The organism is Neptunomonas qingdaonensis, from assembly GCF_900113275.1.
GTDB classification, from domain to species: domain Bacteria; phylum Pseudomonadota; class Gammaproteobacteria; order Pseudomonadales; family Balneatricaceae; genus Neptunomonas; species Neptunomonas qingdaonensis.
Genome location: NZ_FOOU01000012.1, coordinates 57,672 through 115,342, shown reverse-complemented (window position 1 = coordinate 115,342; position 57,671 = coordinate 57,672). Strand labels below are relative to the sequence as shown.

The following is a 57,671-nucleotide window of genomic DNA, read 5'->3' as shown; positions in this document are numbered from 1 at the left end:
CAGAGTGCTAATGCTATTTTCCACAATAGTGGATCTGCAGCATTAAACATGGCCTATACCGCTGCAGGACGCCTTGACGGGTTCATACAGATCAAGATTGACCCGCAAATACTCAACGCCGGCGCTCTAATCATTCAAGAAGCAGGCGGATTACTCGGCGATTTCAAAGGAAGTAACGATTTCCGTAAAAACGGCAACACCGTCGCCGCCAACCCTAAACTCTTCAAAGCCTTACTAAAAGCTATCCGTCAAAGCAGCGAAGACTAATCATAATTTGTTTATAAAAAAACCGGCATTAGCCGGTTTTTTTTTGCTTGAGGACCTATTAAACAGTAAACGGATCCCGCAACACAATCGTTTCAATACGATCCGGGCCTGTAGAGATAATATCAACAGGCGTTTCGAGCAACTCCTCCAGACGCGTAATGTAGTTTCGAGCCGCCACTGGTAAATCAGCCAATGATTGCGCACCTACTGTTGAATCACTCCAGCCTGGCAGTTCTTCGTAAATAGGTTCTACCGCTTCATAATCTTCACTACCGGTCAGCGTTTCAACACGATTGCCGTCAGCATCACGATAACCGATACAAACGTTGATGACTTCAAGCCCATCCAGTACGTCCAATTTAGTAAGACAGATACCGGAAACAGAGTTAACCTGAATCGCATGCTTAAGCGCCACCGCATCAAACCAACCGCAACGACGCGAACGACCTGTAGTAGCACCGAATTCATGACCGCGCTCACCCAGATGCTGACCAACTTTACATCCAAGCTCAGTCGGGAACGGACCACTACCCACTCTTGTTGTATAAGCTTTAGTGATACCCAGAATATAATCTAAATACAGCGGCCCGAAACCAGAACCTGTTGATGCGCCGCCCGCCGTCGTATTAGAGGAGGTAACATATGGGTAAGTACCATGATCAATATCTAACAAAGAGCCCTGGGCCCCTTCAAACATGATGTTTTCACCATTTTTACGCATCTTATGAAGGATAGCGGTAACATCGGCAACTAATGGACGCAACTGCTCCGCCATCTCAAGCGCTTCAGCCAGCATGCTATCAACATCAACTTCTTCTGCCTGATAGTAGTTTTTCAGGACAAAGTTATGATATTTCATCACTTCACGAAGCTTAGTCTCGAAGCGCTCAGCATCCATTAGATCAGATAGACGCAAGCCTCGACGCGCCACCTTATCTTCATAAGCAGGCCCGATACCACGACCAGTAGTACCAATTTTGGCTTCGCCTCGTGCTGCTTCACGCGCCTGATCTAACGCCACATGATATGGCAAAATCAGCGGACAAGCAGGACTCAGCTTTAAACGCTCACGCACAGGCACGCCAGCCGCTTCAAGACCGCGCATCTCTTTCAATAAAGCCTCAGGTGACAGCACTACACCGTTACCAATCAGACACAAAACCTTATCACGCAAAATACCTGAGGGTATCAAATGCAAAACGGTTTTCTTTCCGTCGATAACCAATGTATGCCCAGCATTATGCCCGCCTTGAAAACGAACGACTGCTGATACTTGCTCAGTTAGCAAATCGACAATTTTACCCTTGCCTTCATCGCCCCACTGAGTGCCTAAAACAACTACGTTATTGCCCATTGTTGTCTCTAGTTTATTAACGTTAATCGTATGTGATTACAGAGCCGCAAAGACCCACTCGTCACCCTGCTTAACCAGTTTTCGGCTAAAGTTCGACGCATCAGTCACCGTATCACCAGGCAACTGCTGCATAACCCTCATTCCCTGAGAACGTAAATCGGCAATTTTCTGCATCAGAGCAGCATCACTACCCTCTGGTGCCAAAATACCTTTTGCTATATCCCCATTCTGACCGACAGACAGATCTGCTAATGTTTTCAAATCTGCACTAAATCCCGTTGCCGGGCGTGCACGACCAAAATCTTTACCAATCGCATCATAACGACCACCTTTAGCGATCGCCTGACCGAACACAGGGGTTAGCGCTGAAAAAACAACCCCCGTATGGTAGTTATAACCACGCAACTCACCCAAGTCAAAGTACAAATCTACTGCTGGATACCGCTGTTGGATCATCGTAGCCAATTGCTCCAGATAGGCAACAGCCTCCAGTATCGATACATGCGCGTCCGCAAACACCGCACGCGCCTCAGCCAATACTTCCAAGCCTCCATTCAGCGTTGGAAGCACCGCCAGCAGACTGCGCAATTGCGCATCTACCTCTAATGCATCCAGAAACTCGGCTAATTCAGGCATCGCTTTTCGCTGTAACAGCTCCATATATTGAGCGACCACTGATGCGTCCAGCCCCGCCTCAAGCACAAGCCCCTGAAAGATACCCACATGCCCGAGATCCAAACTTAATTCGTCTTGCAAACCTGATGCATAAAGAGTCTCCAGCATCAGAGAAATAATTTCGATATCACTCTCAATTCCCGCATGCCCATATAACTCAGCACCAACCTGCAACGGGTTACGCGATGCCAGCATATTCGCCGAATGCGTATGTAAAACCGACCCGCAATAACAAAGTCTGTTAGCGCCTTTAACGTGCATGCGATGCGCATCAATTCTGGCAACCTGCGGTGTAATATCCGCCCGAATACCCAAGGTATGACCGGTTAACTGATCAACCAGTTTAAAGGTATTTAGCTCCAGATCCTTACCCACCCCCGTCAGAAGCGATTCGAAATGCTCCATCAATGGCGGCATTACCAGGTCATAACCCCAGCTATCATAGAGATCCAGTAACTTACGGCGCAATGCCTCAACCTGACGCGCACCAGATGGCAACATCTCTTTAACACCGTCAGGAAGCAGCCAACGATCAGCCAATGCCATGTATAACTCCAGTAGCTATTTTTAGTGAATCAAATAGAGGCCCAGCACACCCGCAAGCATGCTCAGCAAACCGATAATTCGTAATGTGCGATCATTAATATTGGAAAGCTGCTCAACCATTTCTCTCCAACGACCGGGGTACAGGAAGGGTAACACTCCCTCTAAAATCATCACCAGACAGAAAGCTATTGCTATTTCATACCAGAATTCTGATGACATCTACCACCAACCACACTTAACATAAAAAAACCGGGACTAAGCCCGGTTTTATGAATTTTAACATGGAATCACATACAAAGTGCAGTGGATTCCTGCCTAATCCTGCAACTTTATACTATTGCTTAGTACCTACAGAACTTCTCAAGTACTTGAAGAACTCACTATCAGGCTTCAGCATCATAATATCGCCATTACCAGAAAAGGCTTCATCATACGCTTTCAGACTACGCGTAAAGGAATAAAACTCAGAGTCCTTAGTATACGCATCGGCATAGATTGAAGCTGCTTTCGCATCCCCCTCACCGCGCAAGCCCTCAGATTCACGATAGGCTTCAGCAACCAATACCGTTTTCTGACGATCAGCGTCGGCACGGATACCCTCAGCCAACTCAAAACCACGCGAACGTAATTCACGAGCTTCACGCTCACGCTCAGTCCGCATCCTTTCATATACTGAGTTAGATACTTCAGGTGGTAGCTCTACTCGTTTAACCCGCACATCAATGATACTGATACCCAGTTCTTTTGAAGCCACTTCGTTCAGACGTCGGATAACTTCCGTCATCACGTCATCGCGCTCACCGGAAACAACCTCATTCAAGGTGCGCGCACCGAACTGATTACGCAGTTCGTTTTCAACACGAGCAGAAAGCAGATCTGCAGCCCGGAACTCATCACCCGAGGTTGCCGTATAATAAGTTTCTACGCTGTTAATTTTCCATTTCAAAAAGGCATCAACGATCAAACGCTTTTTCTCAATAGTCAAAAACGCCTGAGGACGGCTATCCAGCGTCAGAACACGTCCATCAAACTTACGGATGGTATTCACAAACGGGATTTTAAAGCTTAAACCTGGTTTAATATCCGGCTCAACAATTTCACCAAACTGCAATTTTACTGCACGCTCTGTTTCTTTGACGATATAAACAGATTTGGATGCAATGAGTATAACTACACCCGCCAGGATGACTGAAACTAGCGATTTACTGCTCATTGTCTACCCTCCCTACGGGTTGTTGTCTGATTCTGCCTGATCTGATCGACCACTTGATTAGTCACATTTCTTAATGACTGATCATCTAAGCGAAGATTGCCGGAGGCAGCGGATGACTGACGTTTACCACTATTCTCGATTAACTTATCCACTGGCAAATACATCATATTATTGCCACCTTCAACATCAATCAGCACTTTCGGATTACTCGCCAATACCTGCTGCATCGTATCAAGATAAAGACGCTCGCGCGTTACATCAGGGGCTTTTTGATATTCTGTTAACAGTGCAATGAAACGTTTTGATTCACCTTCTGCCTTGGAGACAACCTGCTCTCTATAGGCACTGGCTTCTTCGAGCATACGCTGTGCAGTACCACGCGCTTCGGGAACAACACCGTTAGCATAACTCTGAGCCTGGTTCTTAACACGCTGCTCATCTTCACGCGCTTTGATTACATCATCAAACGCATCCTGCACCTGACTAGGCGCCTGAGCATTTTTGATATTGACCTGGGTGATAGAAATTCCGGTATTATAATCCGTCATATACCTCTGCAGACGCTCTTTCACGTCAATAGCTAAAATTTCACGACCTTCAGTAAGAATCGAGTGCATTTCTGATGAGCCGACTACGTGGCGCAGAGCAGACTCTGACGCATTCGCAAGACTCCCGTCAGGATCACGCACGCTCAATACATATCCCTTTGGATTTGCAACTACATATTGAGCAGTCACGGAAACATCGACGATATTTTCATCTTCTGTCAGCATCAACGCTTGATGCTCATGACTACGTACACGAGTCGTATTAACGATCGTCACATCATCGATCAAAGGCGGGTTCCACTGAAGACCAGGATTAACGGTCTCACTAAACTTACCCAAGCGAAGCACCACGCCACGCTCCTGCTGATCGACGGTATAGAAGCCCATACCACCCCAAGCAAGAATCGCTACTGCAAGCACTACCAAAATAAAAGCGCCACTGCTACCGGCAGAAGAACCGCCACCGCCACCGCCACTCTTTTTACCTGAACCACCGAACAGATCGTTCAAACGATCCTGCAATTTGCGAAGTGCTTCATCCAGATCTGGAGGCCCCTGATCTTTGCCACGATTACCTTTATTGTTGCGATCTTCACCGCCACCCCAAGGATCCTGACCATTTCCATTGCCGCCAGGCTCGTTCCAAGCCATATAGTTCTCCGTTAGATACCTAAAATTTATTGGATTCAATGTAAAAGCTGCTTAATAGACCTCTTCTACACGGTATTGTTCAGTCGGCATACCCAAACGACTTAAAATCTGCAGTAAGTCTTTCCGCTGCATACGAACCTCAAGATGCATGTCGCCATGCTCATCGATTTGCTCACCTAACACCGCATTCTGAGCATACAGATGAGCGCGCAACTGTCCATCTTTCGGCTTCAGACTGATTGTATCGTGAAACACATCATCCGACAGCCGTTCATTTACAGCATTCAACAACAGATCGACACCTTCACCAGACACGGCTGATAACCACACCCGGACAGGCTCGCCGGCACTATTTCGATCGATACGTGCTTTTTGTCCGGGCATCAGATCAATTTTGTTGTAAACCTGAAGTACTGGAACCTGATCCGCACCTATCTCCTTCAATACACGCTCAACTTCATCGATATGCCCCTGACGATCATCATCACATGAATCAATTACATGTAACAACAGCGTTGCGTCAGTGGTTTCCTGCAATGTGGCACGAAAAGATTCGACCAACTTATGCGGCAAGTGACGAATAAAGCCCACCGTGTCCGCAAGAATGGCCGGACCCGCATCTTCCAGCTCAATTTTCCGCAGAGTGGGATCAAGCGTGGCAAATAGTTGATTGGCCACATACACATCAGAATTAGTCATCTTATTGAACAATGACGATTTGCCCGCGTTAGTATAACCCACCAGAGAGATAGTAGGCACAGCAGCCCGCTGCCGGGATCGACGCCCCTGCTCACGCTGTGACTGCACTTTCTCCAGGCGAGCCAGAATGGTTTTAACGCGCGCCCTGAGCAGACGCCGGTCAGTTTCAAGCTGACTCTCACCCGGACCACGCAAACCAATCCCACCTTTTTGGCGCTCAAGGTGAGTCCAGCCTCTTATCAAGCGTGTCGACGAGTGCTCAAGCTGAGCAAGCTCAACCTGCAACTTACCTTCATGAGTTCGCGCGCGCTGTGCGAATATATCCAATATCAAACCTGTACGATCCAGCACCCGACATTGAATGACACGCTCGATATTTCTTTCTTGGGCTGGTGTCAAAGAATGGTTAAAAATAACCAACTCAGCCTCATGGAGCTGCGTGAGTTGCCTCAACTCTTCCAGCTTGCCCGTACCAATAAAAAATTTTGCCGTAGGCTTATGACGACTTCCTGTTAATATCTCAACAGGATCAGCTCCAGCAGACAAAGCGAGCTCTTCGAGCTCGCGCGGAGATTCTTGAATAGCCTTGGCAGACATATCCATGTGAACAAGAATGGCTTTTTCACCCGATTCAGGACGCTCAAAAAACAATCAGTTTATACCTCAGTCAGGCTGTGTTTCATCAGGCGGCGGTAGTTTCACCGGGCGAGATGGAACAACCGTAGAAATAGCGTGTTTGTATACCATCTGGCTTACAGTATTTTTCAGCAAAATCACGAACTGATCAAAAGATTCGATCTGCCCCTGAAGCTTAATACCATTTACCAAGAAAATTGACACGGGAACACGTTCTTTGCGCAGAACGTTCAGATAAGGGTCTTGTAAAGACTGCCCTTTTGACATTGGAAACTCCTTCCAGATGAATACTTCATTATGATGTTAGGTCATTAATACCAGACTGGATCTTAAATACCTATTTTGTGCACAGCACCAAAATCGTACAACTACAGCATTATATAATGGCTGCGTCGAACAATTTCAAGCTGTGTTTAAGAATATCTTTATCTTCAGTCATCAACCAGTGCAAGTTTTCCCAACTTCGCAGCCAGGTAATTTGTCTTTTTGCTAATTGGCGTGTTGCCACAATACCCTTATCCCGCATCGTCGGATAGTCCCACTCACCCTCCAGATAAGACCACACCTGACGGTAACCGACACAGCGTACGGATGGCATTTGTGGATTCAGGTCGCCTCTTTCATACAAGGTACGCACTTCATCGACAAACCCCTCTTCCAGCATTAACTGAAAACGCAGCGCTATACGCTCATGCAACGTTTTACGTTCTTCAGGCATAATCGCCAGGTTAACGACGTTATACGCCAGTTTTTGCTGCTGCTGTTCTGCCCATAACTCGGTCAGCGTCCGGCCAGTGAGTTGATATACCTCTAATGCCCGTTGCAAGCGCTGCGAGTCGTTAGGCGCCAATCGCTTTGCCGAATCGGGATCAACTTTTGCCAAAAGGGCATGTAATGCAGGCCAACCTTCGCGTTCACCTTTTTCTAATAGCCGCTGCCTTACTTCCTGATTAGCTTCAGGCAAGGATGCCAACCCCTTCAGCAAGGCGTTGTAATACATCATGGTGCCGCCGACTAACAAGGGAATACGGCCTTTTGCCGTGATTTCCGCCATTTCACGCAATGCATCCTCTCTGAATTCAGCGACTGAATAGCTCTGGGATGGATCGCGTATATCGATTAAGCGGTGAGGATAATTTTTTAGGGTTTGCGCATCGGGCTTCGCCGTACCAATATCCATCCCTTTATAGATCAGGGCTGAATCCACACTGATAATATCGCAGGGCAACGCTTCGGTCAGACGCATCGCCAGATCAGTTTTCCCTGCAGCGGTGGGCCCCATTAGAAAAATAGCCGGCGGCAGATGTTTATCTGTCATCAACTACTGCCCCCTCATGAACAGCTTGTCTAACTCAGTCAGACTCAACTGCGTCCAGGTAGGGCGGCCATGATTACACTGACCACTGCGCTCCGTCGCCTCCATATCACGTAACAAGCCATTCATTTCAGGAATTGTCAGCTGACGATTGGCTCTAACCGCGCCATGACAGGCCATCGTTGCCAGCAACTCATTCATATGCTCTTCCAGGCGACGACTGCTGCCGAACATCAACATGTCCGACAGCACATCACGCAATAACTGCTCGACATTAGCTTTCGCCAGCGTCACGGGAATCTGACGAATAACAACCGTTTCCTCCCCCATACGCGCCAACTCAAAGCCGAGCTTTTTAAACATGCCATCGAACTCTTCAGCCGCGTCAGCCTCTCTGACACTCAACGCTACGCTCACTGGCACTAATAGGGGCTGACTGCGCACACCTTCAGTTTCGCACGCCTGCTTAAGCCGCTCGTAAACAATCCGTTCATGCGCAGCATGCATATCCACCAGCACCATCCCTTCCCGATTTTGTGCCACGATGTAAATGCCATGCAACTGCGCCGTCGCATAACCCAACGGCGGAATCTCTGAAGCATCCACAGCAGGCGCTTGAGACAGGCTATCCCGCCCCGGATAGCCATCAGGAGAGGAAGAGGGAGATGAAAACGATCGGTTCTGATGCAACTGTCCATAAGAGGCAAGCTGCTCATTGACACCCGTCACCTCACGCGCCTGATGCAATGGCATGTACTGCTGGTTGAATTGCTGTTCGACAGGTGCCGCTGTAGAACCTAATTCTTGCAGCGCCGGCACACTAGCAGCGTCCGGACGCACATCACCGATTACCCGATGTATTGAGCGAAATATAAAATCATGTACCAAACGGCCTTCCCGAAAGCGCACCTCATGTTTAGTCGGATGCACATTCACATCGACTAACGAAGGATCTAATTCAAGATACAGCACATAGGCAGGATGCCGGCCGTGAAAAAGCACATCCGCGTACGCCTGACGTACCGCATGCGTCACCAGCTTGTCACGAATCATGCGCCCATTCACAAAGAAATATTGCAAATCCGCCTGACTTCGGGAGAAAGTCGGCAAACCAATCCATCCCTTCAGGCTTAAACCGGAGGCTTCCGCATTCATATCAACATGTAACGATTGTTCAACAAACGCGGGACCACAAACGGCAGCAACGCGTCGTTCTTGTTCGGCTTTTTGTAGAGCGGGTTTTAATTGATGAATGATGCGACCATTATTTTTTAATTGAAAAGCCACATCAAAACGGCTCAACGCCAGCCGCTTCACAATCTCTTCGAGGTGCTTAAATTCAGTATTTTCGGTTTTTAGAAATTTACGTCTGGCAGGCGTATTAAAAAAAAGATCCCGCATCTCAACCGTTGTGCCCTGAGGGTGCGCCGCCGGCGATAATTGCGCCGACATGTCCCGGCCTTCTGTTTGCACTTGCCAGGCATGTTCACTGGCAACCCGCCTTGATGTCAGCGTCAAACGCGATACTGAGCTGATACTTGCCAATGCTTCACCCCGAAAGCCGAGGCTGGCTACCGCTTCCAGGTCTTCAAGCTCATGAATTTTCGACGTTGCATGGCGGCTCAGCGCAAGAGGCAGATCATCCTTTTCGATGCCGTCTCCATCGTCCCGAATGCGAATCAATTTTATGCCCGCCTGCTCGACGTCTATTTCAAGACGGGTAGCGCCCGCATCCAAACTATTTTCAAGCAGTTCTTTAACAACAGAGGCAGGACGTTCAACCACCTCTCCGGCTGCAATCTGGTTAGCCAATCGAGGAGATAACAGATGAATTTGTGACATGAAAACTCTATAAAGCCATATAAAAACAGGAAAATATTAACTGGTAGGGATACGTAAAACCTGGCCAATACGGATTTTATCGCCCTTTAGATCATTGGTTTTTCGCAATACGTTCAATGCAATCCCATGACGTGAAGCAATAACCGAGAGTGTATCACCACTGACGACCTGATAGTGACGTTGAACTGATTGTTTGTCGCCACCATTTTTTTCATAAGCGACATATGTATAGGCCGGAGGCTTATTCCAAAAATGTGATTTAATACCCTCATAAATAGCCTTAGCCATCTTTTGCTGATAAGCCTTGGTTTTCAGCAATCTTGCTTCTTCAGGATTAGAGATAAAGCCCGTCTCTACTAATATGGAGGGAATATCGGGTGATTTCAACACCATAAAGCCTGCACTTTCGACGCGCGACTTATGCATTTTAGCGAATTTATTAACATTACCATGAATTTTACTGGCTATTTGCAAGCTATCCGAGCGACTGGCTGTCATAGACATATCCAACAACACGCCCGCCAACACATCGTCCTTATCTTCCAGGCTAACGCTTCCCACACCGCCGATCAAATCAGCACTGTTTTCTTTTTGTGCCAGCCAACGACCCACCTCACTGGTGGCCCCCCTATTAGACAGCACCCAAACGGACGCACCCCGCGCTCTGGAATCTTTAAACGCATCGGCATGAATAGAAACAAATAGATCGGCATTTTTCTTACGGGCCTCTTTCGTTCTGCCACGCAGACTGATGTAATAATCACCCTCACGAACCAACTCCGCTTTAAAGCCCTTTTCATTATCTATTAACCGGCCCACTTCTTTAGCAATACCTAAAACGACATCTTTTTCTCGTACTCGCCCGGCGCCAATGGCACCCGGGTCCTCACCACCATGCCCGGCATCAATGGCAATGATGATATCCCGTAACTGTGCGCCTTTACGTTCAGGTGTGGCGGTTTTAACGACGGTTTCTTTTTCAAGATTAAACAGATCAAGCACCAGTCGGTGCCCATATTGGTCATTAGGTTTAAGATCAAAACTTCTTGGCCGGATCATTTGATTCAAATCCAGCACGATGCGCAGATTATTACCATTCATACTGCTACGTACCTGTTTGATCGGGCTTCCTTTGAGATCCAGCTTTGATAGCCGCGTTTTGATAGCCGCACCGTTGATATCCAGTACCAGACGGTCAGGATTATTCAGTGAAAATATTTTATGCGTTACCGGGCCATTCAAATCAAATACAAGACGCGTATTATCCGGAGCAAGCCACATACGCACATTTTTAATATCAGCCGCTGACACGTGACCAGCAACCAACAAACAAGCGATGGTCAAAAAACACCCTGTGAACTTTCTCAGATTCTTCATCATGTTAAGTTTGTCGTATAATCTCTTTATTCGGTTATTGTAACAAAAGCTGCTTGTTGAGGTTATCGGCAGCAACACGTCCTTTTTGAGTATGAGCTTCCCAGATAATAACCCGCCCCTGCGCCTGCACTTCCAACGTCACCAGCAAATCCGCTTCAGGCAACAGGCCTTCCCCTTTATCCGGCCACTCAACCAGACACAAGCTGGTATCACTAAAGTAGTCCCGAATTCCCATATACTCCAGTTCTTCAGGATCCATCAATCGATACAGATCAAAATGATAGATGGTGCCACCTTCCTGCTCATAAGGCTCTACCAGGGTATACGTCGGGCTTTTCACATTCCCCTGATGTCCGGCCGCACGGATAACACCGCGACTCAGGGTTGTTTTACCCATACCCAGATCACCAGCAAGGTAAACCACGCCCTGATGCTGCATGGCTAGCAGCAACTGCGCACCGAAGTATTCCATCGCCGCTTCATCTTTAGCAAAGTAGCGTTGTTGCATTTTCGTCAACTGCTGCATTGTAGTTATATTTTTCCGTTTAGAATCAATCTAACATAAGGTATAAGCTCTGTCGCTTTCAAGCCCCGCTCCCCGTTTTGGGCTGCACAAAGATCCGCAGCGGCAGAATGAGCATAGACACCCACGCGCGCTGCATCAACCGGACTCAGTTTTTGCGCCAACAAAGCGCCTATAATACCGGATAATACATCTCCCATCCCTCCCGATGCCATACCAGGATTACCCGCATTGCATAAATGCATCACATCACCGTCGGTAATCAATGTACCTGCGCCCTTCAATACCACTGTGCCTCCGGTGGCTGTCTGTAGCTCAGTGGCACTCATAATTCGATTTCTTTGTAATAACGGCACCTCGGTTTTTAATAAGCGCGCCGCTTCACCCGGGTGAGGTGTTAATATCCAGTTTTTTCGGGATAGCTGCTGAAACTTCTCTTTTTTCCCTAACATATTGAGCCCATCGGCATCGACAACGACTGGCAGACGGGTCTCCCAGACAGCCTGCAGCATCTGTTCTGCCCATGCTTTTTTTCCCAATCCGGGTCCAAAAACAATAACATCGGCTTGTTCGATCAAGGCAAGTAACTCATGACCTGATTCGACACCCTGCACCATCACTTCAGGACAACGCATTAATGCGGCGCTAATGTGCTCCGTACGGGTAGCCAGCGTCACTTTTCCTGCACCTGAGGACAAAGCGGCTTCTGCCGCCATAATCGCAGCGCCTCCCATACCATGATCGCCACCTATCACTAACAGATGACCAAAGCTTCCTTTATGCGAGGCACGGGAACGTTTCGGCAGGCATTCGGCGACATCGTCTGCTCCCAGACGAAAGGCACTCACCGAAACCTGCTCATAGACTGACTCAGGAACGTGCAAACTATCGAAGATTAACTCACCGACATTTTCCACAGCCTGATGCATAAACAGTCCCTGTTTCAGGCCGATGAAGGTAACCGTTACATCGGCTTTAACCGCACACCCCAATACCCGCCCCGTGTCCGCACACAAGCCAGAGGGAATATCTACTGAGATGACTGGGCGGGTACGCTGATTTATCATTTTAACAGCCTGCTGAAAGCCACCGCGCACATCACCGGTTAACCCCGTCCCCAGCAAAGCATCGACAATAACGTCACCTGTTATAGCCTCATCCAGCTGAAACGGCTGAAACCGGACGCCTTCGCCACTGGCCCATAACCATGCCTCCCGGGCTTCACCACGCAAGCGCCCGGCAAACTCGTCATCCCCGACATAACGCGCTTGTACTTCATAGCCTTTCTGGCGCGCCAACGCAGCGACAATAAAACCATCGCCGCCGTTATTACCCCCACCACAGAGCACACTCAGGGTTTTCATCTGCGGCCAACGCTTTTGAATTTCAGCAAAAACGGCGCGCCCTGCACGCTTCATTAAGGTAAAGCCTGGAATACCGGCTTCTTCAATCGCCGTTTTATCCAGTAAACGAGTTTGCTCAGCTGTGTATAATGTACCGGGTAGCTCTTTCATAACCTTACGCTTCCAAACACTTGGTGACTCTTTTCATTATAGTTGAAGCAATAGCTTAACAGGCAAGTATTGATCGTGACTGATTCTGTTTTATCCACATCGGCTCAACTAACCAAGCCAGCTCGCCAGGAATTGTCTTCTGGCCAAGAGCTGTCTGCTGAACAGGCATTCTCTTCTGAAAAACTGGCTGCATTAGCCAAACAAGTCCATCTTTGGGCAGCCGAGGCGGGATTCCAGGAATGCGGCATTGTTAATCCCGACCTTGAAGAGGACACTGAACGTTTACAGGCCTGGCTGGACAAACAACATCACGGAGAGATGAGCTACCTGGCCGCTAATGCCGATAAACGCCGCGATCCCTACTTATTAGTCCCCGGAAGCTGCCGTATCATCAGTGTCCGCATGGACTATACACCACCGGCATTTTCTGCTCTAAAAGTGCTTAACTCTCCGGAAAAAGCATATATTGCACGCTATACGCTGGGCCGGGACTATCACAAAATGATGCGTAAACGCCTCACACAGTTAGGCAAGCGCATCGCAGAAGCCGCAGGCACAATGGGCTACCGGGCCTTTGTCGACAGCGCCCCTGTAATGGAACGCCCTATTGCACAACAAGCGGGCATTGGCTGGACGGGAAAACATACCCTCATTCTGAACCGGCATGCAGGCTCATGGTTTTTTCTCGGTGAGCTGCTCATCGATCTACCACTGCCCACAGACCCTCCTATTGAGAAACAACATTGTGGTTCCTGTACGGCCTGCCTTGATATCTGCCCCACTAAGGCTTTTAGCGGCCCTTATGAGTTAAATGCCACACGTTGTATATCTTATTTAACGATCGAGAAAAAAGGCGCCATTCCGGAAGAGCTGCGCCCCTTGATGGGAAATCGAATTTTCGGCTGCGATGATTGCCAGCTAGTATGTCCGTGGAATCGCTTTGCTAAACACACCGCAGAAGCAGACTTTCATCCACGCCACCAGTTGGATGATGTCTCTTTAATTGATCTGTTTAATTGGGATGAAACCACATTTTTGAAACGTACCGAAGGCTCTGCGATACGCCGTACCGGCTACCAAGGGTGGTTGCGTAATATAGCAGTAGCGCTAGGCAACAGCGGCGGCGGAAATGAGATTATTGCGGCCTTAGAAGCCAAGCGCCCACACTGCTCAGAAATGGTCATTGAGCACATTGATTGGGCGATCAACAGACTAACAAAGGGGACAACGCTGCTCTCGCCGATTCAGCTCAAATAACGTTATTATTTTTCTTTTTCAAGAGGTTAAACGTGCATATAACTGCGGCAATTTAGCCGGCAGTTCAGCCGCCCGTCGAATCAGGGTGTAATGTCCCCGACCAAATAAGTAAGGCAGATAGTCTTCAGCTTCTTCATCGATAGTAATGCAGAAAGGGATTAAGCCGGCTTTACGCGCTTCAATAATGGCCATGCGAGTATCTTCAATACCGTAGCGTCCTTCGTAATAATCCAGATCATTCGGCTTACCATCGGTCAGAATCAACAACAATTTCTGCTTTTGCGGCTGCAGATTAAGCAGCTCCGTAGAGCGCCGGATCGCTGCACCCATGCGTGTGTAATAACCCGGTTTTATCGCTTCAATCTGCTGCCTGACCTGGCGACTGTAAGGTTGATTAAAACTTTTCAGAAGATGAAAACGTACGTGATTACGGTAACGCGAGGAGAAACCACAAATAGAGAACTGGTCACCGGTTTGCTGTAACGCTTCACTAAACAGGTACAAGCTATCGCGGATAATATCAATCACCCGCGCCTGATCACCCACCCAGGCATCGGTAGATAAGGACAGATCAGCCAATAGCAAACACGCCAGATCCCGCTCTTTTTTCTCTAAAGCAGAATACAAACGCGGCTCTTCCACTTGCTGGCCTGCTGCGCGCTGTCCACGAAACTGAAGATAAGCCTCAAGATCCAGTTCACTGCCCTCTTCCTGATGTTTAACCCAGGTAGATTGAGGCCTTAATGCTAAAAACTGGCGGCGCAACCGCCGCGCTGCGGGTTTAAGTCTGTCGGGCAGTTCGCCGGAATCAGTGACCGCGGCTTTAATCGTCAGCAGGCTACAATGGTCTTTTACTAACACCTGATTTCTGAAATCCCACTCAGGTAGCAAGTGCCCCGTTGCCAGGATCACTTCCTCCTCTTGGGCAGAGGGCAAATCCAGATCAAACCTGACACGTTTAGCCGTGGTATTGTTATCCCGCGTAATGGTGAGTTCATCCATCTCATTGGCATTATTCTCGGCGTCCTGCAGATCATCATCCTCATCTTCAGCACGATCAAGATTGGCCATCTCCGCCACACTGAACAGGCTGGTTTCGTGACGTAAGGTTAACAAGCCGCCTTGGTTACTCTCCGCCTTCTTACGTTTTGCTTTACGCTTTTTCTGTTGCTCTGACTGCTTAGTTTCACCCTGAGACGAGGGTTCTTGCTGGCTGGCAGACTGGCACACTTCATTGGCAACAGCGCTTTGAGGGGGGGTCGGGTGTAGCCACAACAGCACCGGCAACGGATCACGCTGACACTCACTGAGCTGCCCGATAGATCCCGGCGAATATAGTGCCTGCTGAATATCACACTCCTGAGCAGCTTCCTGTGAATTCAGCCGCTTCGGATCAGGGCGAAAGCCAATCGCAGCCGTCACCAAACGGTGATAACGATCTACCAGTCCAGGATAACGCTGTAAAATAAAAAGCACTTGCTGCTGACTACGCTCAATCCAGCTCAGCTCATCGAAAGCAGGCGCTGTCGCCATCGCGGCCAACCAGTAGTACAGCTCACGATTAAGCTCCGCATCGGGAAAAAGATTAATACGATCAGGCAGGTGCAACGTCTCGGCACTTCGCCACGCTAACGAAATACGCTTACCGCTGCCCGCCATGCGCTGCAGCCAGTTACGTCGCAACGAAGACTCAGTCTGAATGGAAGCACGGATACTTAAGCCACCGTCACCACCCAGGGTACGGAAAAATACAGACAGGGGCTTACGCACGCTTTCCAGCGTAACGGCTTCATGCTCCCAGGCAGGATCAGCCATGCGGCTAATCAACCGATCCCAATATTTACCTACCTGCTCTTCCATCGGGCGACCTCAAATAGCAATTTAAAAGTTAGCTTTGACGACTTCCATCAACGCCGAAATGGTATCTTCATCATCGGTCAACGACTCCACCAAGCCTGCCCGACAGGCTTCAACAGGATCAAATCCAGCTTTCATTAAGGTCGCTGTATAGACCAGCAAACGCGTGCTTGCACCCTCCTCCAGATCCATGTCTTTTAAGCCGCGCAAACCAATCGCTAAATGGATAAGTCGTTGTGCATTAGCAGAATCCAGCCCCGTTTCCGTTTCTATCACGCGCTTCTCTTCTTCGGGCTTCAAATAAGTGAAGCTCATTGAAATAAAACGCTGGCGGGTACTGGGCTTAAGCCCTTTCATTAAATTCTGATAGCCAGGGTTATAAGAAACCACCAACATGAAATTCTTCGGTGCATGCAGCAATTCATTGGTTCGGTCTATCGGCAAAATACGACGATCATCGGTCAAAGGATGGATGACTACCGTAGTATCTTTACGTGCTTCGACTACTTCATCCAGATAACAGATTCCGCCTTCACGAACAGCCCGGGTTAATGGGCCATCATGCCATTGAGTCATCCCATCACCGATCAGGTAACGGCCTACCAAATCAGAAGCGGTCAGGTCGTCATGACAAGAAACCGTGTGCAATGGCAGCCCTAAACGTTGAGCCATATGACTGATGAAGCGGGTTTTACCACAGCCTGTCGGCCCTTTAATCAATACCGGTAACTGGTTCTCATAGGCATGTGTAAACAGCTCTACTTCGTTGTGTTGAGGCAGATAAAAAGGCACGGCTTCATTGCCGACAGCAAGATTCAACTCAACTGTGTTAGCAGTAGACATAAGCAGCTCCGTAAGTGTTAAGAAAAGAGAAGCGCTTTGGCTTTACAAACCAAAGCGCCAGATGAGCTTTACGCCCGAGCGGTTTCCTGAGTACTTTCTTCACGCACTTTTGTGCTTACTTTAGCCAATACTTTTGCATTATCACGTGCGGCGTCTGCATCGGTTCCGATGAAGAAGCTCCATAGATAGACACCTAAACCACCGAGGAAGAATACCCCGGCGACCTCACGCATCCAGAAGAAAATTGCCATTTTATCCTGAACAAGCATAAAGGGCATCGGAGTATCGGTATAGCGTTGCAGCCAAACCTGAACAACACCGGCAGCCGTCAGGAACAAGGTGATGAACACCATAGACACGGTCATCAACCAAAAGCCCCACATCTCAGCGACCTGAGCCTTATTGCTGTTTGCAATACGACCACGCATCAGCGGCATTGCATAAGAAATAATGCACATGACAACCATCGCATAAGCGCCATAGAAAGCCATGTGACCATGAGCAGCTGTCAACTGGGTACCGTGTGTATAGTAGTTAATCGGTGCCAGTGTATGCAGGAAGCCCCACACGCCTGCGCCCAGGAACGCCATCACACCGGTACCCATCGCCCAAAGAATTGCAGCTTTGTTAGGATGCTCGCGACGACGCTTATTCACCATGTTGAAAGCAAACAGTGTCATCATAAAGAATGGAATCGGTTCCATCGCAGAGAATACAGAACCCAACCACTGCCAGTATTCAGGCGCACCAATCCAGAAGTAATGGTGTCCTGTACCGAGAATACCGGTAATCAGTGCCATCGCGACGATCATGTACAACCATTTTTCGATCACTTCACGGTCAACACCGGTCACTTTAATCAAGACGAAAGCTAACAGCGAACCGAGAATCAATTCCCAAACACCTTCTACCCATAGATGCACAACCCACCACCAGTAGAACTTGTCACGTACCAAATTTTCCGGATTGTAGAAAGAGAACAGAAACATCACTGCCAGGCCAATTAAGCCGATCATCAGGATAGTACTGATAACCGTTTTACGTCCTCGCAGTACCGTCATGCCTACGTTGAATACAAAACCCAGCGCCACGATCACGATGCCGATTTTAGTTAATAAGGGTTGCTCAAGAAACTCTCGTCCCATCGTGGGCAAAATATCATTCCCGGTCATCTCAGCCAGGCGTGCATAAGGCACCAGCAGATAGCCAAGAATAGTTAATACGCCTGCCACCAAAAAGACCCAGAAGAGCACGATGGCCAGTTTAGGACTCCACAGCTCGGTTTCTGATTCTTCAGGAATCAGGAAGTACGCCGCTCCCATAAATCCAAACAACAACCAAACAATCAGCAAGTTGGTATGTACCATACGTGCAACGTTAAACGGGATCGCTGGAAACAGGAAATCTCCGACGACATACTGTAAACCCATAATCAGACCGAATAGGATCTGACCGACAAAGAGCCCCAGCGCAGCGATAAAATATAATCGTGCGACCTTTTGAGATTCATACTTCATATTGATGCTCCTTTGCCTCAACCCTGAATATTAGGTGGCCAGTTACTGGTGTTAATCTCTGAAGTCCATTTGAGGAATTCAGCCACCGCTTCCAGCTCTTCATCAGATAGATTGAACTGCGGCATACTGCGACGTCCTTCAATACCATCCACAGGACGGTATTTGATGAAAGCCATAATCGCTTCTTTACTACCACCAAAGCGCGTATAAACATTGCCCAGCTCCGGCGCGAAATAAGCGCCTTCACCCAGCAAAGAGTGACAACCGACACAGTTATTTTCTTCCCAGACTTTTTTGCCCAGAACGACCTGTTCTGTAATGTTTTCACGATGATCCCGTTCGGGAAGCACCTTTTCGGTATGATAAGTCAAGCCAAGAAACACCAATATGAAGAACAAACTTCCTCCATAGAAAATATTTCTCGCCATAGCTTTGGTGAACGTTTCATTCATAAAAAGCTCCGTAACCCAACCAAGGGCCAGATTGCACAATTAAAATTAAGGTGCGGCTATTATGAAAAGTTGTGGGCAGGAAACAATTGACCAATATCAAGTAAAACTAAAAAATATATTAAAAATACATTTTATTAATTAAGACACTGCATATTCTTCTATTTGCCGTTTATCCTAAAAGGAGTTATCACTGCGGGTAGTTAGATGCGATAGAAGCCTGCGCGGATGGACTTCGATCAACTCTCTTGGATATCTATCGGATCTGATGTTTATCCGGGAGCAACTGGAAGCGTCATCGGCTTTGTCTGGTGTTACCCGAGCGATAAAGCAACCGGACCTTCAGGACGGCAATCGTTAACAATGCAGTGCCTGTTTCAGGTGCTTTACCGGCTATCTTGTTATAACAACAAAAGCGCTATTAAAAGGACCAGCACGGGTGAATAAAGCATCAAGCCACGTTGAATCAGGTGTTTCACACCGGCTAATTCCATGAATCCAGCGACGATCAACAAACCCTTTAACGCGGATATCGACAGCACTAAGATGACAATATCAGAACCAGGCCGCTCCTCGCCCAACATAAACATGGTTAAGGTCAGGATAATTAATACAAACCAAATCGTAACAGGATGTTTCATCAATGAATCACATAAATAAGCGGAAAAAGAATAACCCAGACAAGATCAACCATATGCCAGTAGCAGGCCCCACTTTCCAAACCGCTGATCTGCGAGGGAAGATAACAACCACGCCATAATCTGACTGACATAAACCCTAAAATCACTATCCCTAAAACAACATGAAGTAAGTGAAATCCGGTTAACAGAAAGTAGCCTGTATAAAAGTGATTAGTATCAAGATCAAAACCCTGGCGTACTAATTGTTGGTATTCCCATAGTTTTACGACGATATAAATACAGCCCACAGGAATACTCAGCAGCAACCAGCCGAATGCAGCAGATTTGTTCTGGCGCACCGCATTGACCGCCTGCGCCACACATGCACTTGAGGTGAGCAGCGCGACCGTATTTATCAAACCCGCCTGCGGGTGCAATGTTTGCTGGCCGGCGAGAAAAGTCACGGAGTCGCTGCTACGTAAATAACTGAATAACAAAAACAACAAAGCGAACACCGACAGTTCGGCAATAATGAAAATCCACATTGCCAGGTCACCTGGTAATTTGCGGGTGGGATAGGTAGCAGAAGAGGTATTACATGTATCCATAATTAAACAAGAAAAAGCACAGCTACCTGTCGGTACTGCTCCCTCTCAACTCTCGCGAGCCAATCTCTGGCTAATTAATAATGAAAAGGTTTATTGCTGGGTAGCAGTAAACGCTGCTGCTGTATTGCCAAATGCGTAGTTTATACCCAAGTGATACATGATGAAACGAGCATTTGAGTGATCCGATTATTCTTTAAAAAAGGTAGCGCGATAGTGCTGCAACTCCGCAATGGAATCGCGGATATCATCCATGGCCAGATGTGAACCTTTCTTCGTGAAGTTGTTTAATAGCTCCGGCTTCCAGCGTCTTGCCAACTCTTTTATCGTACTGACATCCAGATTGCGATAATGAAAGTAGCTTTCCAGTTCAGTCATATAGCGGTTCAGAAAGCGCCGATCCTGACCAATACTGTTACCACATATTGGCGAAGCACCTTTATCAACATACTCAGCCAGGAACTCAATCGTCTGCTGCTCAGCTTCGCGTTCAGTCACCGTACTTTCGCGTACCCGCTGTGTCAGACCCGACTGCCCATGCTGGCGGACACACCATTCATTCATATTATTCATCACTGCATCCGGTTGATGAATAACCAGTGAAGGACCTTCCGCCAAAATGTTCAGGTTAGCATCCGTCACGATCGTTGCTATCTCGATAATATAATCATTATCAGGATCAAGACCGGTCATTTCCAGATCGATCCAGATGAGATTATCTTTACGCGACATATATATTCCTCTTAATTAAATAGATAGCACTCTATAATGTTTCACAATTCAGAATACCTTACCACGAAGCACGACTCGTCGGTGAGATGACCAGGTAGTTATTTTTAATGTCAAAACGTAAAGTTAATCGCCGTCAGGCATGGCGCATAGAAAAAGTACAACAAGAGCGTGCAGACCGTGCAGCACGCAAAGACAACAAGGTAGAACAACAGTTAGAAGGTGGCGATCTGGGTCCGGAAGAAGAAGGGCTTATCATCTCCCACTTTGGCAAGCAGGTTGACGTTGAAGCGCTGGATGGCGAGAAAGCCGGCCAGATATTTCGCTGCCACCTACGCACTCATTTAGGCCAACTGGTTACCGGCGACCGGGTTGTCTGGCGGGCAGGGTTAGAGCACGGTGTTGTTGTCGCCGCCCTCCCCCGTAGCAGCGAATTGATTCGCCCGACTAATCAGGGCGAACTCAAACCCGTGGCGGCCAATATTGATCGCCTGATCATCACTTTTGCCGTTGAGCCAACTCCCTTCGCCAATTTGATTGACCGCTATCTGGTCGCCGCGGAACTGAGCGGTATAGAACCCGTGCTGTTGTTAAACAAATCTGATTTGATCACCGCTGATAACCAACAAGAAATTGAAGACCTGCTAGAGCGATACCGCAAAATTGGCTATCGGGTCCTGATGGCTTCCACGACTCTTGAAGAGGGGTTAAACCCACTCTTGGAAGAGTTAAACGGAAAAATCAGTGTATTTGTGGGTCAATCCGGGGTCGGCAAGTCATCTTTAATTAATGTATTGCTGCCGGGTGTCGACATAAAGGTAGGAGAGCTTTCTGAGCAATCACGTAAGGGAAAACATACCACGACAACGGCACGTTTATTCCATTTCCCGAAAGGCGGAGACTTGATCGACTCACCGGGCATCCGCGAATTTGCGCTATGGCACATTAAACCCGAAAAACTCCTGGATGGATTTGTCGAGTTCCGCCCTTTTATTGGCCATTGCAAATTCAGGGACTGCAAACATGACCAGGAGCCTGGATGCGCTATACTGGGTGCTATCGAGAACGGCAATGTCAGCGCAAGCCGAATGGAAAGCTACCAACGTATTTTAAACTCTCTGCTTGAGCAGGGTTAAGCGATAGTGACTATAGTAGTTGCGTAGCGGCCATTACATAACGACAGTTACAACAGCGTATTATTTAAGAGAGTATTAATGGACGAGCAGGCACACATTCAGGAAACCGAAGAAGAAAAGATTCTATATGGCGCAGAGGCCTGGATCGACTTTTTAAAGGACAAACCCTTCCCTGTGCGTACCAGCAGCCTTAAACGCCTGAAAATACTGCTGAGTAAAGATTCTACAATGATCAGCCATCTGACAGCGCTGGTTCGCACTGATCCGGTTCTATGTCTGCATGTTGTCAGAGCCGCCGAGAACAAACTTGCACAAAAAGGCTCTCACGTTAGCAGTATTGAGCATGCCGTTTCATCATTAGGTATCGACCCTCTGATACAGCTCTGTAAAACATTACAGCCCATCAAGCTTAACCCCTCCAGCGTGCAACAAAAGCAATATCTTCGCATGGTAGCGAACAGCCATCACGCCGCTGTTCAGGCTCGTACCTGGCAACAGATGAAACGCCTGCCCTTTAGCGAAGAGGTTTACCTCGCGTCTCTCTTTTATAGCATCGGTTTATGGGCATTATGGCTGAATGCTCCGTTACATATGCATCAGGTTCGCATAAAAATATGGGAAGAAGATATTGATCCGACGCTTGCCGAGCATGATGTGCTGGGGTGCACCATGCAGCAAATCTCCATGGGGCTTTCTGAAGCATGGGGCTTTTCTGAACTTACTATCCAAGCTCAGGATCCCGATACATCCCCGTCAAAAGGACTGCTCGCTAAGCTGCATCAGCGAGCATTAAGCGATCCACGTTTAAGCGAAGAAGAACTGCGCGACCTTAATCACCTGACACAAGAGCGCCACTTTCCTATCAAGCTTGCAAACTGGTTATCGCTGATCGTCAGTCGTGGCTGGCGCACATCGCGCAACATCAAAACAACCGACATCATCAGTGACTATTTGGGACTGGATACCAATCAAACATTGGCGCTATTACATAAGCTATGCGCAGATTCATCCAGAGAATATCATGCTCCCGGCACACTGGCGCCCGCGGCTGAAATGCTGCTGATCCCATCGTCATATCCCAACAATTATAAACTCGGCAACCGCGAGCTGGAGTTACTTAGCACTAAATACCCCTTACCTGAAAAACCCAAGCCTAAAAAACCTGCACTTAAAACTCAGCCCCAAAAAGCAGCAACTCAAGCTGAAACACTGGTTCACACAGCTGAAACCTTATTAGATGAAGCCATCTATAAGCAGATTGTTGAACGCTTTCTTAAAGGCTATCACCTCTATACAAAACCAGCTCACATTCTGCAGGGGTTGATGCAAGGGCTTAGCAAAGGCATAGGTTTGCAGCGAATTACCCTTAATCTTGTGAATACAAAAAGCCATAAAATGAAAACCGCACAGGTCGTTGGTATTGAAAAAGAGCACCCTTTTGCCAGTTACGAAATAGATTTACAGATTCCGAGCCTTTTTAAAAAGCTCTGTGATAAACCCGCATGCATCTGGATCACAGCTGAAAACAGAAAAAAATATAGCAAACTCATACCCGACGCTTATAGTGATTTACTGCCAGAGAATGACTCGCTGCTGATGTCGATTTTCCGTGATCACGGAGCTGTTGCCATCATCTATGCCGATGCCGGGGAAAATGCCTTGCCGCTCACCGCATTCCATCAACAGCGCTTTCGCTACCTCTGTTCTGCGGCAACCTTGGCACTGAAACAGGTATGAAAATAATCTTTACAGATTGAGCCTTGATCGACAAATCGTTATGATCGATCTCCGGCATTCATGCGAGAGACACACATGCTTCTCCCTCTGGTTATCGATTCAGCTCAATTACATTCCGTTATAAACAATCCACATCTGATTATCATTGATCTTTCTGCTGCCGATCACTATCGGCAAGGTCATATTCCTGGCGCCATCTGGGCAGATGCCGGCCGTTTGCAAAATGGAGCCGCTCCTGTTCCCAACAAGATAGCGGATGACCGGCAACTTTCTCAGTTGTTTTCTGACTGCGGTATCACTGAAAACAGTCATGTCGTTGTATATGATGACCAAAACGGCCCGCTGGCAGGGCGTTTTATCTGGAGTATGCATTGCGCAGGCCTGAGAAACGCTTCGTTTCTTAATGGCCATTTGCCAGCCTGGACTGCCGCGGGTTATCCACTTGAAGCAACGTTTAACCAGGCAGCACCTTCTGCGATCAATGTATCCACGACCGCCGACCTGATTGCTGATAAAGACTATCTCATGGCTCATATTGATCAGGGTGATATCTCGATTTGGGATGCGCGCTCTCATGATGAATTTATCGGTGCAAGAGTCGTTAATGCTCAAAAAGGTGGCCATATTCCCGGAGCACACTGGCTGGAATGGACGGATTCATTTGTCCAGCTAAACCCACCTTTACTGGCCTCACCAGACAGTTTAAAGAAACTGATCATCAAGGCCGGCATCGAACCAGACAAAACGGTTATCACCCACTGCCAGACACATCGTCGCTCAGGGCTCACCTATATCGCAGCACTGCATGCGGGCCTTAGTGATGTTAAATGCTACGACGGCTCATGGTTTGAGTGGGGCAACCTGCCTGACACACCGGTCGAAATCTGACCTTTGACACATTATTGTTACCTTTTAGGAGTTTTTGGTGAAACAAAAATTATTTATTCTCTTCCAGCATATCGTCCCACAACATCTTCTGTCGCGCTTGGCAGGCCGGCTTGCCGATTGCACCCACCCGTGGGTAAAAAATCGTTTTATCAGTTGGTTTGCTAAAAAATACCGGGTCAACATGGCAGAGGCCTTAGTCGAAGAGCCCACCGCCTACCCCTCTTTCAATGCGTTTTTCACGCGTGAATTGAAGCCGGGTATCAGACACATAAACCCGGAACCTGATGCACTCGTTTCACCCGCCGACGGTGCTATCAGTCAAATAGGAGCGATTGAACATGGCCGTATTTTTCAGGCGAAAGGCCGAGGCTACGGCCTGACAACCCTGCTCGGCGGTTACGAAGAACTCGCCAGCCCCTTTAAAAATGGTTTTTTTACCACCATATATCTATCGCCAAGAGATTATCATCGGGTTCACATGCCAATAAAAGGCACGTTACGCGAAACAATCTATGTGCCGGGCGATCTGTTTTCAGTCAACCAGACAACCGCTGAAAACGTAGATCAGCTATTTGCACGCAATGAACGACTGGTTGCCATTTTTGATACCGAGGCGGGTCCAATGGCGATGATATTGGTCGGCGCGATGATTGTTGCGGGTATCGAAACGGTATGGGCCGGCCAGGTCGCACCTACGCTGAGACAACCGCTTCGGACACCCTACCTGCCTGGACCCACGACACCAATCGTGCTGGAGAAAGGCGAAGAGATGGGACGCTTCAAACTGGGCTCAACCGTGATTTTATTATTTGGCCCTGATGCCATCGAGTGGGTGGGGACATTAAAGGCAGAATCGCCTGTAAAATTAGGCGAAAAACTGGCCACACAGCGATAGCGAACCCTATTAAACAGGATATGAATGATGAGCCAATGGACAACACTATTACAGACCTATCAGGTTACGCTGTCTGAACAGGAAGACGAGATTATCTCGGTACCTGAGCATGATAGCCAGACACGTATCGTCCCGCTGCTTCACAACCGGGTCATCAGCATCATCGGCCCTGAAGCAGAAAAATTTCTTCAAGGCCAGCTCAGCTGTGATATGCGCGACACCAGCCAACTGGGCAGCCGTTTAGGTGCCCACTGCAACATTAAAGGTGGCATGCTGGCGCTCTATCGTGCCATTGCCGTTGAGGGTGGTTTTTGGCTACGCACGCATCAGGATATTCTTCAAGGCGGGCTTAAAAACCTGAAAAAGTACATCATGTTCTCTAAAGCAGAGGCAGAGGACATAAGTGAGCAAATAGTAGGTTTCGGACTCATGGGTCCCGGTGCCGGCACACTGGTTGAAAAACTGTTTGATAAGCTGCCATCGGAAACCGACAAAGCGATTCATGCCGGAAAAAAAGTAGCCGTCAAAGTACCCGGTGACCGCTATGAGCTATGGCTACCAGCTAGCGAAGCAGCTGAGGCATTAGAACAGCTGATCCGCTTAGCCCCACTGGGAACCACTCAGGCATGGATTCTTGAAGAGATTAAAGCAGGCATTCCTGATTTGCGCAGCGCAACACTCGAAGCGTTCATCCCACAGATGACCAATCTTCAGGCACTCAAAGGCGTCAGTTTTAACAAAGGTTGCTACACGGGTCAGGAGATAGTCACTCGTCTGCAACACCGCGGCAAACTCACTAAACCCATGTATCTGGCACAGATAAAGACTGCCACCCTGCCGCAGGCGGGCGATCAGTTACATTCCGCTGATAAAGATAATGTGGGACAGGTTGTTCTCGCGGCACGCAGCGGCGAACAGGAAGTAACGCTTCTCGCGGTGATCAACAAATCACAAGCAGATGAGAGCAGCATTCATATTGAAAGCTCACAAGGCCCGCAGCTTGAATTACTCCCCCTTCCCTATGAACTTGACCCCGAACTGTTTACCAGCAAACGCTAATCGTTGAATCTGATAGAGTCGCATTCTGCGGCTCTATTATGACCACAAATCACCTTGTATAACCTCCCTCTTAACACTATCACTCTTGGGCAGCTGCCAGTTAATCGGTTGCTTTGCATGTTGCAGCAAATACTGATTGGCCTGACTAAAATGACGGCAACCAAAAAAACCGCGATGTGCGGCAAGCGGGGACGGATGTGGCGCTTTTAATACAAGGTGGCGGGTTTGGTCAATCATGGCGCCTTTTTTTTGCGCATAACTTCCCCAAAGCAGAAACACCACATGCTCGCACTCTCGATTGACGACCTCGATCACTTTATCGGTAAACTGCTCCCAGCCTTTTCCCTGGTGAGACGCCGCGTTGGAATCCTGCACCGTCAGCACTGCATTAAGGAGTAAAACACCTTGCTGCGCCCAGCTTTCAAGATAACCATGTTCAGCCCGGGGGATAGCTAAATCGGACTCTAATTCTTTGTAGATATTCACTAAAGAAGGTGGCGGTTTAACACCCGGCTTCACGGAAAAGCACAAGCCATGCGCCTGCCCGGGCTGATGGTAAGGATCCTGACCGATGATCACTACTTTAACCTGATCCAACGCGGTCACTTGTAACGCATGCAACCAACTTGCCTCAGGTGGGAAAATCACCTTATGCCGCTGTTTTTCTTGCTGTAAAAAAGCCAGCAACGATTGCATGTACGGTGCTTCAATTTCATCTTCTAAATAGGGCTGCCAACTTTTTGCACGCTCTAACATATGATTAGCCTCATTTTTATGTTCTCTTAAATGCGAACGAGATCGAACACCATATCCTACGTTGAACAATAAATGTTACCCTGCCAACCTTTATACTAAAATCTTATGTCTTAATTCTATGCAGACGACATAGCCGCCTATAGAAATCCCGACAAACTGGACAATGCCTGGTGATTATTACACTTTTACCCTTGATTACACTGTTTATCAGCTTCTTTATCCTGATGCTGGGTTTTGGCCTTATCGGTATTCTTCTGCCAGTCAGAATGGGTATGGAGGGGATGAGTACCGACACCATTGGTCTTGTTTTGTCCATGTATGCCGTCGGCATGTTAATGGGTGGTTTATATTGCCGGCGCCTGATTAGCCGCGTCGGACATATCAGGATATTTTCAGCCAGTGCGGCATTGAGTGCTATTGCTATTCTTGCCTGCAGCCTGACCATGAATGAATGGATTTGGGGCGCTATGCGCATGCTGATGGGGTTTTGCATCGCCTGTGCATTCGCTGTTATTGATGGCTGGCTAAGCGAAGCCTCCAGTGACAAAACACGTGGCCGCATCCTGGCCACCAGCCAGGTAGTGGTGATGGCCGCAATTTTTTGTGGCCAGTTCCTATTAAACCTTGCGCCACCGACTTCGCAAACAATCTTTATTGTTGCCGGTATGCTGCTCTGCCTCGCCCTCATACCATTAATTATGAGTCGTCGGGTCGGCCCCGTCATACATGAAACGCACGGCATGTCGTTTAAACAACTGCTCACCCTCTCCCCCTTAGGCGTAGTCAGCTGTTTCTTTGGCGGTTTGCTGTATTCTGCAATGGTCAATATGCTGCCCGTTTTTGCCGCAAATTACGACATCAGCGGCTTTGAATTAACGCTGTATATGGCTTCCGCCATTCTAGGAGCCTTTTTATTACAATTTCCTGTCGGCATGCTCTCTGACCGATTTGATCGCCGTACCGTGCTTTTTTATCTGTTAGTAGTCAACATTGTCGCAACCCTGATTATCCCGTGGGGCGCACAGAATCAGTGGCTGTCTATCATGATGCTCACCACGGCGATCAGTACGGGAATTTTCACCTGCCTTTACCCAATGAGTATTTCAGAAACCTTTGATAAGGTGCAACGCTCAGACATGGCGGCGGCCATGGGCGGATTACTCAGCATCTATGCGTTAGGCAGCATTTTCGGCCCACTTAGTTCCTCAATTGTCATGAAGCACTTAGGTCATGATGCTTTGTTCGCCTTTTTGGTGTGTTCAGAAGTCTTTTTATTGATCTTTGTCGTTTATCGGATGCGTGTCAGTGCGCCACTACCGATAGAAGATCAGGAAAATTTTGTTATGCAAACCTCAGCTGGCGCCCCGCTGCTAGAGCTCGATCCACGTACTCACTATTATGTAGATACGCCACTTAACCTGGAAGCACAGGTAGCTATCACCATCGCCGAAAGCAGCCCGGCGGCCGCGGTTAATATGGTAAAACAGATTGCGCTGACGTCTCCAGAAAAAGCAGCAGTACTCGTTTCGGCTCTCTCTCAAGTCGATGATATCGATGTGGCCCGCCTTTTCACCGCTATCACTCGCGTAGCACCCGATCTTAGCCTGGAGATTGCCGAGGCGCTCGCCAGCAACGCGCCGGATCACGCATCAGAGCTAGTAGCATGGATGGTAGAACATCAACCCGAAAAGTTGGCGGATATTGTCGCCGAGCTAGCCAATCAATTTCCGGCATATAAACAGGAAGAATTCGACCAACTGCGTCCGGCCGATGCCGATGCTTATCACGAGTCGGCGACCGAACTGGTCACTCATTTTGCTGAGTTCCAGCCAGAGCAAGCGATGGACGTCGCGGCAGCGGTGATTGAAACGATGCCGGATATGGCCTCAGAAGTGGTTGATATTCTTCACGATGCAGACAATATGGAGAATGAACTATCCTCAGGCGTTGGCGACAAACCGCAGTCATAAGCCCATTTCAGTTCGCCCTTTTGTTTACGCCGCCGCCCCTTGCTATATGCGCATAAAAAAGGCTGCCGAAGCAGCCTTAATCAATAAAACGCCGTATTTATGCGCGTGGGCGCATAGCCGGAAACAGAATAACATCGCGGATAGACGCTGAATCGGTAAACAACATCACCAGACGGTCAACCCCAATACCCTCTCCCGCTGTTGGCGGTAAACCATACTCTAGCGCATTGATGTAATCATCATCATAATGCATCGCTTCATCGTCACCCGCCTCCATCTCAGCAACCTGTGCACGGAAACGTTCCGCCTGGTCTTCAGAGTCATTCAACTCCGAGAAACCATTAGCCAATTCACGGCCAGCCACAAAGAACTCAAAGCGGTCGGTAACAAATGGATTGTCATCATTACGACGCGCCAGCGGAGACACTTCGGTAGGATATTCAGTAATAAAGGTAGGCTGCTGTAAACGATGCTCTACCGTTTTTTCGAAGATCTCTATCTGCACACGCCCCAGACCCCAGCCATCTTTTACATCAATATCCATACGTTCGGCTATTTGACGCGCTGCATTATCATCAGCTAACGCTTCAGCGGTAATTTCCGGGTTATATTGCAACACAGAATCAAACACGCTCAAACGGGTGAACGACTTAGACAGATCGTACCGGAAGGTTTCAAGAATTTCGCCCTCTTCGTTACGCACTGTATTAACAATGGTCGTCGTGCCTAATACATTCTGAGCCACCGTGCGCAGCATGTCTTCAGTCAGGTCCATCAGGTCATGATAATCCGCATACGCCTGATAAAACTCGATCATAGTGAATTCTGGATTATGACGTGTAGAAAGCCCTTCATTGCGGAAGTTACGGTTAATTTCGAACACCCGCTCAAAACCACCCACAACCAGACGCTTCAGATAGAGCTCTGGCGCGATACGCAGATACATATCACGATCCAATGCGTTATGGTGTGTAATAAACGGACGGGCCGCTGCACCACCCGGAATCACCTGCAACATCGGCGTTTCAGCTTCAATAAAGCGACGTTCTGTCAGGTAGTTACGAATACCGGAAACAATTTTAGAACGTGCTTCAAATACTTTACGCGACTGTTCATTCGTGATCAGGTCTACATAGCGCTGACGATAACGGATTTCAGTATCCTGCAGCCCTTTGTGTTTATCCGGCAATGGACGCAAGCTTTTCGTCAGCAGCTGGTATTCACCCAGATCCACATAAAGGTCACCTTTTCCCGATTTATGCAACACACCGGTAACACCGATGATGTCGCCCAGATCGAGGCTTTTAGCAAAAGGACGTGCGGCTTTGTTTACATAGAACTGAATGCGTCCGGTCATATCCTGAATAACGCCGAAAGCGCCACGATTCAGTACCACACGTCCGGCAATGCTGACCGTATGCGCCGCTTCTTCGAGCTCTTCTTTGGTTTTCTCACCAAACTGCTCTAACAAATCCTGAGCATAACTGTCACGACGAAAGCTGTTCGGAAAAGCATTACCCGCTTCACGCAGAGCATTCAGTTTTTCCCGACGCTCTGCAATCAGTCGGTTTTCATCTTGTTTCTGATCTTGCTTCTGAGTGTTATCAGACATGGGTGTGGTGAACCTTTAAGTTAATAATTCGTTACAGACCAGCTTTCAGGCTGGCTTTAATAAACAGATCCAGATCGCCGTCCAGCACTTTGTCACAGTTGGACGACTGTACATTAGTACGTAGGTCTTTTATGCGCTGATCATCCAGTACGTAAGAGCGGATCTGGCTTCCCCAGCCGATATCCGCTTTGGAATCTTCCAGTTCCTGAGCGGCGGCGCTGCGTTTCAGCATCTCCATTTCGTAGAGTTTTGCACGTAGCTGTTTCATACAGGTATCTTTGTTCTGATGCTGCGAGCGTTGGCTCTGACTCTGCACCACAATACCCGAAGGGCCGTGGGTAATACGTACCGCCGATTCTGTCCGGTTAACGTGCTGACCACCAGCACCTGAGGCACGATAAACATCGACTCGCAGATCAGCAGGATTGATCTCAATATCGACGTTATCGTCGATCTCAGGAGACACAAATACAGAACAGAATGAAGTATGGCGGCGGCCACCTGAATCAAACGGCGACTTACGCACCAAGCGGTGCACCCCCGTTTCAGTGCGTAGCCAGCCAAACGCATACTCGCCTTCAAAGCGTATAGTCGCTGACTTGATACCCGCTACCTCACCATCAGACACTTCGATGAGTTCCGTTTTAAATCCTTTGTCTTCACCCCAGCGTAAATACATACGCAATACCATATTGGCCCAATCCTGGGCTTCAGTACCACCGGAGCCAGACTGAACGTCCAAAAATGCGTTATTAGGGTCAACTTCGCCAGAGAACATACGGCGAAATTCTAATTTCTCCAGCTTCGCCATCAGGCTGCTGACTTCTGAAATTACGTCGCCTACCGTCTCTTCGTCATCATCCTCAACCGCCATATCCAGCAGCTCACGCGCATCAGTCGCGCCTGATGTAAGCGTATCCAGTGTGGTAACAATAGTGGACAAAGCGGCACGCTCTTTGCCAAGCTTCTGAGCATACTCCGGATCATTCCAGACCGCAGGATCTTCAAGCTCACGTTCTACTTCTTCCAGGCGTTCTTTGGTGCCCGGATAATCAAGATAGCTATAAAGCGCTGCCGCTCGCTCGCCGATATCCTTCAAGTCATTTATGATCGGATTGACTTCCATCGTTAATGCTCAACACTCGCAATTCAAAAGGGTGGATATTTTAACTGATACACGTCCGGCTTTAAATCTTTGTAACAGGAATATGTTATTTGTATTTTTTTGCGTTGCAACATTCGACTTTATCAACCAGATACATCAAACTTGTCTAATGAAAAGAATCCTGAGTCAACACACCACTATTTCCATCCTGGTTCTGCTCTTAATGCTGACCTTATTTGTATTGGTTGTTAGCACACCGGCGTGGGCTTTTACTATTGATAAAGCACCACAGGATATCGACCTCACCAACACTGTTTTTGGCTATCTATCCTTACTAATCTTTGTTATTGGCTACCTGTTTGTATTAACAGAAGAGTTTACCCGGTTACGCAAATCTAAACCTATTATCGTTGCGGCGGGGTTAATCTGGCTAGTTGTGGGGATCGGTTATGCGGTTCATGGTGATACAGAAACAGCCGGCATTGCAGTGCGACATAACATCTTAGAGTATGCTGAGTTATTTCTATTTTTACTCGCCGCAATGACTTTCATCAACATGATGGAGGAACGCAATGTATTTGCCGCATTACGAAGTTGGTTAGTACTTAAAGATTTCTCAATCCTGCAAATTTACTGGATTACAGGAACGCTCGCGTTTTTCATCTCACCACTGGCCGATAATTTATCCACTGCCCTGTTAATGGGTGCTGTGGTATTAGCCGTAGGTAATAACTACCTGAAATTTGTCACTGTAGGCTGTATTAACATCGTTGTTGCCGCCAATGCCGGTGGGGCCTTCAGCCCCTTCGGAGACATAACGACACTGATGGTCTGGCAAAAAGGGATGGTGCAGTTTGAGGAATTTTTCCGCTTATTTCTACCGGCATTGGTCAACTGGCTGGTTCCAGCCCTGATTATGTCCTGCGTCGTGGAAAAAGCGCCCCCTGCACAACACAAAGAGCATCAGAAGCAGATGAAACGCGGTGGTATAACCATTATTCTTTTATTTCTGGTGACTATTGCTACCTCAGTCATGGCTCACAGCATATTAAATATGCCACCGGTACTGGGCATGATGACAGGACTCGGCGTCTTAAAGCTCTATGGGTATTATCTGTCTCAACATGAAGCGGTGATAACCGACCACGGCCACATTCATCATCACCATAAAGACAATATCCAGGATATGCGGGATATACGCGGTGATCATACCGATGTCGTACGACGCTTTGATATCTTCAAGGTCGTAGAGCGTGCCTCCTGGGATACTCTGATGTTTTTCTACGGCGTTGTGCTCTGTGTCGGCGGGTTATCAACGCTAGGATATCTTGCACTCCTATCTGACACACTTTATGGCTCCCTCGGCACCACGTGGACCAACTCACTCATCGGCGTAATATCGGCCGTTATTGACAACATTCCCGTTATGTTTGCAGTACTGACGATGAACCCTGTTATGAACACTAACGAATGGTTGCTGGTGACACTCACCGCGGGCGTAGGTGGCTCATTACTGTCTATCGGATCGGCGGCGGGGATTGCGCTAATGGGACAGGCTCAGGGAACTTATACATTTATGAGCCATCTTAAATGGAGCTGGGCCATTGCTCTTGGCTATGTGCTAAGCATTTTGACACATTTATGGATAAACGGAATTTAATCATGCTCAACCTTCTGCGTGCACATATAACCACATCAAAACGTTACGCTATCAGCGTCTGGGATATATCCATTCGCTTATTCCACTGGTCACTGGTCGCCGGAATCGGCTTTATGTGGTTTTCGGGCGAAGAAGGCGGCAACATTATGACTTGGCACATATATATCGGCTATTGCATGCTAGGATTGATCCTATACCGCATCATTTGGGGGGTTATAGGTAGCCCTTATGCGCGTTTTTCCTCATTTATAAAAGGGCCTTCAAGCACGCTGATCTATGTAAAAGGCTTTCTAAAAGGCAAGAAGCACGACTATCCGGGACACAACCCGCTGGGTGGTTGGATGGTCATACTGTTAATGCTATCAGTATTTGTTCAGGGGTTCAGTGGACTGTTCAGCAGTGACGATATTTTTACAGAAGGACCACTCTATTCATTCGTCAGCAGCAAAACCAGTGACTTTTTTACGTCAATTCATCATCTTAATTTCAATGTACTGTTAGCCGCTATCGCACTACATATCATTGCAGTGGCTTACCACCAAATCATCAAGAAAGAGCCTTTGGTAAAAAGCATGCTGACAGGAAAAAAACTCATGCACCAACCGAGCAACGTCAACATGCGCCCCAACTATTTAGCCATGTTTATTTCTGCCAGCACTGTTGCGGCGGGGGTTTATCTGGCGATAGAACTAACCTAGCTTTGACATAGCCCTTACATCACAACGATGACGCGAGCCAGCAGCCATCATGGTCAACTGTTATGGATTTTTTGTAACTCTGACCAAATCTCCTCACACAGCTGCTCACGGTAAGCCGACTTCTTAAAAACCGGGAATTCTGACCGATAAGTAGCCATAAGACGGGCGTTGCCGCCAGCCATACAAGATCTCATATTGGCTAAACGATCGGCCGCTTTTACTAACAAAGCAAGCTCCTCTTCACCACTGACACTTGCCATTTTCCGGTATGTTTTGATTTTTCTTTCTTTCCTGGATTTACCCGGTTCATCTGTCACTATTGCGACACAATCAGATACGAAGGCTCCAAACTCACTGGCGATTTCGTCAATCCCTACATCGGTATCTTCAACCACATCATGCAGATAAGCGATCACCTCAGCGGCTTCGCCATACTCTTTAACTATCATGGCAACAGCATCAAGGTGGGCGGTATACGGAAGTGATCCGTACATCTGGTCACCATGAGCCCTGATAGCAAAATCACGCGCTTTATTTTTCATATCGGCACCTATATTAATAAGATATTCCTCCATGAAAAAGCACCGTTCAATAGTAATCCGATTGCTTGTTATTGCTTTTCTTTGTGGACTACTTTGGCGGCAGCGTTACGACAAAACCGACGCACATTTAAGCAAGCCTTCAGAACAGAATCCCCCGAAAGGCCTATCGGATCAAGATAAATCATCTATTCCATCGCCTATGCGGAAACACCAATCCCGTTAGCATGCTCCTAGTTAGAAAGCAATAATCCATTTCAGTTCCCAACCAAAACGACTCATCCATAAAAATATAAATCAGAAAAAGCATCGCCCATAAAAAAACGGAGCCTTTAGCTCCGTTTCAGAATTACTGCGGAAGGTTCCGCAAATTCAACTTAGTCCTCTACACGGAAGTCATCGTGGCAGCCTTTGCAGGTTTTTCCCAGCTCACCAAATACAGGCTTGATAACATCCATATCACCAGATTTAGCGGCATCCGCTAACGCTGCCGCATTTTTAGCTAATGCATCCATACCGGCATCAAAATCATCCTTGTTTTCCCAGATCTCTGGCCTAGCGTCAGTCTCGCCTACATCAGAACCTTCGATAAAACCTTCACGCGGCAGTTTTGCCAATACAGCAACCACGTCTGCACGGCGGGAAAACTCAGCCGCATCAAAGTCAATTTTTCCTTTAACCATGGCGGCCATCGGGCCAAAGTTCCATTTTATTGTATTAAAAACACCCTGACGGTACTCAATCGCATCTTCAACATCGGTTGCTGCTGCCAGGGTACTCGCCATTAATACAGCGGCTGTCATACCTATTACAAAAACTTTCTTCATCATGACCTTCCTTTGATTGACAAAACATTAGACATATCAGATTTATCATATCATCAGAGTTTCACAACTCAAACAGTGGTTTTAATTCCTCTACCCATATCTTGATCCGCTCTTCAGTTTCAGCAAACTGGCAATCATCATCCAGAGCTAAACCTACAAAAAACCGGCCATCAGGACTTAATGCTTTAGACGCTTCAAACTTGTACCCTTGAACCGGCCAACGGCCATAGATTTTAGCTCCTGAGGCTTGTAAAACCTCATGTAATAAGCCCATCGCATCAAGAAACCATTCAGCATATCCAATCTGGTCACCTAAGCCGAACAGCGCACAGGGTTTACCTTGAAGATTCAGTTTTACAAATTCTTCCCATAGATCTTCCCAATCTTCCTGCAGCTCACCAAAATCCCAGGTAGGCACACCAAAAATACACGCACTATAAGATGAAACGCCTTCCAGGCCCTGTTCAGCAATATTATGCAACACCGCCTGCGGCCCTAACTGCTTAGCTATCAACTCAGCGGCCCGTTCGGTATTACCCGTTGTTGACCCATAAATGATGCCAATCTGCGTATCCATATCTACTCCACATTCAACAGATGTGATTATTATACAAAGGGCTGCGGTTATAGTCAGACACAAAAAAAGCAGCGCAAAGCTGCTTTATAAGACAAGGGAGCTATTTGAATGAAAACATCTATTCAGAAGCGAAAGCATTAAATGCATTTTTGGTGATTTTTTCGATCTCATCACGCGCTTCATGCAGTGATTTTAAGTTTTCCTCACTGGCATCTTTTAAGGTTTCTTCTAACTCTTGCGCATAAGATTGTTGCAACAGCAGCAAATCATTAGCCGTCTTACACTGCTGTAGCTGCTTTGTTTGCTGGATGGTCGCATTGATGCATGATTTGGTACACTCCATCTGCTGACGAGTCAGTTCCTCAAGCATGCGTGTCTGAATGTTGACCAACTCTTTAAAGGGTTCGATTGATTCACTCATTATTTTCGTCATATCTTGAAACATGGGCATGTCCTTACATAATCCGCACGATAATAATAACAGTGCATAAGATATACTGACATTCTAGAATATTTTCAGCAACGTTGTTAGATCAAGATTAATTGAACTAACAACCCAAAGGAGTAAAACATGCGTCTGTTACACACCATGTTACGCGTGACTGACTTAACTAAATCAATCAACTTCTATACAGAAATTCTGGGTATGGAATTACTCAGAAAGCGCGATTATCCCGAAGGCCGGTTTACCCTTGCATTTCTTGGCTATGGTGATGAATCATTACACACCGCGCTTGAACTAACACATAACTGGGATACTTCAGAATACCAACTTGGCAATGCCTATGGGCATATTGCCATTGAGGTTGAGGATGTTTACAAAGCCTGCGAAGCTATTAAAGCAAAAGGCGGTGATATTGTGCGTGAAGCCGGGCCGATGAAAAATAGCTCATCAGGCACTATCCTTGCCTTCGCAAAAGATCCCGACGGCTACATGATTGAACTTCTCAGCGCAAAACGATCAGACTAAAAGTAAGATCCACGCGCTAAAAGTTAATCGATATCAAGAAGAAGTCGGTTTATTGCTGCAGCACAGCATTACATCCGTTAAAATAGCGAACATTAGGAAGTTCTAATCCAATTTAAGCCTTATCCTAAGAGCTAACGGGTTTGTAATTCCATATACCGGCAGTGCATCTGTATAATGATGTCACTTATTAATCCCATAATACCGTTGGGGCATGAACAGATATGAGCAAGAAAATGTTATTGGCCGCGGCAGGCCTTATCTTTGGGCTGCAATCTATGAATGTTATGGCAGCCAGTATTTCTGCTGCTACAGAAGCCATTCAAAAGCAAGATTATCCGACCGCTATAGAAGAGCTAAAGGAGCTGATCGATGAAGGAAACGCTGACGCAACCAACCTAATGGGTCAGCTTTATGAAAACGGCTGGGGAGTAACACAGGACACAGCCAAAGCAAAATCTCTTTATGAGCGGGGAGCGCGCCAAGGCAATATCAATAGTGTTAACAGCCTGCGCAAACTTAAAAATATAGAATACAAGGTAGAGCTGGATGCCTTAATGCCTAAAGTGAAAGCAGGGGATGCTTCAGCGCAAAACCGTGCCGGCGAAATGTATGAATTTGGCTACGGCACTGAGCGTGATGGCGCAATGGCCTTCAAGCTTTATCAACTAGCGGCTGAACAAGGCTTAGTAGCTGCCCAACACAACCTTGGCCGCAGCTATAATTTCGCTACAGGTACTGAACAAAACTTCGAAGAAGCAGAACGCTGGTACCGCAAGGCAGCCAAACAAGGCTACACAAACTCGATGTTTTTTCTCGGCACTCTGTATTCAAACGGCTATGGCAAGGACAGCAGCCATGCTCAGGATATAATTGCTTACGCCTGGATGCATAACGCGGCGGCTTTAGGTAACGGTACCGCTGCTTCAATCGAAAGCCGTCTGCTAATGAAACTGCAGGAAGGCCAGATGAAAGAAGCTCAAGCGCTCGCCGCTGAATATGCTCACGATTACGTTGAACCTTTCAAAAATTAATGCCCAAAAATTAATGTTTAATTGATTAATGCAGGTCTGGTGACCTATCCAGTGACTATTTCATCAAATATGTCACTGGATATATCACCAGTCCCATTCAGAACCGACACCGTTTCCCCGCATCACAGTTAGTACTTAACGAAATTCTCTACTGGTGATATATTAGCCAACCTTTTTAGCACCCGTATTCATTTGGTTTTCCGTCTATGTCCTCAGATATGTCTAGCAACACAGTAACAGACAGATCCACTTCCATATCGATAGCGTATCTGGCGCCACTGTTATGCGCCGCCGCTTTATCAATAGGCGCTGTTGTCTGGCTTGCCAATACCGAATCCTGGTTTGAGGCCAGTTTACTAGCGTTAGGTGCGGCACTTGGGTTGGTACTTTACCATGCGGCTTTTGGTTTCACGACCGCATGGCGGGCACTCATTATTGACGGTCGTGGTAAAGGCTTGCGCGCACAAATGCTAATGCTGGCTGTTGCCGTGTGCCTGTTTTTTCCCGCCTTAGCGGCCGGGGATCTGTTTGGCAATGATGTGAACGGATTTGTCAGACCGCTGGGCTGGTCTATTATTATCGGCGCCTTTGTCTTTGGCATTGGTATGCAGCTCGGAAACGGCTGCGCATCCGGCAACCTTTACCATGCCGGCGGAGGCCAACTACGCGCCCTTCCTTGCATCATCGGTTTTACCCTAGGTGCTCTCTGGGCAAGTAAAGATTATGAATGGTGGACAACGCTTCCACAGTTCGCACCCTACTCCTTTATCGAGCAATTTGGCGTTATTCAGGCAATAGTCATTAATCTCGCCGTATTCGCCGTTATTGCCTGGTTCACCGTGGTGATAGAAAAACGTCGCCACGGCTCACTTGAAAAAGATGCCCTGCACTCTTCCTTACCCCTTTATCGTCAACTTATATCCGGCCCCTGGCCATTTATCTGGGGCGCCATTGCGCTAGCCATTTTGAATTTTATTACTTTAGCAATGATCGGCAGACCCTGGGCGGTCGCGGTTGCCTACCCTTTATGGGGCGCAAAAGTAGCGGCATGGCTGGAAGTCGATCTGGAGTTGGATTTCTGGACATACTGGATGCAACCCGGCCGGGAGTCTGCCTTAATCGAGCCACTCACAACAGATGCGGGTACGCTGATGAATGTCGGAATCATCATAGGCGCCTTAATGGCCGCAGCGCTCGCAGGCAAGCTAACGATTCAATGGCGGATGCCATGGCAACACTGGATTGCCGCTATTATTGGCGGATTGATGCTAGGTTATGGTGCAACGATCGCTTTTGGCTGTAATATCGGTGCTTATTTTGGCGGCATTGCTTCTGGCAGTTTACATGGCTGGTTATGGCTGGTGGCAGCCTTTATCGGCAGCATTATAGGCACCTGGATTCGGCCCGTATTTAAACTCAGCAATACAGCGACAACTCAGCGCTGCAACTAAAGCTAAGCCTCTAATTGGATAAGGTTCACCATGATAAAACTTTATGATCAAACCCAAGTCATGAAAGCGTCGCTGATGCGCCGGCTGGCCGCGCTTGTTTACGATGTACTCATCGTTATTGCGATTTTGTTTATCGTCAGCGGTATTGGCGTACTCATCAACGATGGTGAACCTGTATCGGGGGCACTTTATAAATCGTTGCTATTTCTCTCTATGTTTCTATTTTATGGTTACTTCTGGACACGTTCCGGCCAGACCATTGGCATGATGGCCTGGCGTATCAGAGTGCAGACAGAGGAAGGCTACAGCCTCAGCTGGATGCATGCCTTGATTCGCTTTTTTATGGCCGCTGTGTCTTTAGCATGCGCTGGTTTGGGTTATCTCTGGATGTTATTCTCTAACCAGGGACTGACCTGGCACGACCAGGTATCAGGCACGCGTGTGGTGCAATTAGCACCTAAAAAAAAGAACTAACCGGGACTCAGTAATAGGGCGGTCACCTGAAAAGAAGGATCTACTGCCCGCTAACAAAAAAGCCGGTTAACCGGCTTTCCGTAATAAGAATAACCCTAAAAACAGACAGATAACGATCGGGATCACGGTTGCCAGCAAGGGCGTAAAACCGATCACGGTACTGGCAGGCCCCAGCAGATCCTGAGAGAACTTAAACACCAAACCTACAATCACACCCGCAATAATCCGTTGCCCCACCGTTACACTTCGCAAGGGTCCAAAGATGAAAGAGATCGCTACCAACACCAGCGCAAAGATCCCCGCCGGTTGTAACACCTTACTCCAGAAAGCCAGCATATATTGATTCGGATCGAGTCCCTGTTCACTCAGGTAGCTGGAATAAGACCACAAACCGGTAATCGACAGATCCATGGGATCAACCACAATAACCGAGAGCAAGGTGGGCGTTAAACCTGATTTCCAATTTTCCTCTTCGACTTGCTGAATGCTCGTATGATCTTCGAGAAACATTGTTCTGGCGACACTATCTAAAACCCAGCCATCTGCCGTATACACTCCGCTTTTAGCGAAGCTTGACTCCACCATCTGGCGCTGATCATTAAACCGGTAACGGGTCACACCATGAATTTTCCCATTCGGTTCAACCACGTTAATGTGGATAAACTGATCATCTTCACGATGCCATACGCCATATTGCGAACGCATTGCCTGCCCGGCCGACTGTGCCAGCGCACGCGAACTCTGCGCCATCTGCTCAGTTTTGGGAACCACATATTCACCTAAAATTAACGCCAGCACTGCCAACAACATAGCAGGTTTCATGACTGCCATGACAATACGTTGAATCGAGATACCTGCAGCGCGCATTACCGTCAGCTCACTGTTACTGGCAAGCATACCCAGCCCGACTAAGCAGCCCACCAAACTGGATAATGGTAAAAACTCGTAGATCCGGCTTGGCAGCCTCAACACCAGATAGGCCAGCACATCAGTAAAGCGATAACGCTCATTAATATCATCCGCCTCATCGACAAATTCAAAAATAAGATCCAAGCCAACCACAATAAGCAAGATGACAAAAACAGCGCTAAGCACCTGCTCAGCAATATAACGATCCAGACGTTTCATCACGCTTCACCTCGCTTAGGAATAGAAGGTAAAGCGTTCAGGAGTTTCTCCCAAAAGCCGCCAGCAAACATCAAACTCATTGCTATCAGGAAAAAACCGGCATGGACCAGCCACAACAAAGCAACCGAGGCTTTACCATCATCTATTGTCCCCTTGGCGCTGGTTAGCAAAGTCAGATACAACATATACAGCAAAATAGAGGGGATCAGTTTGGCATAACGCCCCTGACGCGGATTGGTTTTACTCATAGGTACTGCTATCAAGGTAACAATCAAGGCTAATAACGGCATCGATATCCGCCAATGTAGTTCGGCCTGATAACGCGGTTCAGACTGATTTAATAACTCACTCAGCGTCATTGCTTCAATTTCAGGCGGGCGTAAATTAGCGTTCGGCTGCGGCATCAAAAAACCGTATTCAGCGTATTTAACCTGCTGATAATCAGCCTGCCCTGGCACCCCTTCATAACGGTAACCATTTTTCAGCACGACAAAGCGATCACCGCTCTTTGGATCAGTAATCACCTGCCTACCGGACTCCGCTAACACCACACGTAACTCATCGGATTGACTATCACGTTCCGCTACAAAAATGAAATCAAGTGCTTTGCCATCTTCTTGTACACCATTGATATAGGTAGTTCGGTTACTGCCTTTACCCAAACGTTGAAAGCGCCCTGGTGTCAGGCTGTCCAGCTCGCTTCTTTCACTCTGTTTAGCGTAAGCAATTTCTATCTGTTGCCAAGCTATTGGCGAAACATACAAGCTCAGCAAAGTCACCACCAACGCCACACCAACCGCTGGCCCTAACGCGAACATCGTTAAGCGCTTACCGCTAACACCACTGGCATTTAACACCACCATTTCGCTTTCCAGGTACATACGGCCATAGGCAAGCAGCACACCCAAGAACAATCCCAGCGGCAAAATCAGCACCAACATACCGGGAATGCGATACGCCACTGACTGAAAGACAAACTCAGGCGACATCTCTCCGGCAGCAGCAAAGGATAAATATTTGACAAAGCGACCACTGACTATCAACAGTGTTAATACCGTGCTGACAGCCAGCGTACTCAATATGATCTGGCGTGACAGGTAGCGAAAAATAATCAATGTAAACCAGCCTGTAAGCTAAAGGGTTTATGTAAATCAACGAAAATAGTTTATAGTGCCAGACAATTAAAGGTGCCGGAAACTTCACACGGCATTATCTATCAAACCAGCATTAATGTCTTGCTTGGAGCCATCATGGATTTTGAAATTGTAAACGGTGCGGTTGCATCACTGGAAACTGAATGTTTGGTTATTGGCGTAGAAGAAGGTGCCGTACTAAGCCCTTCTGCGCAAGCGCTGGATCAAGCATCGCAGGGTTATCTGAGCAACCTGATCAATAACGGTGACATCAAAGGTAAATCAGCAGAATCCCTGTTACTACAAAAGATTAACGGCGTAGCTGCCAAGCGTATTTTGTTAGTCGGTCTGGGAAAGGCGGATGAACGCCATGACCGTAATTACAAAAAAGTGGTCAAAACCATTAGCGGTGCTATCAAATCGTTAAGCCTGAAAGAGATCACTATCGCACTGGATGGGTTGGCTTCTAAAACGCCTGACACTTACCGACAGGTACGTCATCTGGTTGAGTGGACCACCGCTGAGCTTTACCAATATGATCGAACCAAAAGTAAAAAAGCCGATGTTTACGCGATCAATAAAATCGCAATTTTACTCTCAGACAAAGACACTGAGGAAGGGGAAAGCGCATTGGTCGATGGCACCGCTATCGCCAACGGCATGAATGTATCGCGTGACCTTGGCAACCTGCCAGGTAACATCTGTACGCCTACTTACCTGGCCGAACAGGCAAAAGAACTCGCCAACGAATATGACTCGATTACTTGCGAAATATTAGATGAAGATGCCATGGAAAACCTCGGCATGGGCTCGCTGTTGTCAGTTGGACACGGCAGCGCGGAGCCATCACGCCTGATCATTATCAAACACAACGGTGGCGAAACAGATGCCCAGCCACACGTTATTGTCGGTAAAGGTGTCACCTTTGATACGGGTGGCATTTCTCTTAAGCCCGGTGCAAAAATGGACGAAATGAAGTTTGATATGTGCGGCGCGGCTTCTGTCATGGGCACCATGCATGCTATCGCTGAAATGGATCTGCCGATCAACATCATTGGTGTCATCGCTGCGGCTGAAAACATGCCGGGCAGCAAAGCAACTAAACCCGGTGATATCGTCACGACTATGTCCGGCCAGACAGTAGAAGTGCTTAATACTGATGCTGAAGGCCGCTTGGTATTATGTGATGCACTCACCTACGTAGAACGCTTTAAGCCGAAAACCGTTGTTGATATTGCCACTTTAACCGGAGCCGTTATCGGCGCACTGGGCAACAGTGTTTGCGGTTTGCTGACTAATGATGAAGAACTGTGCAGCGAACTCTCCAGTGCAGGCGACTACGCCGATGATCGCGCATGGCGTTTGCCACTATTAGACGAATACCAGGAACTGCTTGACAGCAACTTTGCCGATATCGCCAACATTGGCGGCCCGGCCGGTGGTGCCATTACCGCCGCCTGCTTCCTGTCACGTTTCACTAAAGCCTATCGCTGGGCGCATCTGGATATTGCCGGAACTGCCTGGAATAGCGCAGGTAAAGAAAAAGGCTCGACTGGCCGCTGTGTGCCATTGCTTAGCCAATACCTGCTGAACCAGGCCGCCGATGAGATGACAGACGACGAATAATGTCTCAGGTCGATTTTTACATTCTGCCCACAGCAGATGAAGACAGCCGCTACCAGTTTCTCGGTAAACTGGCGACCCGCGCCATCAGCGCGGGTCACTGGCTGTATATTCACACCGATTCTGAGCAGCTCGCCGAACGCATCAGCGAACGTCTCTGGCAGTCGACACCCGATAGCTTTCTGGCCAACAGCCTGCCGGCAGAAAACATTCATGCCCCCATTCTTATAGGCTGGCAGCCGGAACACCTTCCAAAAACGCCCGATATGCTGGTTAATCTGTCAGCGGGTTATCCTGCTAACACAGCAGAATTCAGCCGTGTTGCCGAGATTGTGATTCAATCTGACGAGGTTCTCACTCTCACCCGTCAGCGCTTCAAAGAATATCAATCGGCAGGAATCCCGCCACGCATGCACGATATGCGCAAACGAAGCGCCTAAACGCCTTCATAGAAACACATTCAACAGGTATAATTGGCGGTTTTACTGGCGGCCCTAGTAGCTAAATAGTAGCTATTTGCAGCAGTTTTTTAGTAGCAGCCGCACCTCAACAGACGCACTTTAACAGATGCACGTAACAGACAGTGCCAAGAGACGCAGACCACGATGGAAAAAACTTACCAGCCAAACGAGATTGAAAAGTCCTGGTACAAAACCTGGGAAGACAACGGTTACTTCGCACCTTCCGGCGAAGGCGAATCATATTGCATCATGATTCCACCGCCGAACGTCACCGGCAGCCTGCACATGGGCCACGCATTCCAGCATACCATCATGGATGCACTCACACGCTACAAGCGTATGCAAGGCAAAAATACCCTATGGCAAGTGGGTACCGACCACGCCGGTATTGCCACGCAAATGGTGGTTGAGCGTAAACTCGCCGCAGAAGAACAGAAAACCCGTCACGATTTAGGCCGTGACGCCTTCATCGAAAAGATCTGGGAATGGAAAGAAGAGTCCGGCGATACGATTACGCGCCAAATGCGTCGCTTAGGCGATTCGGTCGATTGGCCGAGCGAGCGCTTCACCATGGATTCTGGTTTTTACAACGCCGTACAGGAAGCGTTTATCAGCATGTACGATGATAAGCTGATCTATCGCGGCAAACGTCTGGTCAACTGGGATCCTAAACTACACACCGCTATCTCGGATCTGGAAGTAGAGAACCGCGAAGTTCAGGGTAAAATGTGGTATCTGCGCTATCCTCTGGCCGATGGCGCTAAAACCGCTGATGGTAAAGACTACCTGGTCGTCGGAACCACACGACCGGAAACCATGCTGGGCGATACCGCCGTTGCGGTTAACCCGGAAGACAGCCGCTTCCAGAGTCTTGTGGGTCAGTTCATCGAACTGCCACTGGTTGGCCGCCGCATCCCGATTATCAGCGACGAATACGCCGATATGGAAAAAGGCACAGGCTGTGTAAAAATCACGCCGGCACACGACTTCAACGATAATGAAGTTGGCAAGCGCTGCAAACTACCGATGATCAATATCTTCACGCTTAATGGTGACATCCGCGACGAAGCACAAACCTTTAACTCTGACGGCAGCGAAAATCACGATCTTGATAAAACCCTGCCAGAGAAATACCGTGGCATGGAGCGATTCGCTGCACGTAAAGCGATTGTCGCCGACTTTGAAGCACTTGAACTGCTGGTGAAAATTGAAGAGAACAGCATGACGATTCCCTACGGAGATCGTGGTGGCGTTGTCATTGAGCCGATGCTGACCGACCAGTGGTTTGCCGATGCGAAAACACTGGCAAAACCAGCCATTGATGCGGTTAAAAATGGCGACATCAAGTTTGTCCCTAAACAATACGAAAACATGTACTTCGCCTGGATGAACGACATTCAGGATTGGTGCATCTCACGTCAACTCTGGTGGGGCCACCGCATTCCAGCGTTCTACGATAACCAGGGCAATGTCTACGTCGCGAAAGATGCGGACGCAGCTCGTGCAAAATATGGTTTAGACCTGGAAACAGAACTGCGTCAGGACGACGACGTACTGGACACCTGGTTCAGCTCAGGCCTGTGGACATTCGGCACACTTGGCTGGCCGGAAAACACCGAACGCCTGCAAACATTCCACCCGACTGACGTATTGGTGACCGGTTTCGACATCATCTTCTTCTGGGTTGCCCGCATGATGATGATGACCATGCACCTGGTCAAAGATGAAAACGGTAAACCACAGATCCCGTTCAAAACCGTTTATGTCACTGGTTTGATCCGCGACGAAAACGGCGACAAAATGTCGAAGTCCAAGGGTAACGTCCTTGATCCTCTGGATATGATCGATGGTATCGACCTGAATACCCTGCTGGAAAAACGTACCGGTAACATGATGCAGCCGCAACTGGCTGAAAAAATTGCCAAACGCACCGGGAAACAATTCCCTGAAGGTATTGCCGCACACGGCACCGATGCGCTGCGTTTTACACTGGCAGCACTGGCATCGACTGGCCGCGACATCAACTGGGATGTGAAGCGACTGGAAGGTTACCGTAACTTCTGCAATAAAATCTGGAACGCGGCTCGCTACGTACAGATGAACACCGAGGGTGAAGATTGTGGCCAGATCCTAATTGATGGCAAGGCCGGCGCAGTCGAACTTTCTTTAGCGGATCGCTGGATTAGCAGCCGCCTGCAAAAATTAGAAGCCGACGTCACCAAACACTTTGATGAATACCGTTTCGATCTCGCCTCTCAGACGCTGTACGACTTTATCTGGAACGAATACTGCGGCTGGTATCTGGAACTATCCAAACCCGTATTGTGGGACGAAAATGCTTCAGCAGCAGCCAAGCGTGGTACACGCCGCACACTGGTACGCGCCCTCGAAGTACTGATGCGCCTGACCCACCCGATCATGCCGTACATCACCGAAGAGATCTGGCAGTCGATTAAGGGTGAGGCAGGAGTTGAGGTAGGAGTTGAGGTAGGAGCTGAGGCAGGAGCTAAAGGCGACACCATCATGCTGCAGAGCTACCCTATCGCTGATACCGCCAAGATTGATCACGCCGCCGAAGCCGATATTGAATGGCTCAAAGGCGTTATCGCCGGTGTCCGTAACATCCGTGGTGAAATGGGCATCTCCCCTGCTAAAGGGCTGGATCTGTTACTACAGAATGGCAGCGCAGCAGATAAAGCGCGCTTGGATGCCAACAGAAATTTCTTGTCGAAACTCGCCTCTCTCGCCTCCATCACCTGGCTAAACCCCGGCGACGAAGCACCGATGTCTGCTACACAGCTGGTAGGCGAAATGCAGGTACTCGTACCTATGGCAGGCCTGATCGACAAAGACGCCGAGCTGAGCCGTCTGAAGAAAGAGATGGATAAACTACAGAAAGAGATCGACCGTGTAGCAGGCAAACTAGGAAATGAAAAATTCGTCTCCAACGCACCTGATGCCGTTATTGTTAAAGAGAAAGAAAAACTCGATACTGCGAAATCAGCACAGAAAAAGCTGACCGAGCAGTATGGGAAGATCGAAGCATTGTAAGCAGCACTTCGCTTTTTCAGGTAGTTATAAAAATCCCGGCATCAGTCGGGATTTTCTGTTAAGAGCCACTATTTTCTTTTAAATAGTGCTCTACAGCGTGTAGCTGATAGCCGCGACATGATCTAAAAAAATACCGCTGTCGTATAATTTTACGTTTTCAGGATGTACTGCTCAGTAGCGCCACAGGCTGCAGTGCTCAATGGTTAGCGACACTTGTTCATCTTCCATTCAACAGGAAGGTGGCCAAATAAGCGGATTGCTCAGCCGCCTGTCATTACTACACTCGGCGCTCAACACCACAAACAGCTAAGTTAAACTATTACCCAAATGACTTGATTACGCTTTTCATGGCAGAATGTTCGTTTTATACACGTAAGTAATAAGATTAGATCTATTTGTAACGATCACTTTAACTCGCTAATTTGGTAAAAATGAGATGTCTGCCACTAAAACCAGTTTCCGGTCGCTGAAAGCAACACTTATTTTTCCTTATGTTTTTCTCATTATCCTGCTTACCATCACTATTGGCCTGCTCTCCTATTGGGCGGGTAGCAATACCGTGTCGCGTCTTTCTGAACGCCTTTCTTTAGAGATGGTTGAACGTATTGGCCAAGCGGTAGACCACCATATGTATGGTTCCAGCGCGGTGTTAGAGGCCGCTTTTCCTGTAGGCTTAACCGCGTCCGATGACATCAGTTCTGACTTGAACGCGATGCGTACCCGCTTCTGGACAGCCACTACCTTACACACAGATCCTAATGACTATGTTTATTACGGAAATATTGCTGGTCAGGCTTATGGGCTAAAACGGCTGAATGATAAGACAGCAGAGATCCGCATTAAGACCGACGCTCTTGAACCACGTCGCTATTTCCATTTAAGTAGTATTAATGGAACGGCTGCACAGGTGTCGACTGAGAGCAGCATTTTTGATCCACGCACCCGCCCCTGGTTCAGCTCCAGAGAACAAAATTCGAATCGTCATATGTGGACATCCGTTTATGTAGACTTCTCAACTCAAGACTTAGTCGTGACGCGTGCCCGACAAGTGTTGTCACACGCAGGTAGTTTCACCGGTGTCGTTGCGACGGACGTCTCCCTCTTAAAACTCAATCATTTTATCTCTGACCTGGAAGTCAGTGAGAACGGCTTGGCATTTTTAGTAGAAAGTAATGGAGAATTACTGGCTGCCTCCAATGTGCCGAATATTCAAAAAACAGCGGATGGAAAAATGCAAAGGATGACCGTAGATGATGCAGGTGACGAACTGATCAAAGCGACCTACAAAGTCATTCTTCCGGAGATCGCCAAACATCAACAGACTACTGCAACCGGGACAGTGACGTTTATTGACCCGTCTGGCGAAAAAATTAACGTGGCTTACAAGCATATCACCGATAATGCAGGTCTGGACTGGATTGCAGTCACCGCTGTACCCAACCGCGACATACTCAAGGGAGTCACCCAGCAAGTCTATATGGTACTGATACTTGGATTGATTGCCGTTGTGATTGCTGTTTTATTAGGCTTGATAATTTTAATGCGTTTCACACGTGACATATCATCGCTGGCGCATGCGGTAATGGATAATGGCACCCCCGAGCTTTCCAGCCTGACCCTGCAACGAAGCGACGAAATTGGTGTACTGGCGCGCTCTTTAGTGGAGATGCGGCGCGATCTTCTCACCGACTCACTCACTGGCACAGCGAACCGGGCAGCACTTGAGATATTTGTCTCTAAATTACTTAAAGTTGACGACCAGGCTCCGATACCCTACTTCGCACTGCTGTTCATTGATCTGGACAACTTTAAACCGTTAAACGATCAATACGGTCACCATAAAGGAGACGATGCTCTAATCGAAGTGGCACAACGTTTTGAAGCACTGATGAGGCCACACGACTTGCTGGCGCGTATAGGCGGAGATGAGTTTGTCGTAGTGCTGACTGATAACATTCGCCCGTTATCGGCGGAGATCATTAAACAGCGCTTTGAAGATGCGCTCATCCAACCGTTAGCTTGCCTGCTGCCTAATGACACTTTACGCCTGCATGCATCAATTGGCGTGGCCATTTACCCTGAAGAGGGACGTGATCTTAAATCACTACTCAAGGCAGCTGACATGAAGATGTATGCGGTTAAAAATGACCGATAAAGCACACGCATACCTATTAATGACGGTAATAAACGTCAGTAATCGGCAGGTAACATCTCTGATATTTATAAACGCCTATTCGTTTAGAGTGGTGTAATGACACAAAACATTAGCAGGGACAGCTAATGAGGGGTTTTTAACATATGGAAAGTATCTTCGATCAATTTTTCAACAGCCACAACATCATCGCTGGTGCGTAAGTAAGTGCGCAGACCTATCACTTGTACCTGAATATATTTTGCTAACGCCTCTGGATCGGCGCTGGCAGGTAGCTCACCCAAGGCTTGCGCTTCTTGTAGCACGCGGGCAAAACTTAGCTCCCCTTGCTTCATTAACGCCTGGCTTTGATGCAATAGCTCCGGGCTGCTGTCGGTTAACTCTGCAACCGTTTTAGCCAGCATACACATATCACTGGGCGCAGAACTACGATTGGTAATCACTACGCAGTGAATAAATGCCTGCAGCCCGGCTAAAGGAGAGCCTTGCTGCTGAATTTTCTCCTGCAATAGCGCATACGTGTTGGCTGCATAATGCTTTAACGCTTCTTTAAACAAGCCTTCTTTGCTACCAAATGCACTATAAATACTGCCTGGGCGCAGATCCACGGCCTGTTGAAGGTCACGCGTGGACGTGGCATGAAAGCCTTTTTCCCAGAAAAGCAGCATCGCTTTTCTGATTACATCATCACGATCATATTTAGCAACATTTGCCATGAGTATTCCCAATTTGAGCAGTAGTTAAATTTTAACTTGAACTACTGCTCAAGATCAACTAACATCGAATTATTGAACAGTCGATCAAAATAGGAACCATTGATGAATAACCTAACCGTACATACCCGTGAAACAGCTCCTGAGAAAAGCAAAGCCCTGCTAGACAATTCAATTAAAGCATTTGGCTCTGTTCCCAGCTTACATGGGGTACTGGCCGAATCACCTGAAGCACTTGAGGCCTACCAGTTACTCCACAAGCTGTTCCAGGCGACCTCTTTCGATGCGGAAGAACTGACCGTTGTATGGCAGACCATTAACGTTGAAAACAATTGCCACTACTGTGTACCAGCACATGCGGCCATTGCCAAGATGATGAAGGTCGACGATGCGCTTACCGCTGCGCTACGTAACCGTGGTCCTATGCCTACGCCTAAACTACAGGCATTGCACGACACAACCTTGTCGATCGTGCGTAATCGCGGCCTAATCTCAGAAGCTGAAGTACAGAGCTTCTACGACGCTGGTTATACGTCGAAGCAGTTGTTAGAAATTGTTTTAGGCTTAGCTCAGAAAATCATGAGCAACTACACGAATCACTTGGCAGATACGCCACTTGATGAGCGTTTCGCTGCATTTTTGTAAACATAGTAATTTGAAATATAAACCGGCGCTGGCCGGTTTATATTCTATGCCCTTTAGCCAAAACGACTTCTGAATTCACGCGGGGTTAAGCCCATAGTTTTGATGAAAATTTTACGAAATGCAGTGACATCTTCGTAACCCACTTTTGTCGCGATAAGCTCGACGCTGTCATGGCTACTCTCAATCCAATCACAGGCTTTCTGAATACGCAGTTGCTGTAAGTATTGGCTAGGTTTTAGCCCTGTGGCTTTAACAAAACGCCGTAAAAAAGTACGATCACCTAAACAACTTAAGGCAGCCATATCACTCATCGAGATGCTGTTTGCAAAGTTGACCTGCAAGTGATGCTGCACATTAAGCACGGCTTTATCACCATGATCCAGCGCCGGAATAAAGCTGCGATAATAGCGTTGCTCTCGTGAACCGGTATCGACAATCAGATATTTACCCAACAATCGCATGATGCGCGGCTGGGTGAACTGAGCCACCAGCTCCAAACCTAAATCCAACCACGCCATGAGACCACCCGCGGTGATGAGATCAACGTCGTTGATCAGTATTTTATTACTATCCAGGCAGACAGCGGGATAGGTCTTGCTAAAACGCTCACTCAACCCCCAGTGTGTCGTCGCCGGTCGCTGATCGAGTAATCCGCACGCCGCCAGAATAAACGCGCCCGCACAGACTGAACAGAGAATCGCCCCTTGTGCATGCTGTTCTAGCAACCATTGCTTGAGCATGCTATCCGGGTTGAAGTGATACTCCCCCTCCAGACAAGGGGAAAGAATAACAACCTGTAATGGACTGTCCCCTACTCCGCCCTCTAAAAGGCATTTTTCCGAGAGCTCTGAGACCTGCCCGATATCATAGATATGAATCTCAAAAGCAATATCCAGTTGCTGCTGAGCACAGATGCTATTGGCGACAAAAAACATCTCTTTAAGTCCCTGAACCGCAGATTGCAACGCTCCCGGGTATTGAATAATACCGATGCGGATCTGATTCATTGTCAATTTCAACCTTTTTTATGCCAGTTATGACTCCAGTATAACGATCTGCTTTTGCCGATAATAGTCAACACACTTGAATACTGATCTACCCGATAAGCAGGAGAGCACTTATGACTCACACAGCATTATTATTAATCGACATTCAAAATGATTATTTTTCAAAAGGAAAATTGCCGCTCAGTGGCACTGAAAAAGCAGCAGAGCAAGCTGCAAAGTTATTGGCAACTTTTCGTCAGCAAGGCTTGCCTGTGGTACATGTTCGCCATGAGTTTTTAACCGATGATGCCCCCTTCTTTTCAAAGGGGTCAGAAGGCGCGAAAATTCATCACTCAGTAACGCCCATAAAAGGTGAGCCGGTTGTTCTCAAACACAAACCCAACAGCTTCCTTAATACCGATCTTGAAGAGATCCTTAACAAACTAAAAGTACAGAATCTAATCGTCGTCGGTGCGATGAGCCATATGTGCATTGATGCCGGCGTACGCGCCGCTGTAGATTTGGGTTTTGAAGTATCGGTAGCACACGATGCCTGCGCCACGCGTGATCTGGAATTTAACGGAACAACCGTACCTGCAGCGCAGGTTCATGCCGCCTTCATGGCAGCGCTTGCTTCTTTATACGCCAGCGTAAACACCACGCAAGAGTTAATAAACGGTCTTAACTAGAAGATCTCGGATAAAGATACTCACACTTTCTGTGGATAAGTGTGTCGGTGTCGACGGGACATCTCTCTTAAAGCCCACAATAGTCTGAATTGTATGATTGCTCATTTTTTGTCCAAGCAAATCATTAGAGCATGATAAAACAGGCCACTGCAGTGAAGTGGCCTGTTTTTATACGCGAAGCTCCTTAATAAAAAAGCTACGACTTAACTTCCCTTACCAGCACCAGAGCCGGCACCCATTCCACCCTGGCCCATTCCTTCCTGGCCCATTCCTTCCTGGCCCATTCCTTCCTGGCCCATTCCGCCCTGACCCATTCCACTGGGCCCCATACCTTTTCCGCTTCCCATGTTGTGGCCTCTGGGTGGTACCTCCTCAGGAATACTGACACCTCTCTCTTTTGCACGTGCCAGCATACGTTCATGATGCTCATACCTGATCTGCTCACGTTCAGCCTCTGTGGCAGCACTACGCATCTGAGCCCGATGCTGCATACGTTCTTCTTGTGTCATCAGCTGGCTACCATAAACCTGCTCTTGATCCCTGTCCTGATCTCTATCTTGATCACGATCCTGAGTTAAATCCTGATCTTCCTGCAACTGTGTTCTATCTTGATCACGCTTTTGGTCTTCGGCATAGGTTAAACCGCTTGTGACCAACAGCGCACTCATTAGTGCACTTCTCAAAGCAATAATAACAAATGTTTTTTTCATGCCAGCACCTCTATTACATTAAATATTTCTAAATTAGATTTTATTGAATAAATACCAGAAGTTTACTGATATGGATCAATATAAAAAATCTTTCTATACTCAAAAAAAATTGATCTTATTTCAGCATTTTTAGCAAGAAAACCTGATTCTTTACTGCACAGCAGATGCCCTCACTAGACCTTGCTTATGCAACTCCCTAGAATCAGGTTATTCGGCTTTCTCAAAATCCCAATTAGTAGCTTCTACATTTTTGAGTCATTAAATATGCGAGTTTTGCCTGTTCTGCTTGTTTTACTTCCTCTGCTGTCACTTTCAGGCTGCGGTGAACCTGAGAAACCTGCGGCATCCGATAAAGAGCCGAAAAAACATCTGGTCGAAATCATCACAGCCCAGCGACAAGTGGTAGCTATTGAAAGGGAAAGAACCGGGACGCTCAGAGCCGTGCAGGAGATACAGATGTTCAACCAGCAGGAGGGCCGCATTACAGCGCTGCCTTTCTATGAGGGGGATCTGATCAAGAAAGGCGATATTGTTGCTCGTTTAGATGGCCGCTTGCTGGAAGCACAGTTGGCACGTGCGGTTGCGCTTCGCCGTAAAGCAGAAAAAGATCTGCAGCGAATCAGCGGGCTGGTCGAACGGCGCTTAACCTCACAAACAGAATATACCCGGGTAGAAACTGAACTGGCGGTGGCTAAAGCCGATGTTCAGATCCTGCAAACACAATTAGATTACACCACACTGCATGCGCCTATCAGCGGTGTTGTCAGTGCACGTTTAAGCGAGCCGGGCAACATCGCAGAACGCTATACACACCTGCTGACTATCTCCGACCAGACATCACTCATTACTCAGGTGCCTGTCTCAGAATTGCTGCTGAATAAACTACAGCTTGGAGATCCGGTCGCCGTATCAATAGATGCGTTAAACGGTCAACAGGCTCCCAATGATCAGTCACTACAAGGAAAAATCACGCGCATTTATCCTAATCTTGATCCTGTTACACGCACGGGCACCGTTGAAATCGCCCTTAACCCAACACCAGACGGAGCAAAACCCGGCCAGTTAGCGCGGGTAAAACTGCGCACTCAGGAAGCCGAACGCCTGTTGATTCCATTTGTCGCATTACGCCGGTCCGGTAAGGGGGAATATGTTTTCAGCGTGGATCAGCAGGAACACGCCCAAACGACAGCGGTGATCAGCGGATTACGCATCGATGAGATGATCGAAATCCTAAGCGGCCTCTCTGCCGGTGACCGTGTTATCGTGCGTGGCTTTACTAATTTACGCTCGAACAGTGCCGTTAACATAGTGCCTTCTACTGCAGTCACTTCAGCTGCAGTCTCTTCTACTGCAACGGGCACAGCACAGTGATCACTAACAAGGGAGGACTGGCCGGCTGGTCTATTCGCCACCCGGTGGGTGTATCCATGATTGCGCTGGCGGTTATTGTTCTTGGAATGTTTACCCTCAGCCGGCTGGCGATTGATCTCTTACCGCATATTATCTATCCCGAGATCCGTGTGCGGATTATCGATAACGGCGTTCCCACCTCTGTGATGGAAGATAAGATCACCCGGCAATTGGAAGAACAGCTGGCCATTACTGAGGATGTCATCAGCGTACAGTCCAATACCAGCCGCGGCACCTCTTCGGTCGATCTGGCTTTTAATTACGGTAAAGATATCGATATCGCCTTGCGTGATGCCAGCTCGCGCCTGGATAGAGCCAAACGTTTCTTGCCCGACAGCATCTCCCCGCCGACTATCTTTAAACTTGACCCTTCACAGATCCCGGTAATGGAGTTTGTTATCAACTCTCCGTTACGCAGCAGTGCTGAATTACGCAGCTGGGTGGACGATTCTTTCAGTAACTGGTTCTTAAATCTTCCAGGCGTTGCGGCAGCGGAAGTGGGCGGTGGCGTCTTGCGCGAGATTCAGGTCATTCCTGATCAACAACGACTGGCCGGCATAGGACTTAACTATCAGGATGTGATTAAAGCCCTGCAAACATCCAACAGTGACGAGCCGATTGGCCGCTTACAGATGTCTGCCCACGAGATCACAGGGCGTATCAGCGGACGCTTTACCTCTCTGGAAGAGATCAAACAACTACCGATTGCTCAAAACGCAGGCAATACTGTCTATCTGAGCGATGTTGCTGAGGTCATTGATAGCAGCGAAGATGAACGTATTCTGGTACGTGTCGATGGCATTGGTGGTATTAAATTATCCATCCAGAAACAACCGACGGCTAACACCACAGCAGTCGCTGAGGTGGTAAACGAGCGTTTAACCTGGCTGAAGGCGCAAAACATTTTACCAGCCGATATCTCGGTTGTTTTGGTTGCGGATCAATCTATCTATATTCTGCAATCATTGAAAAATGCCTCACTGGCAGCGATCAGTGGCGCTTTGCTGGCGATGTCAGTGGTGTATCTGTTTTTGGGTAATTTACGCCGCACTCTGATTATCGGCAGCGCTATTCCGATTGCGATTATGTTTACCTGCGTACTGATGGGGTTGGGTGGACTGACGCTGAACGTGATGACATTAGGCGGACTGGCATTGGGTATTGGTATGCTGGTAGATAACACCATCGTGATGCTGGAAAACATCTACCGGCATCAATGTAACCATGAAAAGCCCCGGGATGCGGCCACACATGCGGCCAGCGAAGTGAATGGTGCCATTATTGCTGCCACCTCCACCAACCTGTCGGCGGTGCTGCCGTTCCTGTTTATTGGCGGCTTAACCGGCCTGTTGTTCAGTGAGTTAATCATCACTATCTCGGCGGCTATTTTTGCATCCATGATTATCGCCCTGACGCTGGTGCCCGCCTATGCAGCCAAAGTCACCAGCCTGAGCAGCAACCGCATGCGCCGCTGGATAGATGGCGGCATTAAGCATCTGCAAAATGGCTACGCCAGCGTCATTGGTTTTTTACTGAAATTGCGCTGGATAGTCGTTGTTCTGTTTATAACCGGACTAACGCTAAGCCTGCCGGTTTTCATGAGCGGCAAACAAATTTTCCTACCGGCACTGGATGATGGCCGCATCCGCATTGTGGTGTCGGCTGATGTAGGAACGTCACTGGATGAGATGGATCAAAAAGCTCAGTTGCTTGAGGAGATTTTTTCAGCACAGCCAGAATCAGAAACTGTTTTCACCCTGGTTGGCGGTTCTATTTTTGGTAGATCACAACGTGAAACCCCGAGCCGTTCAACAATAATTGTGCAGTTAAAACCGCTATCAGAAAGATTTGTCAGTAGCGACGAGTGGATGACACGCGTCAATAAGCTGATTAATCAACAGCAACTCGCTGGATTTACAGTGCGGATGTCTCAGCGCGGCATTCGAGGTATCCGTACCAACCGTGGCGATGATGATATCAGCCTGCGTTTGCAGGGAAATGACCTAAGCATATTAAAACAACAAGCTGACATGGTTGCGGATAAAATGCGCACCATTTCAGGGTTAAGCAATATCACGCATTCAGCAGAAGATGAGCAATTTGAAATTGCTATTAAGCTGGATCGTAAGCGTGCGGCACTACTCGGGCTGAATTTACAAGACCTGACCGAAGCAGCGCAGATAGCCCTTCAAGGTAAGGTGGTAAGTGACTATCTTACTGGCGACAAATCCTATGATATCCGGCTGCGGTTATCCCAATCGACAATTACCAGTCCACAGGATCTGGAATCCATTATTCTGTTTCCAGCAACAAGTGGGGCACCCCCCCTGTATCTTGGCTCGGTTGCCGCTATCCAATTACTTGAAACACCCGATACCATCATGCGCGATAATCAGATGCGTATTGTCGAACTCAGCGCTTCGCTGAAAGAGGAAACCACCTTAGGCGAAGCAGTCACAGCGCTGGCTGAACTACGACAACAAATAACGCTGCCTGAGGGGTATATTCTCTATGACGGTGGTTCACAAAAAGCCTTGCAAGAGCAGCA

The 57,671-nt window shown here is 47.9% G+C and carries 53 protein-coding genes (2 of these 53 cut by a window edge); 22 read left to right on the top strand and 31 right to left on the bottom strand.

Going from position 1 to position 57,671, the window contains the following annotated elements:
* Positions 1-267, top strand: the final stretch of a protein-coding gene (locus BM099_RS15760) for an inositol monophosphatase family protein (RefSeq protein ID WP_232349137.1). Its footprint begins 537 nt before the window's first position; only the last 267 of its 804 coding nucleotides appear in the window; its start codon lies beyond the left edge, outside the window; its stop codon occupies positions 265-267.
* A gap of 58 nt (positions 268-325) precedes the next feature.
* Here BM099_RS15760 and BM099_RS15755 read toward each other — a convergent pair whose 3' ends face one another.
* The 12 genes from BM099_RS15755 to BM099_RS15700 all read right to left on the bottom strand — a co-directional run bounded on the left by BM099_RS15755 (position 326) and on the right by BM099_RS15700 (position 13,160).
* On the bottom strand, positions 326-1,621 hold the full coding sequence (locus tag BM099_RS15755; protein WP_090729253.1) for an adenylosuccinate synthase: 1,296 nt from the start codon (positions 1,619-1,621) through the stop codon (positions 326-328).
* A gap of 36 nt (positions 1,622-1,657) precedes the next feature.
* Positions 1,658-2,842, bottom strand: coding sequence for an ATP phosphoribosyltransferase regulatory subunit (locus tag BM099_RS15750; RefSeq protein ID WP_090729250.1), 1,185 nt, complete (start codon positions 2,840-2,842; stop codon positions 1,658-1,660).
* Between the two features lie 21 nt (positions 2,843-2,863).
* The gene (locus BM099_RS15745) at positions 2,864-3,061 is read right to left on the bottom strand and encodes a DUF2065 domain-containing protein (protein ID WP_090729248.1); all 198 of its coding nucleotides are present in this window, start codon (positions 3,059-3,061) and stop codon (positions 2,864-2,866) included.
* A gap of 115 nt (positions 3,062-3,176) precedes the next feature.
* Complete coding sequence (gene hflC, locus BM099_RS15740) at positions 3,177-4,055, bottom strand: protease modulator HflC (RefSeq protein ID WP_090729246.1); 879 nt, start codon at positions 4,053-4,055, stop codon at positions 3,177-3,179.
* Complete coding sequence (gene hflK, locus BM099_RS15735; protein WP_090729244.1) at positions 4,052-5,254, bottom strand: FtsH protease activity modulator HflK; 1,203 nt, start codon at positions 5,252-5,254, stop codon at positions 4,052-4,054. The genes hflC and hflK overlap by 4 nt, the downstream gene beginning before the upstream one ends.
* Before the next feature lie 51 nt (positions 5,255-5,305).
* Entirely contained in the window at positions 5,306-6,604 is a 1,299-nt protein-coding gene (hflX, locus tag BM099_RS15730; protein ID WP_090729242.1) for a ribosome rescue GTPase HflX, read from the bottom strand.
* A 12-nt stretch (positions 6,605-6,616) separates the two neighbouring features.
* On the bottom strand, positions 6,617-6,856 hold the full coding sequence (gene hfq / locus BM099_RS15725) for an RNA chaperone Hfq (RefSeq protein ID WP_090729240.1): 240 nt from the start codon (positions 6,854-6,856) through the stop codon (positions 6,617-6,619).
* Positions 6,857-6,965: 109 nt separating this feature from the next.
* On the bottom strand, positions 6,966-7,907 hold the full coding sequence (gene miaA, locus BM099_RS15720) for a tRNA (adenosine(37)-N6)-dimethylallyltransferase MiaA (protein ID WP_090729237.1): 942 nt from the start codon (positions 7,905-7,907) through the stop codon (positions 6,966-6,968).
* A 3-nt stretch (positions 7,908-7,910) separates the two neighbouring features.
* Positions 7,911-9,746 carry a DNA mismatch repair endonuclease MutL gene (gene mutL, locus BM099_RS15715; protein ID WP_090729233.1) on the bottom strand — a complete coding sequence of 612 codons (1,836 nt, stop codon included), beginning with the start codon at positions 9,744-9,746 and terminating at the stop codon, positions 7,911-7,913.
* 36 nt (positions 9,747-9,782) lie between these two features.
* The gene (locus BM099_RS15710) at positions 9,783-11,126 is read right to left on the bottom strand and encodes an N-acetylmuramoyl-L-alanine amidase (protein WP_090729231.1); all 1,344 of its coding nucleotides are present in this window, start codon (positions 11,124-11,126) and stop codon (positions 9,783-9,785) included.
* A gap of 31 nt (positions 11,127-11,157) precedes the next feature.
* Positions 11,158-11,649, bottom strand: a complete 492-nt coding sequence (gene tsaE, locus BM099_RS15705; protein ID WP_232349138.1) for a tRNA (adenosine(37)-N6)-threonylcarbamoyltransferase complex ATPase subunit type 1 TsaE — start codon at positions 11,647-11,649, stop codon at positions 11,158-11,160.
* A 5-nt stretch (positions 11,650-11,654) separates the two neighbouring features.
* Positions 11,655-13,160, bottom strand: a complete 1,506-nt coding sequence (locus BM099_RS15700) for an NAD(P)H-hydrate dehydratase (protein WP_090729229.1) — start codon at positions 13,158-13,160, stop codon at positions 11,655-11,657.
* 150 nt (positions 13,161-13,310) lie between these two features.
* On the opposite strand from BM099_RS15700, the gene queG reads away from it, so the two are divergent.
* Positions 13,311-14,417: a tRNA epoxyqueuosine(34) reductase QueG gene (gene queG, locus BM099_RS15695; RefSeq protein ID WP_090729302.1), complete on the top strand. Its 1,107-nt coding sequence runs from the start codon at positions 13,311-13,313 to the stop codon at positions 14,415-14,417.
* An 18-nt stretch (positions 14,418-14,435) separates the two neighbouring features.
* Here the strand turns inward: queG and BM099_RS15690 are convergent, their stop codons facing one another.
* From BM099_RS15690 to orn, 7 genes are all read right to left on the bottom strand, one after another.
* Positions 14,436-16,277, bottom strand: coding sequence for a nitric oxide reductase activation protein NorD (locus tag BM099_RS15690; RefSeq protein WP_090729227.1), 1,842 nt, complete (start codon positions 16,275-16,277; stop codon positions 14,436-14,438).
* Positions 16,278-16,298: 21 nt separating this feature from the next.
* Complete coding sequence (locus BM099_RS15685) at positions 16,299-17,117, bottom strand: CbbQ/NirQ/NorQ/GpvN family protein (RefSeq protein ID WP_090729225.1); 819 nt, start codon at positions 17,115-17,117, stop codon at positions 16,299-16,301.
* Positions 17,118-17,185: 68 nt separating this feature from the next.
* On the bottom strand, positions 17,186-18,634 hold the full coding sequence (locus tag BM099_RS15680; protein ID WP_090729223.1) for a cbb3-type cytochrome c oxidase subunit I: 1,449 nt from the start codon (positions 18,632-18,634) through the stop codon (positions 17,186-17,188).
* Between the two features lie 17 nt (positions 18,635-18,651).
* Positions 18,652-19,086 carry a c-type cytochrome gene (locus BM099_RS15675; RefSeq protein WP_090729221.1) on the bottom strand — a complete coding sequence of 145 codons (435 nt, stop codon included), beginning with the start codon at positions 19,084-19,086 and terminating at the stop codon, positions 18,652-18,654.
* A 398-nt stretch (positions 19,087-19,484) separates the two neighbouring features.
* Positions 19,485-19,724 carry a cytochrome C oxidase subunit IV family protein gene (locus BM099_RS15670; protein ID WP_090729219.1) on the bottom strand — a complete coding sequence of 80 codons (240 nt, stop codon included), beginning with the start codon at positions 19,722-19,724 and terminating at the stop codon, positions 19,485-19,487.
* Positions 19,724-20,311: a cytochrome c oxidase subunit 3 family protein gene (locus BM099_RS15665; RefSeq protein ID WP_198064222.1), complete on the bottom strand. Its 588-nt coding sequence runs from the start codon at positions 20,309-20,311 to the stop codon at positions 19,724-19,726. The genes BM099_RS15670 and BM099_RS15665 overlap by 1 nt, the downstream gene beginning before the upstream one ends.
* Positions 20,312-20,497: 186 nt before the next feature.
* Entirely contained in the window at positions 20,498-21,040 is a 543-nt protein-coding gene (gene orn, locus BM099_RS15660; protein ID WP_090729215.1) for an oligoribonuclease, read from the bottom strand.
* Positions 21,041-21,147: 107 nt separating this feature from the next.
* On the opposite strand from orn, the gene rsgA reads away from it, so the two are divergent.
* The 5 genes from rsgA to ygfZ all read left to right on the top strand — a co-directional run bounded on the left by rsgA (position 21,148) and on the right by ygfZ (position 26,752).
* Positions 21,148-22,173 carry a small ribosomal subunit biogenesis GTPase RsgA gene (rsgA, locus tag BM099_RS15655; RefSeq protein ID WP_090729213.1) on the top strand — a complete coding sequence of 342 codons (1,026 nt, stop codon included), beginning with the start codon at positions 21,148-21,150 and terminating at the stop codon, positions 22,171-22,173.
* A gap of 78 nt (positions 22,174-22,251) precedes the next feature.
* The gene (locus BM099_RS15650; protein ID WP_090729210.1) at positions 22,252-23,910 is read left to right on the top strand and encodes an HDOD domain-containing protein; all 1,659 of its coding nucleotides are present in this window, start codon (positions 22,252-22,254) and stop codon (positions 23,908-23,910) included.
* Between the two features lie 75 nt (positions 23,911-23,985).
* On the top strand, positions 23,986-24,798 hold the full coding sequence (locus BM099_RS15645) for a sulfurtransferase (protein WP_090729208.1): 813 nt from the start codon (positions 23,986-23,988) through the stop codon (positions 24,796-24,798).
* 37 nt (positions 24,799-24,835) lie between these two features.
* A complete protein-coding gene (asd, locus tag BM099_RS15640; RefSeq protein WP_090729207.1) occupies positions 24,836-25,693 on the top strand; it encodes an archaetidylserine decarboxylase in 858 nt (285 codons plus the stop codon).
* Positions 25,694-25,720: 27 nt separating this feature from the next.
* Positions 25,721-26,752: a CAF17-like 4Fe-4S cluster assembly/insertion protein YgfZ gene (gene ygfZ, locus BM099_RS15635; protein ID WP_090729205.1), complete on the top strand. Its 1,032-nt coding sequence runs from the start codon at positions 25,721-25,723 to the stop codon at positions 26,750-26,752.
* 36 nt (positions 26,753-26,788) lie between these two features.
* Here ygfZ and ung read toward each other — a convergent pair whose 3' ends face one another.
* Positions 26,789-27,508 carry a uracil-DNA glycosylase gene (gene ung / locus BM099_RS15630; RefSeq protein WP_090729203.1) on the bottom strand — a complete coding sequence of 240 codons (720 nt, stop codon included), beginning with the start codon at positions 27,506-27,508 and terminating at the stop codon, positions 26,789-26,791.
* A 170-nt stretch (positions 27,509-27,678) separates the two neighbouring features.
* Between ung and BM099_RS15625 the strand changes: the two genes are divergently transcribed.
* Positions 27,679-29,478, top strand: a complete 1,800-nt coding sequence (locus BM099_RS15625; protein ID WP_090729201.1) for an MFS transporter — start codon at positions 27,679-27,681, stop codon at positions 29,476-29,478.
* Positions 29,479-29,575: 97 nt separating this feature from the next.
* Here BM099_RS15625 and lysS read toward each other — a convergent pair whose 3' ends face one another.
* Positions 29,576-31,090, bottom strand: a complete 1,515-nt coding sequence (gene lysS / locus BM099_RS15620) for a lysine--tRNA ligase (protein ID WP_090729199.1) — start codon at positions 31,088-31,090, stop codon at positions 29,576-29,578.
* Positions 31,091-31,121: 31 nt separating this feature from the next.
* Complete coding sequence (gene prfB / locus BM099_RS15615; RefSeq protein WP_090729198.1) at positions 31,122-32,216, bottom strand: peptide chain release factor 2; 1,095 nt, start codon at positions 32,214-32,216, stop codon at positions 31,122-31,124.
* A gap of 202 nt (positions 32,217-32,418) precedes the next feature.
* On the opposite strand from prfB, the gene nhaD reads away from it, so the two are divergent.
* A complete protein-coding gene (nhaD, locus tag BM099_RS15610) occupies positions 32,419-33,855 on the top strand; it encodes a sodium:proton antiporter NhaD (RefSeq protein ID WP_232349140.1) in 1,437 nt (478 codons plus the stop codon).
* Between the two features lie 2 nt (positions 33,856-33,857).
* Positions 33,858-34,553, top strand: coding sequence for a cytochrome b/b6 domain-containing protein (locus tag BM099_RS15605; RefSeq protein WP_177201207.1), 696 nt, complete (start codon positions 33,858-33,860; stop codon positions 34,551-34,553).
* Positions 34,554-34,606: 53 nt separating this feature from the next.
* Here the strand turns inward: BM099_RS15605 and BM099_RS15600 are convergent, their stop codons facing one another.
* The 4 genes from BM099_RS15600 to BM099_RS15585 all read right to left on the bottom strand — a co-directional run bounded on the left by BM099_RS15600 (position 34,607) and on the right by BM099_RS15585 (position 36,941).
* Positions 34,607-35,095, bottom strand: coding sequence for an HD domain-containing protein (locus BM099_RS15600; protein WP_090729299.1), 489 nt, complete (start codon positions 35,093-35,095; stop codon positions 34,607-34,609).
* 374 nt (positions 35,096-35,469) lie between these two features.
* The gene (locus BM099_RS15595) at positions 35,470-35,919 is read right to left on the bottom strand and encodes a c-type cytochrome (RefSeq protein WP_090729194.1); all 450 of its coding nucleotides are present in this window, start codon (positions 35,917-35,919) and stop codon (positions 35,470-35,472) included.
* A gap of 61 nt (positions 35,920-35,980) precedes the next feature.
* Entirely contained in the window at positions 35,981-36,496 is a 516-nt protein-coding gene (locus BM099_RS15590; RefSeq protein WP_090729191.1) for a flavodoxin, read from the bottom strand.
* Between the two features lie 118 nt (positions 36,497-36,614).
* The gene (locus tag BM099_RS15585; RefSeq protein ID WP_090729189.1) at positions 36,615-36,941 is read right to left on the bottom strand and encodes a phasin family protein; all 327 of its coding nucleotides are present in this window, start codon (positions 36,939-36,941) and stop codon (positions 36,615-36,617) included.
* A 126-nt stretch (positions 36,942-37,067) separates the two neighbouring features.
* Between BM099_RS15585 and gloA the strand changes: the two genes are divergently transcribed.
* The 4 genes from gloA (at position 37,068) to BM099_RS15565 (ending at position 40,422) form a co-directional block, all read left to right on the top strand.
* A complete protein-coding gene (gene gloA, locus BM099_RS15580; protein ID WP_090729187.1) occupies positions 37,068-37,466 on the top strand; it encodes a lactoylglutathione lyase in 399 nt (132 codons plus the stop codon).
* A gap of 221 nt (positions 37,467-37,687) precedes the next feature.
* Entirely contained in the window at positions 37,688-38,497 is an 810-nt protein-coding gene (locus tag BM099_RS15575; RefSeq protein WP_090729185.1) for a tetratricopeptide repeat protein, read from the top strand.
* Positions 38,498-38,715: 218 nt separating this feature from the next.
* Positions 38,716-39,948, top strand: coding sequence for a YeeE/YedE family protein (locus tag BM099_RS15570; protein ID WP_090729298.1), 1,233 nt, complete (start codon positions 38,716-38,718; stop codon positions 39,946-39,948).
* A 30-nt stretch (positions 39,949-39,978) separates the two neighbouring features.
* On the top strand, positions 39,979-40,422 hold the full coding sequence (locus BM099_RS15565) for an RDD family protein (RefSeq protein WP_090729184.1): 444 nt from the start codon (positions 39,979-39,981) through the stop codon (positions 40,420-40,422).
* A 66-nt stretch (positions 40,423-40,488) separates the two neighbouring features.
* Here the strand turns inward: BM099_RS15565 and lptG are convergent, their stop codons facing one another.
* Both lptG and lptF read right to left on the bottom strand, forming a co-directional pair.
* Positions 40,489-41,550 (bottom strand): LPS export ABC transporter permease LptG, encoded by a 1,062-nt coding sequence (lptG, locus tag BM099_RS15560; RefSeq protein ID WP_090729182.1) that lies wholly within the window; start codon positions 41,548-41,550, stop codon positions 40,489-40,491.
* Complete coding sequence (lptF, locus tag BM099_RS15555; protein WP_090729180.1) at positions 41,550-42,665, bottom strand: LPS export ABC transporter permease LptF; 1,116 nt, start codon at positions 42,663-42,665, stop codon at positions 41,550-41,552. Before lptF ends, lptG begins: the two co-directional genes overlap by 1 nt.
* Positions 42,666-42,800: 135 nt before the next feature.
* On the opposite strand from lptF, the gene BM099_RS15550 reads away from it, so the two are divergent.
* The 4 genes from BM099_RS15550 (at position 42,801) to BM099_RS15535 (ending at position 49,973) form a co-directional block, all read left to right on the top strand.
* A complete protein-coding gene (locus tag BM099_RS15550) occupies positions 42,801-44,309 on the top strand; it encodes a leucyl aminopeptidase (RefSeq protein ID WP_090729177.1) in 1,509 nt (502 codons plus the stop codon).
* Positions 44,309-44,746, top strand: coding sequence for a DNA polymerase III subunit chi (locus BM099_RS15545; RefSeq protein WP_090729174.1), 438 nt, complete (start codon positions 44,309-44,311; stop codon positions 44,744-44,746). Before BM099_RS15550 ends, BM099_RS15545 begins: the two co-directional genes overlap by 1 nt.
* 165 nt (positions 44,747-44,911) lie before the next feature.
* Complete coding sequence (locus tag BM099_RS15540; protein WP_090729172.1) at positions 44,912-47,818, top strand: valine--tRNA ligase; 2,907 nt, start codon at positions 44,912-44,914, stop codon at positions 47,816-47,818.
* A 436-nt stretch (positions 47,819-48,254) separates the two neighbouring features.
* Entirely contained in the window at positions 48,255-49,973 is a 1,719-nt protein-coding gene (locus BM099_RS15535; RefSeq protein ID WP_090729171.1) for a sensor domain-containing diguanylate cyclase, read from the top strand.
* A 122-nt stretch (positions 49,974-50,095) separates the two neighbouring features.
* Here the strand turns inward: BM099_RS15535 and BM099_RS15530 are convergent, their stop codons facing one another.
* Positions 50,096-50,686, bottom strand: coding sequence for a TetR/AcrR family transcriptional regulator (locus tag BM099_RS15530; RefSeq protein ID WP_090729168.1), 591 nt, complete (start codon positions 50,684-50,686; stop codon positions 50,096-50,098).
* A gap of 102 nt (positions 50,687-50,788) precedes the next feature.
* On the opposite strand from BM099_RS15530, the gene BM099_RS15525 reads away from it, so the two are divergent.
* A complete protein-coding gene (locus BM099_RS15525) occupies positions 50,789-51,328 on the top strand; it encodes a carboxymuconolactone decarboxylase family protein (RefSeq protein WP_090729166.1) in 540 nt (179 codons plus the stop codon).
* A 53-nt stretch (positions 51,329-51,381) separates the two neighbouring features.
* Here the strand turns inward: BM099_RS15525 and BM099_RS15520 are convergent, their stop codons facing one another.
* Positions 51,382-52,335 carry a GlxA family transcriptional regulator gene (locus BM099_RS15520; protein WP_090729164.1) on the bottom strand — a complete coding sequence of 318 codons (954 nt, stop codon included), beginning with the start codon at positions 52,333-52,335 and terminating at the stop codon, positions 51,382-51,384.
* A 113-nt stretch (positions 52,336-52,448) separates the two neighbouring features.
* Between BM099_RS15520 and BM099_RS15515 the strand changes: the two genes are divergently transcribed.
* Positions 52,449-53,003: a cysteine hydrolase family protein gene (locus BM099_RS15515; protein WP_090729162.1), complete on the top strand. Its 555-nt coding sequence runs from the start codon at positions 52,449-52,451 to the stop codon at positions 53,001-53,003.
* Between the two features lie 203 nt (positions 53,004-53,206).
* On the opposite strand, the gene BM099_RS15510 is transcribed toward BM099_RS15515, so the two are convergent.
* Positions 53,207-53,713 carry a hypothetical protein gene (locus BM099_RS15510; RefSeq protein ID WP_143083789.1) on the bottom strand — a complete coding sequence of 169 codons (507 nt, stop codon included), beginning with the start codon at positions 53,711-53,713 and terminating at the stop codon, positions 53,207-53,209.
* 264 nt (positions 53,714-53,977) lie between these two features.
* Here BM099_RS15510 and BM099_RS15505 point away from each other — a divergent pair, with 264 nt between their 5' ends.
* Complete coding sequence (locus BM099_RS15505; protein WP_177201206.1) at positions 53,978-55,084, top strand: efflux RND transporter periplasmic adaptor subunit; 1,107 nt, start codon at positions 53,978-53,980, stop codon at positions 55,082-55,084.
* Positions 55,081-57,671, top strand: partial view of an efflux RND transporter permease subunit gene (locus BM099_RS15500; RefSeq protein WP_198064223.1) — the 5' portion only. Its footprint extends 529 nt past the window's final position; only the first 2,591 of its 3,120 coding nucleotides appear in the window; the start codon lies at positions 55,081-55,083; the stop codon falls past the right edge of the window. Before BM099_RS15505 ends, BM099_RS15500 begins: the two co-directional genes overlap by 4 nt.

Coding starts and splice junctions, on each gene's coding strand:
- BM099_RS15665 (WP_198064222.1), bottom strand. CDS start 20,311: ATGGATACATGTAATACCTCTTCTGCTACCTATCCCACCCGCAAATTA.
- BM099_RS15710 (WP_090729231.1), bottom strand. CDS start 11,126: ATGATGAAGAATCTGAGAAAGTTCACAGGGTGTTTTTTGACCATCGCT.
- BM099_RS15530 (WP_090729168.1), bottom strand. CDS start 50,686: ATGGCAAATGTTGCTAAATATGATCGTGATGATGTAATCAGAAAAGCG.
- BM099_RS15550 (WP_090729177.1), top strand. CDS start 42,801: ATGGATTTTGAAATTGTAAACGGTGCGGTTGCATCACTGGAAACTGAA.
- BM099_RS15525 (WP_090729166.1), top strand. CDS start 50,789: ATGAATAACCTAACCGTACATACCCGTGAAACAGCTCCTGAGAAAAGC.
- BM099_RS15590 (WP_090729191.1), bottom strand. CDS start 36,496: ATGGATACGCAGATTGGCATCATTTATGGGTCAACAACGGGTAATACC.
- BM099_RS15745 (WP_090729248.1), bottom strand. CDS start 3,061: ATGTCATCAGAATTCTGGTATGAAATAGCAATAGCTTTCTGTCTGGTG.
- BM099_RS15645 (WP_090729208.1), top strand. CDS start 23,986: ATGCTTCTCCCTCTGGTTATCGATTCAGCTCAATTACATTCCGTTATA.
- BM099_RS15685 (WP_090729225.1), bottom strand. CDS start 17,117: ATGTCTACTGCTAACACAGTTGAGTTGAATCTTGCTGTCGGCAATGAA.
- BM099_RS15600 (WP_090729299.1), bottom strand. CDS start 35,095: ATGAAAAATAAAGCGCGTGATTTTGCTATCAGGGCTCATGGTGACCAG.
- BM099_RS15670 (WP_090729219.1), bottom strand. CDS start 19,724: ATGAAACATCCTGTTACGATTTGGTTTGTATTAATTATCCTGACCTTA.
- BM099_RS15575 (WP_090729185.1), top strand. CDS start 37,688: ATGAGCAAGAAAATGTTATTGGCCGCGGCAGGCCTTATCTTTGGGCTG.
- BM099_RS15750 (WP_090729250.1), bottom strand. CDS start 2,842: ATGGCATTGGCTGATCGTTGGCTGCTTCCTGACGGTGTTAAAGAGATG.
- tsaE (WP_232349138.1), bottom strand. CDS start 11,649: ATGCAGCAGTTGACGAAAATGCAACAACGCTACTTTGCTAAAGATGAA.
- BM099_RS15690 (WP_090729227.1), bottom strand. CDS start 16,277: ATGGAAGAGCAGGTAGGTAAATATTGGGATCGGTTGATTAGCCGCATG.
- hflK (WP_090729244.1), bottom strand. CDS start 5,254: ATGGCTTGGAACGAGCCTGGCGGCAATGGAAATGGTCAGGATCCTTGG.
- hfq (WP_090729240.1), bottom strand. CDS start 6,856: ATGTCAAAAGGGCAGTCTTTACAAGACCCTTATCTGAACGTTCTGCGC.
- BM099_RS15565 (WP_090729184.1), top strand. CDS start 39,979: ATGATAAAACTTTATGATCAAACCCAAGTCATGAAAGCGTCGCTGATG.
- orn (WP_090729215.1), bottom strand. CDS start 21,040: ATGTCGCGTAAAGATAATCTCATCTGGATCGATCTGGAAATGACCGGT.
- BM099_RS15535 (WP_090729171.1), top strand. CDS start 48,255: ATGTCTGCCACTAAAACCAGTTTCCGGTCGCTGAAAGCAACACTTATT.
- lptG (WP_090729182.1), bottom strand. CDS start 41,550: ATGAAACGTCTGGATCGTTATATTGCTGAGCAGGTGCTTAGCGCTGTT.
- BM099_RS15595 (WP_090729194.1), bottom strand. CDS start 35,919: ATGAAGAAAGTTTTTGTAATAGGTATGACAGCCGCTGTATTAATGGCG.
- rsgA (WP_090729213.1), top strand. CDS start 21,148: ATGTCAAAACGTAAAGTTAATCGCCGTCAGGCATGGCGCATAGAAAAA.
- ygfZ (WP_090729205.1), top strand. CDS start 25,721: ATGAGCCAATGGACAACACTATTACAGACCTATCAGGTTACGCTGTCT.
- gloA (WP_090729187.1), top strand. CDS start 37,068: ATGCGTCTGTTACACACCATGTTACGCGTGACTGACTTAACTAAATCA.
- BM099_RS15545 (WP_090729174.1), top strand. CDS start 44,309: ATGTCTCAGGTCGATTTTTACATTCTGCCCACAGCAGATGAAGACAGC.
- BM099_RS15675 (WP_090729221.1), bottom strand. CDS start 19,086: ATGAATGAAACGTTCACCAAAGCTATGGCGAGAAATATTTTCTATGGA.
- BM099_RS15605 (WP_177201207.1), top strand. CDS start 33,858: ATGCTCAACCTTCTGCGTGCACATATAACCACATCAAAACGTTACGCT.
- lysS (WP_090729199.1), bottom strand. CDS start 31,090: ATGTCTGATAACACTCAGAAGCAAGATCAGAAACAAGATGAAAACCGA.
- hflC (WP_090729246.1), bottom strand. CDS start 4,055: ATGAGCAGTAAATCGCTAGTTTCAGTCATCCTGGCGGGTGTAGTTATA.
- BM099_RS15680 (WP_090729223.1), bottom strand. CDS start 18,634: ATGAAGTATGAATCTCAAAAGGTCGCACGATTATATTTTATCGCTGCG.
- miaA (WP_090729237.1), bottom strand. CDS start 7,907: ATGACAGATAAACATCTGCCGCCGGCTATTTTTCTAATGGGGCCCACC.
- BM099_RS15650 (WP_090729210.1), top strand. CDS start 22,252: ATGGACGAGCAGGCACACATTCAGGAAACCGAAGAAGAAAAGATTCTA.
- BM099_RS15540 (WP_090729172.1), top strand. CDS start 44,912: ATGGAAAAAACTTACCAGCCAAACGAGATTGAAAAGTCCTGGTACAAA.
- BM099_RS15510 (WP_143083789.1), bottom strand. CDS start 53,713: ATGAAAAAAACATTTGTTATTATTGCTTTGAGAAGTGCACTAATGAGT.
- BM099_RS15755 (WP_090729253.1), bottom strand. CDS start 1,621: ATGGGCAATAACGTAGTTGTTTTAGGCACTCAGTGGGGCGATGAAGGC.
- ung (WP_090729203.1), bottom strand. CDS start 27,508: ATGTTAGAGCGTGCAAAAAGTTGGCAGCCCTATTTAGAAGATGAAATT.
- BM099_RS15515 (WP_090729162.1), top strand. CDS start 52,449: ATGACTCACACAGCATTATTATTAATCGACATTCAAAATGATTATTTT.
- BM099_RS15520 (WP_090729164.1), bottom strand. CDS start 52,335: ATGAATCAGATCCGCATCGGTATTATTCAATACCCGGGAGCGTTGCAA.
- nhaD (WP_232349140.1), top strand. CDS start 32,419: ATGCTGACCTTATTTGTATTGGTTGTTAGCACACCGGCGTGGGCTTTT.
- BM099_RS15700 (WP_090729229.1), bottom strand. CDS start 13,160: ATGAAAGAGCTACCCGGTACATTATACACAGCTGAGCAAACTCGTTTA.
- BM099_RS15505 (WP_177201206.1), top strand. CDS start 53,978: ATGCGAGTTTTGCCTGTTCTGCTTGTTTTACTTCCTCTGCTGTCACTT.
- BM099_RS15585 (WP_090729189.1), bottom strand. CDS start 36,941: ATGTTTCAAGATATGACGAAAATAATGAGTGAATCAATCGAACCCTTT.
- BM099_RS15570 (WP_090729298.1), top strand. CDS start 38,716: ATGTCTAGCAACACAGTAACAGACAGATCCACTTCCATATCGATAGCG.
- mutL (WP_090729233.1), bottom strand. CDS start 9,746: ATGTCACAAATTCATCTGTTATCTCCTCGATTGGCTAACCAGATTGCA.
- prfB (WP_090729198.1), bottom strand. CDS start 32,216: ATGGAAGTCAATCCGATCATAAATGACTTGAAGGATATCGGCGAGCGA.